This is a genomic window from Streptomyces sp. NBC_00569 (assembly GCF_036345255.1).
Lineage (GTDB): Bacteria > Actinomycetota > Actinomycetes > Streptomycetales > Streptomycetaceae > Streptomyces.
The window spans coordinates 5,228,442-5,285,224 of sequence record NZ_CP107783.1 but is presented as its reverse complement, the minus strand read 5'-3'; the positions used below and the strand labels follow the sequence as shown (position 1 = coordinate 5,285,224).

53 protein-coding genes (2 of these 53 cut by a window edge) are annotated in these 56,783 nt (G+C 69.1%); 26 read left to right on the top strand and 27 right to left on the bottom strand.

Annotated elements, in window-relative coordinates:
- Positions 1–172, top strand: partial view of an HAD family hydrolase gene (locus OHO83_RS23775; RefSeq protein ID WP_329434609.1) — the final stretch only. The gene continues 653 nt to the left of window position 1, outside the view; the window shows 172 of its 825 coding nt (coding positions 654–825); its start codon lies off the left edge, out of view; its stop codon occupies positions 170–172.
- A gap of 324 nt (positions 173–496) precedes the next feature.
- On the opposite strand, the gene OHO83_RS23770 is transcribed toward OHO83_RS23775, so the two are convergent.
- From OHO83_RS23770 to OHO83_RS23750, 5 genes are all read right to left on the bottom strand, one after another.
- Positions 497–721, bottom strand: coding sequence for an SGM_3592 family protein (locus OHO83_RS23770; RefSeq protein WP_116512137.1), 225 nt, complete (start codon positions 719–721; stop codon positions 497–499).
- A 132-nt stretch (positions 722–853) separates the two neighbouring features.
- A complete protein-coding gene (locus tag OHO83_RS23765) occupies positions 854–1,573 on the bottom strand; it encodes an ABC transporter permease (RefSeq protein ID WP_266672254.1) in 720 nt (239 codons plus the stop codon).
- Between the two features lie 9 nt (positions 1,574–1,582).
- The gene (locus tag OHO83_RS23760) at positions 1,583–2,494 is read right to left on the bottom strand and encodes an ABC transporter ATP-binding protein (RefSeq protein ID WP_100597168.1); all 912 of its coding nucleotides are present in this window, start codon (positions 2,492–2,494) and stop codon (positions 1,583–1,585) included.
- Positions 2,491–3,396, bottom strand: coding sequence for an ABC transporter permease (locus OHO83_RS23755; protein WP_100597169.1), 906 nt, complete (start codon positions 3,394–3,396; stop codon positions 2,491–2,493). Before OHO83_RS23755 ends, OHO83_RS23760 begins: the two co-directional genes overlap by 4 nt.
- Positions 3,386–4,351, bottom strand: a complete 966-nt coding sequence (locus OHO83_RS23750; protein WP_100597170.1) for an ABC transporter ATP-binding protein — start codon at positions 4,349–4,351, stop codon at positions 3,386–3,388. The genes OHO83_RS23755 and OHO83_RS23750 overlap by 11 nt, the downstream gene beginning before the upstream one ends.
- Before the next feature lie 243 nt (positions 4,352–4,594).
- On the opposite strand from OHO83_RS23750, the gene OHO83_RS23745 reads away from it, so the two are divergent.
- The 7 genes from OHO83_RS23745 to OHO83_RS23715 all read left to right on the top strand — a co-directional run bounded on the left by OHO83_RS23745 (position 4,595) and on the right by OHO83_RS23715 (position 11,900).
- Positions 4,595–5,437 carry a M24 family metallopeptidase gene (locus OHO83_RS23745; protein WP_266672257.1) on the top strand — a complete coding sequence of 281 codons (843 nt, stop codon included), beginning with the start codon at positions 4,595–4,597 and terminating at the stop codon, positions 5,435–5,437.
- Positions 5,437–7,218 carry an SDR family oxidoreductase gene (locus OHO83_RS23740; RefSeq protein ID WP_266672259.1) on the top strand — a complete coding sequence of 594 codons (1,782 nt, stop codon included), beginning with the start codon at positions 5,437–5,439 and terminating at the stop codon, positions 7,216–7,218. The genes OHO83_RS23745 and OHO83_RS23740 overlap by 1 nt, the downstream gene beginning before the upstream one ends.
- Positions 7,215–8,159 carry a metal-dependent hydrolase gene (locus tag OHO83_RS23735; protein ID WP_266672261.1) on the top strand — a complete coding sequence of 315 codons (945 nt, stop codon included), beginning with the start codon at positions 7,215–7,217 and terminating at the stop codon, positions 8,157–8,159. Before OHO83_RS23740 ends, OHO83_RS23735 begins: the two co-directional genes overlap by 4 nt.
- A gap of 101 nt (positions 8,160–8,260) precedes the next feature.
- Positions 8,261–9,211: a MerR family transcriptional regulator gene (locus OHO83_RS23730; protein ID WP_266672263.1), complete on the top strand. Its 951-nt coding sequence runs from the start codon at positions 8,261–8,263 to the stop codon at positions 9,209–9,211.
- 115 nt (positions 9,212–9,326) lie between these two features.
- The gene (locus tag OHO83_RS23725) at positions 9,327–9,869 is read left to right on the top strand and encodes an RNA 2'-phosphotransferase (protein WP_266672265.1); all 543 of its coding nucleotides are present in this window, start codon (positions 9,327–9,329) and stop codon (positions 9,867–9,869) included.
- Positions 9,870–9,953: 84 nt separating this feature from the next.
- A complete protein-coding gene (locus OHO83_RS23720; protein ID WP_227295960.1) occupies positions 9,954–10,892 on the top strand; it encodes an LLM class flavin-dependent oxidoreductase in 939 nt (312 codons plus the stop codon).
- A gap of 87 nt (positions 10,893–10,979) precedes the next feature.
- Complete coding sequence (locus OHO83_RS23715; RefSeq protein ID WP_266672268.1) at positions 10,980–11,900, top strand: HAD hydrolase family protein; 921 nt, start codon at positions 10,980–10,982, stop codon at positions 11,898–11,900.
- Positions 11,901–12,084: 184 nt separating this feature from the next.
- Here OHO83_RS23715 and OHO83_RS23710 read toward each other — a convergent pair whose 3' ends face one another.
- The 5 genes from OHO83_RS23710 to hisC all read right to left on the bottom strand — a co-directional run bounded on the left by OHO83_RS23710 (position 12,085) and on the right by hisC (position 21,373).
- Complete coding sequence (locus tag OHO83_RS23710; protein WP_266672270.1) at positions 12,085–13,830, bottom strand: GAF domain-containing sensor histidine kinase; 1,746 nt, start codon at positions 13,828–13,830, stop codon at positions 12,085–12,087.
- A 165-nt stretch (positions 13,831–13,995) separates the two neighbouring features.
- Entirely contained in the window at positions 13,996–17,493 is a 3,498-nt protein-coding gene (gene cydD, locus OHO83_RS23705; protein ID WP_266672272.1) for a thiol reductant ABC exporter subunit CydD, read from the bottom strand.
- A 27-nt stretch (positions 17,494–17,520) separates the two neighbouring features.
- Entirely contained in the window at positions 17,521–18,525 is a 1,005-nt protein-coding gene (gene cydB, locus OHO83_RS23700; protein WP_266672274.1) for a cytochrome d ubiquinol oxidase subunit II, read from the bottom strand.
- Positions 18,526–18,545: 20 nt separating this feature from the next.
- The gene (locus OHO83_RS23695; protein WP_266676477.1) at positions 18,546–20,078 is read right to left on the bottom strand and encodes a cytochrome ubiquinol oxidase subunit I; all 1,533 of its coding nucleotides are present in this window, start codon (positions 20,076–20,078) and stop codon (positions 18,546–18,548) included.
- A gap of 215 nt (positions 20,079–20,293) precedes the next feature.
- On the bottom strand, positions 20,294–21,373 hold the full coding sequence (gene hisC, locus OHO83_RS23690) for a histidinol-phosphate transaminase (protein ID WP_266672276.1): 1,080 nt from the start codon (positions 21,371–21,373) through the stop codon (positions 20,294–20,296).
- A gap of 412 nt (positions 21,374–21,785) precedes the next feature.
- On the opposite strand from hisC, the gene OHO83_RS23685 reads away from it, so the two are divergent.
- From OHO83_RS23685 to OHO83_RS23675, 3 genes are all read left to right on the top strand, one after another.
- Positions 21,786–22,898 carry a LacI family DNA-binding transcriptional regulator gene (locus OHO83_RS23685; protein ID WP_266672278.1) on the top strand — a complete coding sequence of 371 codons (1,113 nt, stop codon included), beginning with the start codon at positions 21,786–21,788 and terminating at the stop codon, positions 22,896–22,898.
- A 203-nt stretch (positions 22,899–23,101) separates the two neighbouring features.
- Complete coding sequence (locus OHO83_RS23680; protein WP_266676479.1) at positions 23,102–24,283, top strand: metallophosphoesterase; 1,182 nt, start codon at positions 23,102–23,104, stop codon at positions 24,281–24,283.
- A 183-nt stretch (positions 24,284–24,466) separates the two neighbouring features.
- Positions 24,467–25,339, top strand: a complete 873-nt coding sequence (locus OHO83_RS23675; RefSeq protein WP_266672280.1) for a hypothetical protein — start codon at positions 24,467–24,469, stop codon at positions 25,337–25,339.
- Between the two features lie 147 nt (positions 25,340–25,486).
- On the opposite strand, the gene thiC is transcribed toward OHO83_RS23675, so the two are convergent.
- Positions 25,487–27,271 (bottom strand): phosphomethylpyrimidine synthase ThiC, encoded by a 1,785-nt coding sequence (gene thiC, locus OHO83_RS23670; protein WP_116512117.1) that lies wholly within the window; start codon positions 27,269–27,271, stop codon positions 25,487–25,489.
- Positions 27,272–27,491: 220 nt separating this feature from the next.
- On the opposite strand from thiC, the gene OHO83_RS23665 reads away from it, so the two are divergent.
- Positions 27,492–28,844, top strand: a complete 1,353-nt coding sequence (locus OHO83_RS23665) for a YibE/F family protein (RefSeq protein ID WP_266672282.1) — start codon at positions 27,492–27,494, stop codon at positions 28,842–28,844.
- Positions 28,845–28,923: 79 nt separating this feature from the next.
- Here OHO83_RS23665 and OHO83_RS23660 read toward each other — a convergent pair whose 3' ends face one another.
- The 4 genes from OHO83_RS23660 to OHO83_RS23645 form a co-directional block, all read right to left on the bottom strand.
- On the bottom strand, positions 28,924–29,385 hold the full coding sequence (locus OHO83_RS23660; RefSeq protein WP_266672284.1) for an SsgA family sporulation/cell division regulator: 462 nt from the start codon (positions 29,383–29,385) through the stop codon (positions 28,924–28,926).
- A 100-nt stretch (positions 29,386–29,485) separates the two neighbouring features.
- A complete protein-coding gene (locus OHO83_RS23655; protein ID WP_389570906.1) occupies positions 29,486–30,199 on the bottom strand; it encodes an IclR family transcriptional regulator in 714 nt (237 codons plus the stop codon).
- A 356-nt stretch (positions 30,200–30,555) separates the two neighbouring features.
- Complete coding sequence (locus tag OHO83_RS23650) at positions 30,556–30,768, bottom strand: DUF5326 family protein (protein ID WP_266676481.1); 213 nt, start codon at positions 30,766–30,768, stop codon at positions 30,556–30,558.
- 144 nt (positions 30,769–30,912) lie between these two features.
- Entirely contained in the window at positions 30,913–31,230 is a 318-nt protein-coding gene (locus OHO83_RS23645) for a cupin domain-containing protein (RefSeq protein ID WP_266672288.1), read from the bottom strand.
- 80 nt (positions 31,231–31,310) lie between these two features.
- On the opposite strand from OHO83_RS23645, the gene OHO83_RS23640 reads away from it, so the two are divergent.
- The 5 genes from OHO83_RS23640 to OHO83_RS23620 all read left to right on the top strand — a co-directional run bounded on the left by OHO83_RS23640 (position 31,311) and on the right by OHO83_RS23620 (position 35,081).
- Positions 31,311–31,691, top strand: coding sequence for a phage holin family protein (locus OHO83_RS23640; RefSeq protein WP_266562370.1), 381 nt, complete (start codon positions 31,311–31,313; stop codon positions 31,689–31,691).
- A 9-nt stretch (positions 31,692–31,700) separates the two neighbouring features.
- Positions 31,701–32,192, top strand: coding sequence for a low molecular weight protein-tyrosine-phosphatase (locus tag OHO83_RS23635; protein ID WP_266672290.1), 492 nt, complete (start codon positions 31,701–31,703; stop codon positions 32,190–32,192).
- Positions 32,189–33,325 (top strand): cystathionine gamma-lyase, encoded by a 1,137-nt coding sequence (locus tag OHO83_RS23630; RefSeq protein WP_266672292.1) that lies wholly within the window; start codon positions 32,189–32,191, stop codon positions 33,323–33,325. Before OHO83_RS23635 ends, OHO83_RS23630 begins: the two co-directional genes overlap by 4 nt.
- Before the next feature lie 238 nt (positions 33,326–33,563).
- Complete coding sequence (locus tag OHO83_RS23625; RefSeq protein WP_266672294.1) at positions 33,564–34,469, top strand: LysR family transcriptional regulator; 906 nt, start codon at positions 33,564–33,566, stop codon at positions 34,467–34,469.
- 129 nt (positions 34,470–34,598) lie between these two features.
- A complete protein-coding gene (locus OHO83_RS23620) occupies positions 34,599–35,081 on the top strand; it encodes an NUDIX domain-containing protein (protein WP_266672296.1) in 483 nt (160 codons plus the stop codon).
- Between the two features lie 32 nt (positions 35,082–35,113).
- Here the strand turns inward: OHO83_RS23620 and OHO83_RS23615 are convergent, their stop codons facing one another.
- Entirely contained in the window at positions 35,114–36,643 is a 1,530-nt protein-coding gene (locus tag OHO83_RS23615; RefSeq protein ID WP_266672298.1) for a globin domain-containing protein, read from the bottom strand.
- A 389-nt stretch (positions 36,644–37,032) separates the two neighbouring features.
- A complete protein-coding gene (locus OHO83_RS23610) occupies positions 37,033–37,665 on the bottom strand; it encodes an HAD family hydrolase (protein WP_266672300.1) in 633 nt (210 codons plus the stop codon).
- Positions 37,666–37,742: 77 nt separating this feature from the next.
- Here OHO83_RS23610 and OHO83_RS23605 point away from each other — a divergent pair, with 77 nt between their 5' ends.
- Both OHO83_RS23605 and OHO83_RS23600 read left to right on the top strand, forming a co-directional pair.
- Complete coding sequence (locus OHO83_RS23605; RefSeq protein ID WP_266672302.1) at positions 37,743–38,279, top strand: DUF2269 domain-containing protein; 537 nt, start codon at positions 37,743–37,745, stop codon at positions 38,277–38,279.
- A 5-nt stretch (positions 38,280–38,284) separates the two neighbouring features.
- Complete coding sequence (locus tag OHO83_RS23600; RefSeq protein WP_266672303.1) at positions 38,285–39,151, top strand: GNAT family N-acetyltransferase; 867 nt, start codon at positions 38,285–38,287, stop codon at positions 39,149–39,151.
- Positions 39,152–39,281: 130 nt separating this feature from the next.
- Here OHO83_RS23600 and OHO83_RS23595 read toward each other — a convergent pair whose 3' ends face one another.
- Positions 39,282–39,704, bottom strand: coding sequence for a GlcG/HbpS family heme-binding protein (locus OHO83_RS23595; RefSeq protein ID WP_266672304.1), 423 nt, complete (start codon positions 39,702–39,704; stop codon positions 39,282–39,284).
- Positions 39,705–39,796: 92 nt separating this feature from the next.
- Positions 39,797–41,011 (bottom strand): MFS transporter, encoded by a 1,215-nt coding sequence (locus OHO83_RS23590; RefSeq protein ID WP_330279776.1) that lies wholly within the window; start codon positions 41,009–41,011, stop codon positions 39,797–39,799.
- 141 nt (positions 41,012–41,152) lie between these two features.
- On the opposite strand from OHO83_RS23590, the gene OHO83_RS23585 reads away from it, so the two are divergent.
- Positions 41,153–41,611 (top strand): MarR family winged helix-turn-helix transcriptional regulator, encoded by a 459-nt coding sequence (locus OHO83_RS23585; RefSeq protein WP_116512102.1) that lies wholly within the window; start codon positions 41,153–41,155, stop codon positions 41,609–41,611.
- A gap of 76 nt (positions 41,612–41,687) precedes the next feature.
- Positions 41,688–42,140, top strand: a complete 453-nt coding sequence (locus OHO83_RS23580) for a GNAT family N-acetyltransferase (RefSeq protein WP_266672306.1) — start codon at positions 41,688–41,690, stop codon at positions 42,138–42,140.
- A gap of 123 nt (positions 42,141–42,263) precedes the next feature.
- On the opposite strand, the gene OHO83_RS23575 is transcribed toward OHO83_RS23580, so the two are convergent.
- Together OHO83_RS23575 and dnaB are read right to left on the bottom strand one after the other, a co-directional pair.
- Entirely contained in the window at positions 42,264–43,649 is a 1,386-nt protein-coding gene (locus tag OHO83_RS23575; protein WP_266672308.1) for a serine hydrolase domain-containing protein, read from the bottom strand.
- Positions 43,650–43,779: 130 nt separating this feature from the next.
- The gene (gene dnaB / locus OHO83_RS23570; protein WP_266672310.1) at positions 43,780–45,255 is read right to left on the bottom strand and encodes a replicative DNA helicase; all 1,476 of its coding nucleotides are present in this window, start codon (positions 45,253–45,255) and stop codon (positions 43,780–43,782) included.
- Positions 45,256–45,713: 458 nt separating this feature from the next.
- Here dnaB and OHO83_RS23565 point away from each other — a divergent pair, with 458 nt between their 5' ends.
- Positions 45,714–47,051, top strand: a complete 1,338-nt coding sequence (locus OHO83_RS23565; protein ID WP_266672312.1) for an MATE family efflux transporter — start codon at positions 45,714–45,716, stop codon at positions 47,049–47,051.
- Between the two features lie 95 nt (positions 47,052–47,146).
- On the opposite strand, the gene rplI is transcribed toward OHO83_RS23565, so the two are convergent.
- The 4 genes from rplI to rpsF all read right to left on the bottom strand — a co-directional run bounded on the left by rplI (position 47,147) and on the right by rpsF (position 48,872).
- Positions 47,147–47,593 (bottom strand): 50S ribosomal protein L9, encoded by a 447-nt coding sequence (gene rplI, locus OHO83_RS23560; RefSeq protein WP_266672314.1) that lies wholly within the window; start codon positions 47,591–47,593, stop codon positions 47,147–47,149.
- An 18-nt stretch (positions 47,594–47,611) separates the two neighbouring features.
- Complete coding sequence (gene rpsR / locus OHO83_RS23555; RefSeq protein WP_003949403.1) at positions 47,612–47,848, bottom strand: 30S ribosomal protein S18; 237 nt, start codon at positions 47,846–47,848, stop codon at positions 47,612–47,614.
- A gap of 58 nt (positions 47,849–47,906) precedes the next feature.
- Complete coding sequence (locus tag OHO83_RS23550; RefSeq protein WP_266672316.1) at positions 47,907–48,506, bottom strand: single-stranded DNA-binding protein; 600 nt, start codon at positions 48,504–48,506, stop codon at positions 47,907–47,909.
- Between the two features lie 75 nt (positions 48,507–48,581).
- Complete coding sequence (rpsF, locus tag OHO83_RS23545; protein WP_052578287.1) at positions 48,582–48,872, bottom strand: 30S ribosomal protein S6; 291 nt, start codon at positions 48,870–48,872, stop codon at positions 48,582–48,584.
- Positions 48,873–49,137: 265 nt separating this feature from the next.
- Here rpsF and OHO83_RS23540 point away from each other — a divergent pair, with 265 nt between their 5' ends.
- From OHO83_RS23540 to OHO83_RS23530, 3 genes are all read left to right on the top strand, one after another.
- The gene (locus OHO83_RS23540) at positions 49,138–49,452 is read left to right on the top strand and encodes a hypothetical protein (RefSeq protein ID WP_266672318.1); all 315 of its coding nucleotides are present in this window, start codon (positions 49,138–49,140) and stop codon (positions 49,450–49,452) included.
- Between the two features lie 116 nt (positions 49,453–49,568).
- Positions 49,569–50,690: a peptidoglycan bridge formation glycyltransferase FemX gene (gene femX, locus OHO83_RS23535; protein ID WP_266672320.1), complete on the top strand. Its 1,122-nt coding sequence runs from the start codon at positions 49,569–49,571 to the stop codon at positions 50,688–50,690.
- Between the two features lie 119 nt (positions 50,691–50,809).
- Positions 50,810–51,841 (top strand): alanine racemase, encoded by a 1,032-nt coding sequence (locus OHO83_RS23530; protein WP_266672322.1) that lies wholly within the window; start codon positions 50,810–50,812, stop codon positions 51,839–51,841.
- A gap of 85 nt (positions 51,842–51,926) precedes the next feature.
- Here the strand turns inward: OHO83_RS23530 and OHO83_RS23525 are convergent, their stop codons facing one another.
- Entirely contained in the window at positions 51,927–53,438 is a 1,512-nt protein-coding gene (locus OHO83_RS23525) for a glycosyltransferase family 87 protein (protein ID WP_266672324.1), read from the bottom strand.
- Positions 53,439–53,579: 141 nt separating this feature from the next.
- The gene (locus OHO83_RS23520) at positions 53,580–56,315 is read right to left on the bottom strand and encodes a transglycosylase domain-containing protein (RefSeq protein ID WP_266672326.1); all 2,736 of its coding nucleotides are present in this window, start codon (positions 56,313–56,315) and stop codon (positions 53,580–53,582) included.
- Between the two features lie 385 nt (positions 56,316–56,700).
- Between OHO83_RS23520 and OHO83_RS23515 the strand changes: the two genes are divergently transcribed.
- Positions 56,701–56,783 carry the start of a PadR family transcriptional regulator gene (locus tag OHO83_RS23515; protein ID WP_116512092.1) on the top strand. Its footprint extends 598 nt past the window's final position, so only the first 83 of its 681 coding nucleotides appear in the window; it begins with the start codon at positions 56,701–56,703; its stop codon lies off the right edge, out of view.

Here is a 56,783-nt window from a genome sequence, read left to right as displayed (position 1 = left end):
CGACACGATCGCTTTCGGCGACATGCCCAACGACATCCCGATGTTCGGCTGGGCGGCGCACGGCGTGGCGATGGCCAACGCCCACGCGGAGCTCAAGGCCGTCGCCGACGAGGTCACGACGTCGAACGCGGACGACGGCATCGCGGTGGTCCTGGAACGCCTGCTGGGCTGACGGCCTGCCGTCGCCACAGCCGTCTGCGGCTGCCTCCCCCTGACGGGGGCGGCATCGAAAAGTCTGGGTGGGCGGCCCGCGCACCCGGAAGGTGCGCGCTCGAAGCGGCCGCCCCGGGCAGCCTCCCCGTGAGCCGGCTCGTACGGAGTGAGTAACTACTCCGGAGCCTGCCGTGGGCTGCCCTGCCGGGAGCTCGACGGAATCTTGACCGACACGTCTCGCTCCTCTCCCAGCAGGCGGGCGCCGTGCGCGGCGCGGTTACAGAACTACTGTGCCCTTACTGGGAGTTGGGTGCCACCGAATAAAACCGGGACCGGCACGCGGCTAGCGTCTGCGCCACTTGCGGCGTCGGGCGCGGCTGAAGAACCAGCCCGCGGGAGGCTTGTCGGAGCGCCACGGCTGGGGCTCGGGGGACTCGTTCCGCCAGCGGGCGGCGAGCATGCGGGCCCGCGCGGACGGCTCCGTGGTCTCGGCGGACCGTATGAAGTCCTCGTCGAAGGTCACGTCCTCCCATGTCTCGTCCCGCTCGTATTCCGGATCCGCGGCCATCTCCACTCCTCCTGGAACGGGTGGTCCCCTTCCTGGAAACGGTGCGCTCTCCTGGAAGATCGCTCTCCTGGAAAACAGGTCACCCTCCCGACCAGTGTCCTGATGGGAGGGTGAAGCCGCTGTCAAGAGCCGTCACTCCTCGCCGGCGAGCTTCAGCGTGCGCAGCTTCTGGCCCGCGTACCAGGTGGCGAGCACGGTGACCCCGGCGAGCAGGACAGTGGCGAGGGGCAGGCCGACGTCCGAGGTGATCAGGTCGCCGCCCGCCACCTTGTGGGCCACGGCCAGGGACCACTGCTGCACGCTGAGGGTGCGCGCACCGGCCACGAGTGATCCGAAGAGCGCCTCCCAGACCAGGGCGTAGACGAGGCCGAAGACCACCGCGTGGCGCGTGATCGTGCCCAGGAGCAGGAAGAGCGCGGCGTACGCGATGGAGGCGACAAGGGCCGCGATCGTGTAGGCGACGGCGATCTGCTGCCCGTTCCCGTTCAGGATCAGGCCCGCGACGAGCGTGGGGACCGCGGAGAACACCATCGTCACGGCGATGGCGACGATCAGCTTGGTGAAGATGATCGTCGGGCGCTTGATCGGCTTCGCGAGGAGGTAGACGACGGAGCCGTCGTCGATCTCGGGGCCGATCGCGCCCGTGCCCGCGATGACGCCGATGATCGGCACCATCGTGGCGAGCGCGAACCCGCCCAGGACGTCGGCGGCGATCTGGTCGTCCGCTCCGGTGAGGCCGCGCACGAGCGCGGAGATGGCGATGAGCAGGATGGGCAGGGCACACAGGATGAGGGCCCGGCGGCGGCCGAGCAGGGCTCGGTAGGTGAGCCGGGCGACAGTGGGGTCGTACATCAGGGCCTCCTACGCCGCGACCAGATACGAGAACACGGACTCGAGGGACTCGTCGGACGGCGAGACCGTGAGCAGTCTGATGCCGTGGGCCTTGGCGACCTGGGGCAGCAGGGTGGTGAACCGGCCGAAGTCGACGGCCTGGACGCGCAACGCGCCCTCCTTGAGGTCGACCTCGATGCCCGCGGTGGAAGGGTCCGCGATCAGCGCGGCCGCGAGGGCGCGGTCGTCGCTGGAGCGGATGAGATAGCGGTGCGGGCGGTCGGTCATCAGGCGGCGGATCTTGCGGAAGTCACCGCCGGCTGCGTGGCGCCCGGCGACGATCACCTCGATGTGGGAGGCGAGCTGCTCGACCTCTTCGAGAATGTGGGACGAGAAGAGGACCGTGCGGCCCTCGGCGCCCATGCGGCGCAGGAGGTCCATGAGCTGCATGCGCTGGCGCGGGTCCATGCCGTTGAACGGCTCGTCGAGCAGCAGCACGGACGGCTCGTGGACAAGGGCGGACGCCATCTTCACGCGCTGCCGCATGCCCTTGGAGTACGTCGAGATCTTGCGGTCCTGCGCGTACTCCATCTCGACCGTGGCGAGTGCCTTCTGCGCCTCGTGCGTGCCGAGGCCCTGCAACTCGGCGTTGGCGACGACGAATTCGCGGCCGGTGAGGAAGTCGTACATCGCCTCGCGCTCGGGGACGATGCCGATATGGCGGTAGACCTGTTCGTTGCGCCAGATCGGCTCCCCGTCGAGGGTGACCGTTCCGTTCGACGGGGCGAGGAAGCCGCCCATCATGTTGATGAGGGTCGACTTTCCCGCGCCGTTCGGGCCGAGGAGGCCGGTGACGCCGGGGGAGATCGTCATCGTGATGTCGTTGACCGCCACCACGTTGCCGAACCAGCGCGAGACGTGGTCGATGTTGATCGTGGTCACAGTCCGACCTTCCGGTAGCGGCGCATCAGGAGGCCGTAGCAGCCCGCGATGAGTCCGAGCACGACGAGCAGATAGACGACGCCCTGGCCGGTCGAGGGGCCGTGTCCGCCGGGGAAGGCGGAGGTGGCGCCGAGGAAGGCGGTCTGCACGCCGTCGATGAGGGTGACCGGTGAGAAGAGGCCGAGCCACGTGATCGCGCCGCCGTTGTCCTGCGAGTCGGCGATGGCCTGGACGGTGGAGACCGCTCCGTAGGAGATGGTCATGACGGCGATGACGGCTGCGATGCCGAAGCCGCGGCGGGGGGTGACCGCCGAGACGACAAGGCCGATGCCGGCGAAGAGCAGTGAGAGCAGGGCCACGGAGACCAGTCCCTGGGCGAATCCCTTGGTCTGTTCGGCGAAGTCGAGCTTGGCGAGCAGCGCGCCCACGTAGAGCACGATCAGCGGTGCCGCCGTGAGGGCGAAGAGGGCGGAGGTCATGGCCGCGAACTTCGCCAGGACGTAGTCACCGCGCTCGATGGGGCGGGAGAAGTACAGGGGGACCGTCTTGAAGCGCAGGTCGCGCGAGACGGACTGAGGTGCCTGGGAGGCGAGATAGAGACCGATGACGGCCTGCAGGAGGATCGCGTAGCGCGTGTAGTCGACCGGCAGGTCCTTCATCTTGGTGGTGACGGCCACCGCGACCATGATCAGCGCGGGGACGCACATCACGACGAAGAGCAGCATCGGCAGCACTTTGGACTTGGCCGACCGGCCGAGGCCGTAGGCGCCGCGCAGGCTCTGGGAGAAGAGCGAGCGGCGGGCGTAGGCGCGGCCGAGGCGCGGGCCGTCGTAGTGGCGGTAGCCGATGTTGTGGATGCGGGTCTGCTCACCGGCGGGGGTGAGGGACTGCTCAACCGCCATGGGTGACCGCCTCCTTCCGCTCGTTGTCCGTCTCTGAGCGGAAGACTTCCGCGATGTGGTGCCTGCGCTGTTCCATCCGGATCAGCCCGAGGCCGAGCTCGGCGACGATGTCCCGCACGAGGTCGTAGGTGTCGTCGCTCTGGGTGGTGATCAGCACCGTGTGTCCGGCGCCGGGCAGCTCTCCGCCGGTCGCGGTCTCGATGCCGCGCAGGGCGAAGGCCTCGCGCAACGCGCGCGTGCCGTCCGGGTGTTCGTCGGAGTCGGTGACCTCGATCGCCAGAGTCGTCGTGGTCTGGGTGAAGTCCGTGGTGGAACTGGAGCGAAGGAGCTTTCCGCCGTCGACCACGACGACGTGGTCACAGGTGCGCTCGAGTTCGCCCAGGAGGTGCGAGGTGACGAGGACCGAGATGCCGAAGTCGGTGTGGACGCGACGGATCAGGTCGAGCATGTCGTCGCGGCCTACCGGGTCGAGACCGTTCGTCGGTTCGTCGAGGAAGACGAGCTGCGGGTCGTGGACAAGAGCCTGCGCGAGCTTCACGCGCTGCTTCATGCCCGTCGAGTAGCCGCCGATGGGGCGGTAGCGCTCTTCGTAGAGGCCGACGTGGCGGAGGGTGTCGGCGGTGCGCTCGCGGGCCGCGGTGGGCGGCAGGCCCGACATGCGCGCCATGTGGACGACGAACTCGGTGGCCGAGACGTCGGGCGGCAGGCAGTCGTGTTCCGGCATGTAGCCGACGCGTTCGCGGATGGCGGCGCCTTCGGTGGCCACGTCGAGGCCGAGCACGGCGGCGCGGCCCTCCGTGGCGGGGGACAGACCCAGAAGGATCTTGATCAGTGTGGACTTGCCGGCTCCATTGGCTCCGACGAGTCCCGTCACACCGGGCCCGATGTCCATGGAGAGCCGGTCAAGCGCGGTCACCCGGGGGAACCGCTTGCTCAGGCTTTCGGTCGCGATCACAGTCACACCTCGAAGGTAGTGGCGCAGACCACACGGATCGTCAGACCAGGGGCTTGTCCCTGTCTCAGACTCGAGTACTACGGGTCCCTAGGGGTTCCTCCCTGAGTCGCTCCCCGTGACCTCCCGGAGTTTTCCACAGGTGCCCGTGCACACCCCTTGACGCAGCCGCCAACCATTGTCACATTCATCAGTGTCAAGTTACGAGCGCGTACGGCAACGGACCGGACACGGACGGACGGTGGCATGACCCCAGCAGTGGTACGTGAACTCTCCGCGGAGTTGCGGGGGTTCAGAGAAGTCCAGTCCCTCGCGTACGAGTGCGCGGAGGCGGTCGCGGCGCAGCTCAAGCCGGGCGTCACGGAGCGCGAGGCCGCCCGGATGCAGCGGGAGTGGCTGCGCGAGCGCGGGGTGCGCGACTGGTTCCATCTGCCGTTCGCCTGGTTCGGCGACCGCACGGCGTTCGCCGGCTTCCGGATCCCGCTCCAGTTCTTCCCGACGAACCGGAGGCTGGAGGCGGGGATGCCGTTCATCCTCGACATGGCCCCGGTCTACAAGGGGTTCACGGCGGACATCGGCTACTCGGGCTCGCTCGGCCTCAATCCCCTGCAGGACAGGCTGCTCGCCGACCTGGAGGCACATCGCGAGCTGATCGTGCGCGAGGTCCGTGAGCGCCGTTCCCTGCGGGAGATCTACGAGGACGTGGACCGCCTCATGGTCCGCCAGGGCTATGCGAACCGGCATCGCGCGTACCCGTTCGGGGTGATCGCGCACAAGGTGGACCGGGTCGAGGAGCGCCGGATCTCCCCGACGCTGTTCGGCTTCGGCACGCAGTCCCTGAAAGGGCTCGCGAGCGACGCGATCCATGGGCACCGCGACGGCTGGTCCCCGCTGTGGTCGCCGTACAAGTTCTCCGACCATCCGCCGCAGCCGGGCCTGTGGGCGGTGGAGCCGCACCTCGGCTTCCGGGGTACGGGCGCTAAGTTCGAGGAGATCCTGGTCGTCACCGACTCCAAGGACCCCGAGCAGAGCGCGTTCTGGCTGGACGACGATCTGCCGCATGTGCGGCGCTGGGCGGAGGGCATCTGATGGCGGAACTCAAGGGGCTGGCCGGAGCGCGGGAGCGCTGGGTGAGCACGGGCGGTATCGAGCTGTGCGTGGCCGAGCTGGGCGACCCGACCCGGCCCACGGTGGTGCTCGTGCACGGCTACCCGGACTCCAAGGAGGTGTGGTCGGAGGTCGCCGAGCGGCTCGCCGACCGCTTCCATGTGGTCCTGTACGACGTGCGGGGGCACGGCAGGTCGACGGCGCCGACGCCGCTGCGCGGCGGATTCACCCTGGAGAAACTGACGGACGACTTCCTCGCGGTCGCCGACGCGGTCAGCCCGGACGAGCCGGTCCATCTGGTCGGCCACGACTGGGGCTCGGTGCAGTCCTGGGAGTTCGCCACGGTGCAGCGCACCGAGGGCAGGATCGCGTCCTTCACCTCGATGTCGGGCCCGTCGCTCGACCACTTCGGGCACTGGATCAAGAAGCGCATGGCGCGGCCGACGCCCCGGAGAGTGGGCCAGCTGCTCGGCCAGGGCGCCAAGTCCTGGTACGTGTACATGCTGCACACGCCCGTGCTGCCCGAGCTCGCCTGGCGCGGGCCGCTCGGCAAGCGCTGGCCGAAGATCCTCGAACGCATGGAGAAGGTGCCGGCGGGTGACTACCCGACACCGTCCCTGCCCTCGGACGCCGCACACGGCGCCTGGCTCTACCGGGACAACGTACGGGCGCGGCTGAGCAGGCCACGCGCTGACGCGTACGCGCACGTGCCGGTGCAGCTCGTCCTGCCCCTCGGCGACATCTTCCTGTCCGAGCGGCTCTATGACGAACTGGAGCTGTGGGCACCGGGACTGGTCCGTCGCACGCTGCCGGCCAAGCACTGGGTGCCGCGCACCCGCCCGGATCAACTGTCCGCGTGGATCACCGAATTCGTCCTGGCGAACGAGGAGCGGGAGACGGGCGCGCCCGCGCGGCGCACGAAGGCCACGGGCAAGCACGCCGAGCGCTTCGGCGGCCAGCTCGTGCTGGTCACCGGCGCGGGCAGCGGCATCGGACGGGCCACCGCCTTCGCGTTCGCCGAGGCCGGCGCGCGCGTGGTGGCCGTCGACCGGGACACGGAGAGCGCGACCCGCACCGCCGAGATGGCCCAGCTCATCGGCGCTCCCCAGGCGTGGGCCGAGACCGTCGACGTCGCCGACGAGCAGGCCATGGAGAAGCTCGCCGAGAAGGTCGCCGCCGAGTACGGAATCGTCGACGTGCTGGTGAACAACGCGGGCATCGGCCTGTCCGGGTCGTTCTTCGACACCACGCCGGAGGACTGGAAGAAGGTCCTCGACGTCAATCTGTGGGGCGTCATCCACGGCTGCCGCCTGTTCGGCAAGCAGATGGCCGAGCGCGGACAGGGCGGCCACATCGTGAACACGGCGTCCGCCGCGGCATTCCAGCCCTCCAAGGCACTGCCCGCTTACAGCACGTCCAAGGCGGCCGTCCTGATGCTCAGCGAGTGCCTGCGCGCCGAGCTGGCGGGCCAGGGGATCGGTGTCTCCGCGATCTGTCCCGGCCTCGTGAACACCAACATCACGGCGACAGCCCGCTTCGCCGGGGTCGACGCCGAGGAGGAGAAGCGCCGCCAGAAGAAGTCCTCTCGCCTGTACGGCCTGCGCAACTACCCGCCGGAGAAGGTCGCCGACGCGATCCTGACCGCCGTCGTGCGCAATCAGGCGGTCGTCCCGGTCACACCGGAGGCCCGCGGCGCCCACCTCATGTCCCGCTTCACGCCCAAGGCCCTGCGCGCCGTCGCACGGTTGGAGCCGCCGTTGTGAGCACCCAGGAGAGCACCGGGCCCACCGGACACACGGAGCTCACCGGGCACCACGCGATCGCCCCGCGCCGCGTCTCCTTCGACTGGGAGACGACGCCGCTGCACTGGATACCGGACGAGCCCACGGCGACCCACGTCATCAACGTGCTGCACCTGCTGCTCCCGGCGGGGGAGCGGAGGTTCGTGAAGGTCTTCAAGGAGGGCCTTCCGCTCGTCGACGATCCCGAACTGCTGGGGGACGTCAAGGGGTTCATGGGGCAGGAGGCCACGCACAGCGTGCAGCACGCGTACGTGCTCGACCATCTGGCCGCGCAGCGGCTCGACACCGGGGACTTCACGAAGTACGTCGACTTCCTCTTCGAGAGGCTCCTCGGCGAGCGGCCACCGCTGGGCGCCCCGGTCTCCACCCGGGAGTGGCTGCGCTTCCGTCTCTCCGTCGTCGCGGCGATCGAGCAGTTCACCGCGGTCCTGGGGAACTGGGTGCTGCACGCCGAAGGGCTCGACGCGGCGGGCACGGACGAGGTCATGCTCGACCTGCTGCGCCGGCACGGCGCGGAGGAGGTCGAGCACCACGCGATCGCGTTCGACATGTACCAGCACTGCGGCGGCGAGGGCCCGCCCCGCTATGCCCGCCGGCTCGCGGGCATGGCCGTCACCGCTCCCGTGATGCTGTACCTGTGGGCCTGGGGCGCGGCGTATCTCATACGTCACGACCCTCAGCTCGCCGGACGGACGCGCTACTCGCCCGCGGAACACAACAGGGCGGTGCGCAAGGGACTGCTGCCCAGCTGGCGGGAGCTGGGTGCGGCGATACCCCGCTATCTGCGGCGGTCGTACCATCCCTCGCAGGAGGGGTCGCTGCGCAAGGCCGTCGAGTATCTGGCGCAGTCGCCCGCGGCCAGGACGGCGGCGGGTGCGATCGGCCGGACCGCTCTGTCCTAGGAACTTTCGTCCGGCCCGCAACGCGGTCGACGTCCGGACCCGGGTCGGCGCCGCCTTCCCACAGGCGCGGCGGCCACAGGCACGGCAGAGGGATGTGAAGCGTGACGGAACAAGCTGTGGCCGAGTACCGGATCGAGGACCTGGCGCACCGCAGTGGCGCCACGGTCCGCACCATCCGCGCCTACCAGGACCGCGGGTTGCTCCCCCGCCCCGAGCGGCGCGGCAGGGCCAATGTGTACGGGGACACGCATCTGGCCCGGCTGCGGCAGATCGCCGACCTTCTCGACCGCGGGTACACCCTGGCCTCGATCAAGGAGCTGCTCGAGGCGTGGGACGCGGGGCGCGGGCTCGGTGGTGTGCTCGGCCTGGTCGCGGAGGTGGACGGGCCGTGGACCGACGAGAAGGCCGACCGGATCTCGCGCGCCGATCTCGCGGCACGATTCGGAGGCAGCGAGGACGAGGCGGCCGTCGCCGACGCGGTGGCGCTCGGGATCCTGGAGCAGATCCCGGGGCACGAGGACGAGTTCCTGGTGCCGAGCCCTCAAGAACTGTCCGTGGCAGCCGAGTTGCACGCGTCCGGCGTCCCGCTGCCCGCGATATCCGCTCATCTGAGGGAGTTGAGGGGGCAGATCGAGCACATCGCTACCCGTTTCCTGGAGTTCACGACCGAGCATGTCTTCGCGCGCTACCTCGGCCCGTTGCCCCCGACGGACGCGGAAGCGGCCGAGGCGGCCTCGCTCGTCCGCAGACTGCGGCCGCTCGCGCAGCAGTCGGTCGACGCCGAACTGGCGCGTGCCATGAAGCTGTTCGCCACTCGGCACCTCCACCGGCACCTGTCGGAGGGCCCGATCGCCTCACATGCGGAGGAGGCCCATTCGGTCGCCCTCCCTGCCGACACGATCCGTGCTGTGCAGAGCCTTGTTGGTGCCGAGAGCATCGCCGAGTTCATCGCCGCCGCAACCGAACGAGAAGTACAAGCAAGGGCATTGGACACCCTCACCTCAAACCATCGCAAATCCACCTCTGTTGATCAAATGCCGCCAACGGTATGACGGTTGTCCACAGAAACGCCAAATACCCTGTGGATAACCGGACTTGGCTGTGGATCAAACCTGCGAACAGAAAAATCACGTGCGCGAGGAGTGAGACGCCCGCCACTCTGACGGGATGGATGAAAGACGCACCGTCAAGGTGTCGAAGTACCTCTCGAAGCATCTGCGGCACCAGCCGCAGCGGATCGGACTGACCCTCGACGAGGGCGGCTGGGTCGAGATCGGGACGCTGCTCGCCGCGGCAGCAGCCCACGGATTCCGCATCACACGGGACGAGCTCGACCATGTCGTCGCCGCCAACGACAAGCGGCGCTTCGCGATCGAGGGCTCCCGGATCCGCGCCAGCCAGGGCCACACCGTGGACGTCGACCTCGGGCTGCCGCCGGCCACCCCGCCCGCGTACCTCTACCACGGCACCGTCGCCGCGGCTCTGGGCCCGATCCGCGCCGAGGGGCTGCGACCCATGAGCCGGCACGACGTCCATCTCTCGCCCGACCGCGAGACCGCCACCCGTGTCGGCGCCCGTCGCGGCCGCCCCGTCGTGCTGTCGGTCGACGCGGGAGCGATGCACCGGGACGGCCACACGTTCCGCGTCAGCGCCAACGGCGTCTGGCTCACGGAGGCCGTTCCACCCCGCTACCTGCGGTTTCCCGGCTGAGACCGACCGAACCCGCGGGACGCGGTCCCCCACGGCGCCCTCACCCCGGCCCACACCCGGCGCGCGCCGCTTAGGCTCTGGGGCATGAGCGATCAGCCCCGTCAGCCCACGCCCGCCCTGCGCCTGAGCACCGTGATCCTGCCCTACCGCCGCTGGCACGAGGGCAGCCGAGCCGCGTGGCAGCGCGCCGAGGAGCTGGGCTTCCACACCGCGTACACCTACGACCACCTGGCCTGGCGGACCTTCCGCGACGGCCCGTGGTTCGGCGCCGTGCCGACCCTGACCGCCGCCGCGTCCGTCACGGAGCGGATGCGCCTCGGCACACTCGTCACCTCGCCGAACTTCCGGCACCCGGTCACGCTGGCCAAGGAACTGATCTCCCTCGACGACATCTCCGGCGGCCGGATCACCCTCGGCATCGGCGCGGGCGGCAACGGCTTCGACGCGACGACGCTCCTGAGGGCAGGCGAGGAACCGTGGACCCCGCGCGAACGGGCCGACCACTTCGCCGAGTTCGTCCCGCTGCTCGACCGGTTGCTGAGCGAGGACTCGGTGACGTACGACGGTGAGTTCTACTCGGCCCAGGAGGCGCGGAACATCCCGGGCTGCGTGCAGCGGCCCCGGCTGCCCTTCGCTGTGGCCGCGACGGGACCGCGCGGGCTGAAGCTGGCCGCCCGGCACGGGCAGGCGTGGGTGACGACGGGCGACCCGAAGCTGTTCGAGACGGGCACGCCCGAGGAGTCGATTCAAGCCATTCGCGGACAGGCCGCCAAGCTCGCCGACGCCTGCGCCGAGATCGGTCGGGACGCCGCCGAACTCGACAAGGTCCTCCTCACCGGGTTCACCCCGGACCGCAGCCGTCCCCTGGAGTCCGTGGACGCCTTCGTCGACTTCGCCGGCAAGCACGCGGCCCTGGGCATCACCGAGATCGTGATCCACTGGCCCATCCCCGACTCGGAGTTCGCCGCCGATCAGAAGGTCTTCGAAAGCATCGCCACGGAGGCCCTCGCCCAGCTCGGCTGAGGCCCCCGGCAAACCGGCGGAACCGGTGGGGCGCCTGCGCGAGGACCGTACTCATCTGCGCGCCCCACCGCACGCCCGTGCGCGCATATGCGGGACAATAGTGCGGTGACCTCACCGACTCCTCGGCCCTGGACCCCGGCCGCCAACGCCCCCGCGCCCCGGCTCGTCGCCACGGATCTGGACGGCACGCTGCTGCGCGACGACAAGTCCGTCTCGCCGCGGACGGTCGCCGCGCTCGCCGCCGCCGAGCGGGCGGGCATCGAGGTCTTCTTCGTGACCGGCAGACCGGCCCGCTGGATGGACGTCGTCAGCGACCACGTCCACGGCCACGGCCTGGCGATCTGCGGGAACGGCGCGGCCGTGGTGGACCTGCACGGCGGTCCCGGCCGCCACCGGTTCGTGAAGGTCAGGGACCTCGCCCCCGACATCGCCCTCGACGTCGTACGCATCCTGCGCGCCGCCGCGCCCGGCACAGCCTTCGCCGTCGAGCGGACCGGTGGCCTCCACCACGAACCGACGTACCCGCCGCTGCACCTGGAGGCGGGGGAGAGCGTCGCGGCCGCCGAGAAGCTCCTCGCCGTCGACTCGCCCTGCGCCGACCAGCCCGTGCTCAAGCTGCTCGCGTACCACGGCGACCTCGCCCCCGACGAGTTCCTCGTCCTCGCCCGGGCGGCCGTCGGCGACCGCGCGGCGATCACCCGTTCCAGCCCCAGCGCGCTCCTGGAGATCAGCGGCCCCGGCGTCTCCAAGGCCAGCACCCTCGCGCTGTGCTGCGCCGAGCGCGGCATCACGGCGGCCGAGGTCGTCGCCTTCGGGGACATGCCCAACGACATGGAGATGCTCCGCTGGGCCGGCGCCTCGTTCGCGATGGGCAACGCGCACCCTGACGTGCTCGCCGCCGCGTCGGGCCACACGGTGCCGAACAACGAGGACGGCGTGGCCGCGATCATCGAACAGATCCTGGCGGCACGTCAGCCCTCCGGGGACAGTGCACCGGTCGACTCCTAGAAGCACTGGCAGAAACGGTCCTCCACATGTGGGTCCGACCCGCGCGTGGATCCGACCCGTATGGGTCCGACCCGTATGGGTCCGACCCGCACACATGCCGCCGCGCATATGGCCCCGCCCCACACCTGGTCCCCGCACCTGGCAGGGCCCCCAACAGGGCCCGGCTCGGTACCTGGTCGCGCCCTCAGTGAGGCGCCTGCCAGACCACCGTCGTGCCGCCCCCGTCCTCGCCGATGCCCGGCCCGTACCAACTGTCGCCGCCCAGGGACTCCGCCCGTCGCTTGAGGTTCTTGAGGCCGCTGCGCCGGCCGCCCTCCGGGATGCCGACGCCGTCGTCGGACACCGTGAGCCGGACGCCGCGCTGCCCGTCGGGGAGCGTGACGTTCGCGTCGACGACCACGTCGATACGGGCGGCCTCCGCGTGCCGGAACGCGTTGGACAGGGCCTCTCGCAGGGCCGCGATCAGGTTCTTGCCGGTGAGTTCGCCGACCACCGTGTCGACGGCGCCGGCGAAGTGGTGCGTGGGCTTGAAGCCGAGCGGCACGGCCGACATGTTGATCTCGCGCAGGACGCGTGTGCGCAGGCCCGAGGGCGCCTCGGCGGGCCCCTGCTGGAGCGCGAAGATGGCCGTGCGGATCTCCTGGATGGTGACGTCCAGTTCGTCGATGGCCTTGCCGACCCCGACCTGCACCTCGGGCACGACGGACCTGCGCTGGGCGCTCTCCAGCATCATCCCCGTGGCGAACAGGCGCTGGATGACGAGGTCGTGGAGATCGCGGGCGATCCGGTCGCGGTCCTCGTACACCGCGAGCCGCTCGCGGTCGCGCTGCGCCTCCGCCATCATCAGCGCGAGCGCTGCCTGGGAGGCGAACTGGGTGGCGAGGGTGCGCTCCGCGTCGGTGAAGGGCCGGGCGCCACGCGCGCGTGGCGTCACGAGGGTGCCGAGGACGCGGCCGTCGCTCTGGAGGGGCAGCATCATCGCGGGACCGTAGTCGCGCGCGAGATCGGTCAAAATGCGCGGGTCGGTGGACGCGTCGTCGACGAACACCGTGGCGCCGCCCAGGAGTTCGGCGACGATCTCGCTCTCCGCCGGGATGATCACGCCGAGGGCCTGCGACGGATGGTCCGACGAGACGGCGACGATCTCCATGCCGCCCTCCTCGGCCGGCAGGAGGACGATGCCGGCCGCCGAGCCCGACAGGTGCCTGGCCTGTTCGGCGACGACCTGGAGGGCTTCCTCGGCGTCACTGCCGGACAGCAGGGCGGTCGTGACGGCCACGGACCCGTCGATCCACCGCTCGCGCTGCCTGGCGGCCTCGTACAGGCGCGCGTTGCCGATGGCGATGCCGGCCTCCGTGGCGAGGACGCGGACCATGTTCAGGTCGTAGTCGTTGAACTCGACCCCGCCGTGCTTCTCCGTCAGATAGAGGTTGCCGAAGATCTCCCCCTGTACGCGGATGGGGACGCCCAGAAAGGTCCGCATCGGCGGGTGGTGGGCCGGAAAGCCGCAGGAGCGGGGGTCGTCGGCCAGGTTCGCGAGGCGTACCGGGCCCGGGTCGTGGATGAGTGCTCCGAGGAGCCCGCGATGGCCGTCGGGGAGCCGTCCGATGAGCTCCGCCGTCTCCACGTCGACTCCGTGGAAGACGAAGTCCGAGAGCGCCTCGCCGTCCTCGGAGACGACGCCGATCGCCGCGTAGCGGGGGTCGGCGAGGTCGGCGGCCGTCTCGCAGATGCGGTCGAGGGTGGAGTGCAGTTCCAGACCGGTTCCCACGGAGCGCATCGCTTCGAGCAACTGCGGTACCCGCGCGGTCAGCTCGGCGGACAGTCCCTGGAGGCCGCGCGTCGCCTGCGTCGCCGCCTCCAGCGCGTCGGAGGAGTTTCGCTCGCCGTCGGACGGTGGGGTGGCGCCGGGCACCGGTGCAACTGACATGCCTTGAGAGTAGTTAGTCCCATTTAGAGAGGAAAGTCGGTGTTAGGGACCGACCGCTGCCCCGCCACCTGGCACGCGTGGCCGGCCGGTACACACGGCAACCCGGTGCGCGAGGCCGTCCGGGGCGCGTGGCCACCCTGTACGCGTGTCCACCGGCACACGTAGCTACCCGGCCACCAACAGCTCCGCCTCCCGCTCGCGTTCCCGCAGCGCGCGCAGCGGCCCGTCGACCGCCAGCAGATCCTCGTACCTGCCGCGCTGCACGACCTGTCCCTCGTCGAGGACGATCACCTCGTCCACGGCGTCGAGTCCGGCCAGCCGGTGCGTGATCAGCAGCGTCGTGCGGCCCTCGGTCGCGGACAGGAGGTCCGCCGTGAGCGCGTCCGCCGTCGGCAGGTCGAGATGCTCGGCGGGCTCGTCGAGGACGAGGACGGGGAAGTCGGCGAGCAGGGCGCGGGCCAGGGCGAGCCGCTGCCGTTGGCCTCCGGACAGGCGCGCGCCGTGTTCGCCGACCAGGGTGCCGAGCCCGTCGGGCAGCGAATCGGCCCACTCCAGGAGGCGTGCGGCGGCCAGGACTTCGCGCAGTTCGTCGTCGGTGGCGTCCTTCTTGGCAAGGAGCAGGTTCTCTCGCACCGAGCTGTCGAAGAGGTGCGCGTCCTGCGCGCACAGCCCGACGAGCCGCCGCACCGCATCCCCTTCGAACCCGTACGCGTCCTGCCCGGCCAGGGTGTACGCGCCCTCGCCCGCGTCCAGGAACCGCAGCAGGACCTGAGCGAGCGTCGTCTTTCCGGATCCCGACGGGCCGACGACGGCGACCCTGCGGCCCCGCTCCAGCGTGAGATCGACCCCGTGGAGCGCGTCCCGGCCCTGCCCGTCGTGGCGCGCGGCGAGACCGCGCACCAGCAGAGGGAAGGGGTCCCGCGGCGCCTGCGCGGGCGATTCCGGCTCCCGTACGGGGTCCGGCGCGTCCAGGACCTCGTGGACACGTTCGGCGCTCTTCCTGACCCGCTGGCGGTACTGCACGGCGAGCGGAAGTCCCATGACGGCCTCGAACGCGGCCAGCGGCGTGAGGACGACGACCGCGAGCTGGACCCCGTCGAGGCGGCCCTCGCGCACTCCCTGCACCCCGGCGAGCGCGGCACCGGCCACGGTGAGGCCGGTGATCAGCGCGGTGAGACCGTCGCCCAGCGCGGTGGCGGTGGCGGCGCGGGACGCGATCCGCGTCAGCACGGAATCGGCGGCCTTCGCCTGCGCGGTGCGCGCGGGCAGCGCTCCCGCGACGGTCAGTTCGGCGGTGCCGGTGAGGAGTTCGGCCACGCGGGTGGCGAGTGTCCCGCGCGCGGGGGCCAGGCGGCGCTCGGCGCGGTGGGCGACGGCTCCGGAGAGCAGGGGCACGCCGATTCCCGCGAGCAGCAGGCCTACGGCGAGCACGGCACCGGCGGCGGGCAGCATCCAGGCGGTGAACGCGACGGAGGCGGCACCGACCACCGCGGCGGCCGACGCGGGCAGCAGCCAGCGCAGCCAGTAGTCCTGGAGGGCGTCCACATCGGAGACGAGCCGGGAGAGGAGATCGCCTCGGCGCGTCGCGCGCAGGCCCGCCGGGGCGAGCCGCTCCAGCCGCCGGTAGACGGCGACCCGGGTGTCCGCGAGCATCCGCAGCACGGCGTCGTGCGACACGACCCGCTCGCCGTACCGGAAGCAGGCACGCCCGATCCCGAAGGCACGGGTCGCCGTGACGGCGACCATCAGGTACATCACGGGCGGCTGCTGCGAGGCTCGCGAGATGAGCCACCCGGAGGTCGCCATGAGCCCGACGGCGCTACCGAGGGCGAGCGCGCCGAGCAGCAGCGCGAGAGCAAGCCGCCCCCGCCGCGCCCGGGTGGCACCTCGCACCCGCGAGAGCACACTGCCCCGGCTCCCTCCGGAGAGGGCCGATTCGTGACCGTCCTCTACGGAGACGGGCAGTTCGGCCGCCCGGGCCGGCGGCACCTCCTGACGTACCGCGGGCTCCCCCGCCGCCACAGGGGAACGCGGTGCGTCGAGACGCACCACCCGATCGGCGACGGCCAGCAGCGCCGGACGGTGCACCACCAGCAGGACGGTCCGGCCGGCGGCGAGCCTGCGGACCGCCTCGACGATCCCCGCCTCGGTCTCGCCGTCGAGCGCGGCCGTCGGCTCGTCCAGCAGCACCACGGGCCGGTCGGCGAGGAACGCCCGCGCCAGGGCGAGCCGTTGCCGCTGCCCGGCCGAGAGCCCGGCCCCGTCCTCGCCGAGCAGGGTGTCCGCGCCGTCGGGCAGCGCACGGACGAAGTCCTCGGCCCCCGCCTCGCGCAATGCCTCCTCGACCTCCGTCGGCGACGCGCCGGGCCGCGCGAGCCGCACGTTGTCCGCGATCGACCCGGCGTACAGCTGCGGCCGCTGAGGCACCCAGGCCACGTGCGCGTGCCACGCCTCCCGGTCGAGACCGGACAGATCGGCGCCCCCCACGAGAACGCGTCCTGCCTGGGGACGGACGAATCCGAGCGCCGCGCTCAGCAGCGTCGACTTGCCCACGCCGCTCGGGCCGACGAGTGCCACCGTCTCCCCGGGTGCGACCTCGAAGTCGGCCTCCGAGACGGCGTCCGCGGACCGGCCGGGATAGCGGACGGTCACTCCGTCGAAGGCGATACCAGTGGCCGCGGGCACCGGCCCGGCGCCCGACGGCGGCACCGGGGTCTCCAGGACGGCGAAGATCTCCTCCGCGGCGGCGAGCCCCTCCGCCGCCGCGTGGTACTGCGCGCCGACCTGACGCAGCGGCACATAGGCCTCGGGCGCGAGGACGAGGATGACCAGTCCCACGTAGAGGTCCATGTCGCCGTGCACGAGCCGCATGCCGATGGTCACGGCCACCAGGGCGACCGACAGCGTCGAGAGGAGTTCGAGGGCGAACGACGACAGGAAGGCGATGCGCAGGGTCCGCATCGTCGCCTGCCGGTACTCGCCGGTGATCCGGCGGATCGAATCGGCCTGCGCCTTGGCCCGGCCGAACACCTTCAGCGTCGGAAGGCCGGCCACCACGTCCAGGAAATGCCCCGAGAGCCGGGACAGGAGCCGCCACTGACGGTCCATGTGGGACTGGGTGGCCCAGCCGATGAGGATCATGAATACGGGGATCAGCGGCAGGGTGCAGACGATGATCGCCGCGGACACCCAGTCCTCGGTGACGATGCGCGCGAGCACCGCCACGGGCACCACCACCGCGAGGCCCAACTGCGGCAGATAGCGCGAGAAGTAGTCGTCGAGCGCGTCCACACCCCGCGTCGCGAGCGCCACCAGGGATCCGGTCCGCTGCCCACTGAGCCACCCCGGGCCCAGCCGGGAGGCGCGCTCCAGGAGCCGCCCGCGCAGCTCCGACTTGACCGCCGCGCTGGCCCGGTGAGCGGCCAGCTCGGTCAGCCAGGAGACCAGACCGCGCCCGGCCGCCACCAGCGCAAGCAGCAAGAGCGGTGTGCGCAGGGCGGAGACATCAAGGCCGCGCTCGAAGGCCCCCACCACCACTTCGGCGATGAGCATCGCCTGAGCGATGACCAGGCCCGCCCCGGCCACGCCGAGGACCACCACCGCGATCAGGAAGAGGCGAGTGGCCCTGGTGTACCGGAGCAGACGCTGGTCGATCGGTTTCACGTGAAACACACCCTCGTCATCAGGGGCTCAGTGTGCGGCGTCGGCGATGTGCTGCGTGCCGATCCGCTTGCGGAACACCCAGTACGTCCACGACTGGTAGAGCAGCACGATGGGCGTCGCCACCGCCGCGCACCAGGTCATGATCTTCAGGGTGTAGGGGCTCGACGAGGCGTTGGTGACCGTGAGGCTCCAGTCCGGGTCGAGCGAAGACGGCATGACGTTCGGGAACAGCGTCAGGAAGAGCATCGCGACGGCTGCCGCGATCGTGATGCCGGAGAGCGCGAACGACCAGCCCTCGCGGCCCGCCTTGATGGCGACGATAGCGCCGACGAGGGCGGCCACCGTGACGATCATCGCGATCAGCGACGAGCCGTCACCCTTGTCGGCCTGGGTCCAGATCAGAAAGGCGAGCGCGAAGGCCGCGGCCACCAGACCGAGCCCCAGCGCCATCTTCCGCGCCCGCACCCGGATGTCGCCCACCGTCTTGAGCGAGGCGAACACCGCGCCGTGGAAGGTGAACAGCGTCAGCGTCACCAGACCGCCGAGGATCGCGTACGGGTTGAGCAGGTCCCAGAAACTGCCCACGAACTCCTTGTGCGCGTCGATCTTCACGCCGCGCACGATGTTCCCGAAGGCCACGCCCCACAGCACCGCCGGGATCAGCGAGGTCCAGAAGATCGCGTGCTCCCAGTTGGTCTGCCACTTCTCCTCGGGCCGCTTCGCCCGGTACTCGAAGGCGACACCCCGCACGATCAGGCAGACCAGGATCATCAGCAGCGGCAGGTAGAAGCCCGAGAAGAGCGTCGCGTACCAGTCGGGGAAGGCCGCGAAGGTGGCACCGCCGGCCGTGAGCAGCCACACCTCGTTGCCGTCCCAGACGGGTCCGATGGTGTTGATCAGGACGCGCCGCTCGGTGCGTCCGCGGGCGAGCACCTTGGTCAGGACCCCGATCCCGAAGTCGAATCCCTCCAGGAAGAAGTAGCCGATCCACAGGACCGCTATGAGTACGAACCAGACGTCGTGAAGTTCCATGCCTCAGCAGCTCCTCAGTCTCAGTACGAGAAGGCCATGGGCCGGTCGGCATCGGAAGCGTCGCCGGAATCCGCTCCGGATCCGGGGCCGCCGATCTTGGTGGGCGGGTTGAGGTCGGCCTCGGTGAGCTCGGGCGGCCCCTGCTTGATGTACTTGACCATCAGCTTCACCTCGATGACGGCGAGCGCGGCGTAGACCAGCGCGAACACGATCAGAGAGGTGAGCACCTCGCCTTGCGAGACGCCGGGGGAGACCGCGTCCCTGGTCCTGAGCACGCCGTAGACCACCCACGGCTGGCGCCCGGTCTCGGTGAAGATCCAGCCCCAGGAGATACCGATGATCGGGAAGATCAGCGTCCACTGGGACAGGCGCCACCACCAGATGCCCAGCTTCGGCGTCAGCTCCTTGTTCTTGGTGAGCATCAGCTTCGGCGTCTCGTCCTCGCCGGTGCGGTGCTCCGGCGCCAGCCAGAACCTGCGGCGGGTCAGCCACAGTCCCGCCGTGCACAGGGCCATCGAGACCCCGCCGAAGCCGATCATCCAGCGGTACGACCAGTAGGCGGTGGGGATGTTGGGGCGGTAGTCACCGGGCCCGAACTTCTCCTGCTCCGCCTTGTTGATGTCGTTGATCCCGGGGATCTCGGCGTTGAAGTCGTTCTTGGCGAGGAAGGACAGCACGCCGGGGACCTCGATGGCGACCGTGTTGTGGCCCTTGGAGACATCGCCGTACGCGAAGATCGAGAACGGCGCCGGCTTCTCCGTGTCCCACAGCGCTTCCGCGGCCGACATCTTCATCGGCTGCTGCTCGTACATCACCTTGCCGAGCGTGTCCGCGCTGACGACGGTGAGGAGCGTGCCGACCATGGCCGTCACCAGGCCGAGGCGCAGCGACATCCGCATGGTGCGGATGTGCTGCTTCTTGCGCAGGTGGAAGATCGCTATGCCGGTCATGAACGCGCCGCCGACCAGGATGGACGCGCTGATCACATGCCAGAAGTTGACGAGCACCGTCTCCTGGAAGAGCACGGCGGCGAAGTCGGTCAGCTCGGCGCGCTTGGTGCCGTCCCGCTCCACGATCCGGTAGCCGACCGGATGCTGCATGAACGAGTTGGCGGCCATGATGAAGTACGCCGACAGGATCGTGCCGATGGACACCAGCCAGATCGTGGCGCAGTGCAGCTTCTTCGGGAGCTTGTCCCAGCCGAAGATCCACAGACCGATGAAGGTCGACTCGAAGAAGAAGGCGATCAGCGCCTCGAAGGCGAGCGGAGCGCCGAAGATGTCGCCGACGAAGCGCGAGTAGTCCGACCAGTTCATGCCGAACTGGAACTCCTGCACGATGCCGGTCACGACACCCATGGCGATGTTGATCAGGAAGAGCTTTCCCCAGAACTTGGTCGCCCGGAGGTAGTGCTCCTTGCCCGTCCGCACCCAGGCCGTCTCGAGGATCGCCGTCAGGGCGGCGAGCGAGATGGTCAGGGGGACGAAGAGGAAGTGATAGACGGTCGTGATGCCGAACTGCCATCGCGCCAGAGTTTCCGGCGCCAGAGCCATCAACGTCGGGTCCACTGCGTCATCTCCTTAAGTCGCCGTGGTCCAGCGGCAATTTGCCCCTTTAATCCCACTGCTCTCCGGATCAACCGGGCACGCTTGTGAAAGCGTTCACATTCACAAGCATTATGTACTACCGGCTCCGGACAGCAGAAGGGGGGTCCCCCCTTACTTCGGGGAACCCCCACCACGCCACAGAGCGGCCGCAGCCGCCGGGTCTACAGCTCCTTGCGGAACGCCGCCGCCGTGTTCAGGAAGACGTCGTTGGCCTCGGCCTCCGCGATCGTGGCCCGCATGCCCTCGCCGGCGAACGGCCGCACGACCACGCCGGCCTGCTCGCACGCCGCGGCGAAGTCCGCCGTGCGCTCCCCCAGCCGCAGCCACACGAAGTTCGCGTGCGACTCCGGCACCGTCCAGCCCTGCGCCCGCAGCGCCTCGACCACACGGTTGCGCTCACACACCAGCGAGCCGACGCGGCCGAGCAGCTCGTCCTCGGCCCGCAGCGAGGCGACCGCCGCGTCCTGCGCGAGCTGGCTCACACCGAACGGCACCGCCGTCTTGCGCAGCGCGGCCGCCACCGGCTCATGGGCGATGGCGAAGCCGACCCGCAGGCCCGCGAGCCCGTACGCCTTGGAGAACGTCCGCAGCACGGCGACATTGGGACGGTCCCGGTAGATCTGGACGCCGTCCGGCACCTCGGCGTCCCGGATGAACTCGCGGTACGCCTCGTCGAGCACGACCAGGACGTCGCTCGGGACCCGGTCGAGGAACCGCTCGAGCTCGGCCCGGCGCACCACCGTGCCGGTCGGGTTGTTCGGGTTGCACACGAAGATCAGGCGCGTGCGGTCGGTGATCGCGTCGGCCATCGCGTCGAGGTCGTGGACCTCGCCGGACGTCAGCGGCACCTCCACCGCCTTGGCGCCGCTGATCTGCGTGATGATCGGGTACGCCTCGAAGGAGCGCCAGGCGTACATGACCTCGTCACCGGGGCCACTGGTCGCCTGGAGCAGCTGCTGTGCGACCCCGACCGAGCCGGTGCCCGTGGCCAGATGCGTGACCGGCACCGCGAATCGTTCCGCCAGCTCGTTCATCAGCCCGGTGCAGGCCATGTCCGGGTAACGGTTGAAGGAACCGGCCGCCGCGACGGCACTCTCCATCACGCCGGGAAGCGGCGGATAGGGGTTCTCGTTGGAGGACAGCTTGTACGCCACCGGCCCCCCTGCCGCGGCAGCCTTGCCCGGCTTGTAGGTGGGAATACCCTCCAGCTCGGCACGCAGCTTGGGGCTCGTCTCGCTCACCGCAGTCCTCCTCGCGACCACCATTTCAATACTGCTCACCTTAAGAGGATTCGCGGCAGACCCCAATGGCCCGGGACTCCCGACATCCCTTGTGGTCGTCCGACACCACCCCTGACGACGGCCGGGGACCTCCCGAAGGCGTACGGAAGAGGGGGAGCGCTCCCTTTCGCAGCGCGCGCCGGTAGCTCGCGCCGTGGCGCGCATCCTCCGTGAAGGTGAGTTGAGACCTACTCGCAACATCGCCAACTTGGCAGGCCCATGCGTGCCGACAAGCGACGTCCCAGCGTCAGTGCCCTCAACTTCCTTGATTTCCAAGGTCATTGACTCGGCCCGGCCATGCAGAAACGTGCCTGTCAACGCGTGCATATGCACTCACGCCACCCCGCCACATGAGCCCTACTATCGGCTCGCCATGACAGCAGCAGGGAAGCACCAGGTGAGCAGGGCGGAGACCACCCGTCGGGGCACCCGGCAGGTGCGGGCGGGCATCAGAGACGTTGCCGCCGCCGCCGGGGTCTCCATCACGACTGTCTCCGATGCGCTCAACGGTAAGGGCCGGCTCCCGGACGCCACCCGACGCCATGTCCGCGAGGTCGCCGACCGGTTGGGCTATCGCCCCTCCGCGGCGGCCCGAACGCTCCGTACCGGAAAGTCGGGCCTCATCGGCCTGACCGTCACGACCTACGGGGATGAACCTTTCACCTTCACCGAATTCGCGTACTTCGCGGAAATGGCGAGAGCGGCCACCTCGGCGGCGCTCGCCCGCGGGTACGCCTTAGTCATCCTGCCCGCCACCTCACGCCACGACGTGTGGTCGAACGTCGCTCTCGACGGCACCGTCGTCATCGACCCGTCCGACCACGACCCGGTGGTCACCGAGCTGGTCCGCCAGGGCCTGCCCGTCGTCTCCGACGGGCGACCCGCCGGCACGCTCCCCGTCACCGCCTGGGTGGACAACGACCACGAGGCCGCCGTGCTCGGCATCCTCGACCACCTCGCCGCCGCGGGGGCCCGCCGCATCGGACTGCTCACCGGCACGACCACGGACACGTACACCCATCTGTCCACCTCCGCGTACCTGCACTGGTGCGAGCGGATCGGACAGGAACCCGTGTACGAGTCCTATCCCGCGCACGATCCGTGCGCGGGGGCCGTCGCCGCCGACCGGCTCCTGGCCCGCCCCGACCGGCCCGACGCCGTGTACGGACTCTTCGACCCCAACGGCACGGACCTGCTCGCCGCCGCCCGCCGGTACGGCCTGCGCGTCCCCGAGGACCTGCTGCTCGTCTGCTGCAGCGAATCGACCGTCTACGCCACCACGGAACCGCCCATCACGACCCTCTCGCTCAAGCCGCGGCGGATCGGCACCGCGGTCGTCCAGCTGCTGATCGACGCCATCGAAGGGGTTGAATCGGACCAGACGGTCGAGCAGGTGATACCGACGGAACTCATCGTCCGGACCTCCTCCCAGCGCCGTCCGCCCCGCACGACGGTCAGCCCGCCCCGCTCCCCGGGGCAGGGCTGAACGACGGCTTCCGGGTGGTCACCCCGAAGACCACCCGGAAAAGCCTGTACCAATTCGGGAGAAAAGCACGGTGAACAGCCGTCCGGATTCGATTCACCACCCCTGGTGCATCACACAGTGCGAGCCGCATTCCTATGATGGGCGCACGACACCGCGGGCCGCTGCGACCAGGCAGTCCGATCGGGTGCAGAGGCGGCGCAATGGTGGTGGAGGGGTCGATGACTCAGGGGGCCGGTCAGGGACCCGAGGTGCGCACGGCGACGCTGCGCGACTTCCGCGTTCCCGCGTACGTCCACGATGTACCGGCGAACGTCCAGGAGCTCGGCCACGACCCCGCTCCACCCGCCCCAGCCGTGCCCCCGCGGGCGGAGCCGGATCCCGCGTTCCAGGAGCCGTCGCTCTCACAGCCCTCCCCTGCGGAGCCGGCGCCTCAGGATCCCGCGTTCGACCAGCCCGACGGGTACACGCCCACCCAGCGCGACCTTCCGGTCATCAACCGCGGTGACACGGTCCAGGTGCAGATCGACACCGAGCCTGCGCCCCGTCCTACCGACGGCCTCGGCCCGCTGTACGTCGTCGGCGACGTGCACGGCTACCTCGACGAACTGATCGCGGCCCTGTACGAGCAGGGCCTCATCGACGCCGAGGGCAGCTGGTCGGCGGGCACCGCCCGGCTCTGGTTCCTCGGTGACTTCACCGACCGCGGGCCCGACGGCATCGGCGTCATCGACCTCGTGATGCGGCTGTCCGCGGAGGCCGCGGCCGCCGGCGGCTACTGCAAGGCCCTCATGGGCAACCACGAACTGCTCCTGCTCGGCGCCAAGCGCTTCGGCGACACCCCGGTCAACTCGGGCGCCGGAACCGCCACTTTCCAGGCGGCCTGGCTGCTCAACGGCGGCCAGAAGTCGGACATGGACCGTCTCCAGGACGTCCATCTGCAGTGGATGTCCCGGCTCGACGCCATCGAGCTGGAGGACGACCACCTCCTCATGCACTCCGACACGACCGCGTACCTCGACTACGGCGACTCGATCGAGGCAGTCAACGACACGGTCCGCGAGACCCTCACGCGTAACGACGCGGACGAGTGCTGGGACCTCTTCCGCAAATTCACCAAGCGCTTCGCGTTCCGTGACGAGTCCGGACCCGAAGCCGTGCGCGAGCTCCTCGACGCCTACGGCGGCGCGCGCGTCGTCCACGGCCACAGCCCCATCCCGTACCTCCTCGGCGAGGTCGGTACCGAGGACGCGGCGGACGGATCCGAGGACAGCCGCCCGCAGATCGAGGGCCCGCACGTGTACGCGGGAGGGCTCGCCATCGGGATGGACGGCGGGGTGACCATGGCCGGAAAGCTGCTGGTCCAGCAACTCCCCATGGATAGCTAGGCGTTACCCGGGCAGGCGCACCGAACGGGGGCTCAGTCCGGCCACCGGGCCGAATTCGGGAAACCCCCTGTCACCGCGTGCCGTCGCCGCTCTACCATCGGCTTATCCGTAGCAGGCTCCCCTCCGTTTCTGCCCGACGGCTCGTACCCATGCGAGCCCCCAAGCCCTACGGAGCATCGGGGGATGCACATGAACAGCGCTCCGCACCTGCTCAACGAGGACCGCCCCGAGTTCGAGCGGATCCTCGATGAAGCGCTGCGTACCGCACCGGACCGCCCTGATCTCGCCGCAGTGGGTCAGCGGCTCAACCCCGAACAACTGCGCACCATGGCGCTCAACGCCACCGCGCTGATCACGGCCGCCGCGGCGACCGAGTACCAGAACTACGTGAAGGTCCGCGCCGACCTGCGCGCCTCGCCCCGGCCCGTTCGTCCGCTGCGCGAAGAAGGAAACGCGGCGGAGACCGGCGGCGGAGCGATCGGCCTGGCCGCCACTGTGGGCGAGGTGGCGGAGACCACCGGCGCCGGCGTCATAGCCGTCGTCGCGGTCCTCGCCCCCGTACTCGCCGGGACGGCTGCCGCGATCTTCCTGCTCGTCGGCTACATCCTGAAGATGCTCGATCCGGAACCGGCTTTCGCCCAGACCTTGTTGATGGCCGGCTGGGTGTTCGGCGCGCTCACGGCGGCGGGCATTCTTGTCGCCGGCGTGGGCCTGCTGCTCACCGCTCTGCGCAATGGCGCGACGTCCTTGCAGGCCGGCGCGCACAACGAGTCGAACGAGGAGGTGGACCGGGCCAGAGAAGCCTGGTGCCTGGTGCTCCTGGAACGCGGCATCCTGCCCTTCCTCCGGGAAGCCCTCGCGGAACCACCGCCGGCCCCCGCCAACCGCGGGAGCGTCCCCGGATCCGCGGGCCGCATGCCGCATCTCGGGTACAACAGGCCAGGGTTCAGCAGCCCGGGCACCGACAGCGGCTCCCCTGCGGCCCCGCGCCCGACGTACTCGAGCCCGGACTTCACGAGCCCCGACTTCGGAGGCCCGGACCACCAGCCGGACTAGGGTCTTTCGTTTGGATCGGGCGAGGCCGTCCTGATCCAGACGCGAGGCCCTGGGGCCTGCCGGGACTCGGTCCCGGAACACCCTGTCCACCGGCCGCGAACGGCGACCGGTGGACAGCACGCGGTGCCCGCGTGGGCGCGGTTGAGGTCAGTCCGCGATCGGCAGATAGACCCGGTTGCCCGCGGCGGCGAACTCCTTGGACTTCTCCGCCATGCCCTCCTCGATCTCGCTCTTGGTCCCGCCGTGCTGGCGGCGGATGTCCTGAGAGATCTTCATCGAGCAGAACTTCGGCCCGCACATCGAGCAGAAGTGGGCCGTCTTCGCTGGTTCGGCCGGGAGTGTCTCGTCGTGGAACTCCCTTGCCGTGTCCGGGTCGAGGGCCAGGTTGAACTGGTCCTCCCAGCGGAACTCGAAGCGCGCGTCGGAGAGGGCGTCGTCCCACTCCTGGGCCCCCGGGTGCCCCTTGGCGAGGTCCGCCGCGTGGGCCGCGATCTTGTAGGTGATGACGCCGGTCTTCACGTCGTCACGGTTGGGCAGGCCCAGGTGCTCCTTGGGCGTGACGTAGCAGAGCATCGCCGTGCCCCACCACGCGATCATCGCGGCTCCGATGCCGGAGGTGATGTGGTCGTACGCAGGAGCGATGTCGGTCGTCAGCGGGCCGAGTGTGTAGAAGGGCGCCTCCTCGCACACCTCCTGCTGAAGGTCGATGTTCTCCTTGATCTTGTGCATCGGGACGTGCCCGGGGCCCTCGATCATCGTCTGGACGTTGAAGCTCTTCGCGATCGTGTTGAGCTCCCCGAGCGTCTTCAGCTCGGCGAACTGCGCCTCGTCGTTGGCGTCCGCGATCGACCCCGGCCGCAGGCCGTCGCCCAGCGAGTACGTGACGTCGTACGCCGCGAGGATCTCGCAGAGCTCCGCGAAGTTCTCGTAGAGGAAGCTCTCCTTGTGGTGCGCCAGGCACCAGGCGGCCATGATCGAACCGCCGCGCGAGACGATGCCCGTCTTGCGGTTGGCGGTGAGCGGGACGTACGGCAGCCGCACGCCCGCGTGAACCGTCATGTAGTCCACGCCCTGCTCGGCCTGCTCGATGACTGTGTCCTTGTAGATCTCCCAGGTCAGCTCCTCGGCGCGGCCGTCGACCTTCTCCAGCGCCTGGTAGAGCGGGACCGTACCGATCGGCACGGGGGAGTTGCGCAGGACCCATTCGCGCGTGGTGTGGATGTTGCGGCCGGTGGAGAGGTCCATGACGGTGTCGGCGCCCCAGCGGGTCGCCCATGTCATCTTCTCCACCTCCTCCTCGATGGACGAGGTGACCGCGGAGTTGCCGATGTTGGCGTTGACCTTCACCAGGAACCGCTTGCCGATAATCATCGGCTCGATCTCCGGGTGGTTGACGTTGGCCGGCAGGACCGCGCGGCCCGCGGCGATCTCCTCGCGGACGACCTCAGGCTCCACGTTCTCCCGGATGGCCACGTACTCCATCTCGGGCGTGACCTCCCCGCGCCTGGCGTACGCGAGTTGGGTCACCGCCTGGCCGTCACGCCCGCGACGAGGCTGGCGGGGGCGGCCGGGGAAGACCGCGTCGAGGTTGCGCAGACCGCCGCGCGGCGAGGTGTGCTTGATGCCGTCGTCCTCGGGGCGGACCGGGCGGCCTGCATACTCCTCGGTGTCGCCCCGGCTGATGATCCAGTTCTCCCGCAGCGGCGCGAGGCCCCTGCGGACGTCGGTGTCGACACTCGGATCGGTGTACGGCCCGGACGTGTCGTAGAGCGTGACCGCCGTGCCGTTGGTGAGGTGCACCTGGCGGACCGGCACCTGGAGGTCGGGGCGTGAGCCCGTGACGTACCCCTTGTGCCAGCCGATGGACTTCCCGGCCTCGCCCGTCTCTGCGGACAGGTTGGAGGCAGGCGTGCGTGCGTCCGATGTGGTCATGAGACCTACTCCCTACGCCGGCATTACCCGGTAACAGGTTCGGCGGTCGACGCAGCGGCTTCCGTCGGGCGATGTTTCATGTGAAACATCGCCGAAGCGGAGGTCAGCGCCCTCTCAGCCCGGTGCTCCGAGCTCCCGCGTGTGCAAAGGTGACCCCACGCTAGCGTCATTTCTGGCGCGCTGAACAGAGGGCCCCTGCCGTTCTTGCGATGATCGGGCGGTGACCAGCACGCAGCAGTCTCCGTCCTCGCCGCCGCATCCGCCCCATGTCCAGGGGGGCGGAGGGCACGGGCACTCCCACAGCCACGGCCCTGCCGCGCCTGTTTCCAAGCATCTGCGCAAGGTCATCGCTGCGGTGCTCATCCCGTTCTCCGTGGCGGTCGTCGTCGGCCTCGTGGTGCTCTGGCCCGGCGGCGCCCCCTCCCACGCCCGTACGGGCGTCGGCTTCGACCGACAGACCCAACAGGGCACCGTCACTCAGGTCGACAAGGTCGACTGTCGGTCCGTGAACGCCTCCGGCGACACCCCCACCGGCGATACATCGACCGCCGAGGGCCGGTCCGCCGAGCAGCAGGCGAAGGGCACGTGCGAGAAGGCGACGGTCCGCGTCGATGGCGGCAAGGACACCGGGCACACGTTCACGGAGATCGTGCAGCCGGACTCGCCGCGGCAGTTGCACGAGAACCAGAAGGTGATCGTGGCCTACGCGCCCGACGCGCCCAAGGAACTCCAGTACTCCGTCACCGATGTGAACCGCAGGCTCCCGATGACGCTCCTCGCCGGGATCTTCGCGCTGGCCGTGGTCGTCGTGGGCCGGCTGCGGGGCGTCATGGCACTCGTCGCGCTGGCCGTCAGCTTCATGGTGTTGACCTTCTTCATCCTGCCCGCGATCCTTCAGGGCTCGAATCCGCTGGTGGTGGCGGTGGTCGGGGCGAGCGCCATCATGCTGATCGCTCTCTACATGTGTCACGGTCCGACGGCCCGAACGTCGGTCGCGGTGCTCGGCACACTGGTGTCCCTGCTCCTGATCGGTCTGCTCGGCTCACTGTTCATCGGCTGGGCCGCGCTGACCGGCAACACCGACGACAACACGGGCCTGATCCACGGTCTCTACCCGTCCATCGACATGAGCGGTCTCCTGCTCGCCGGGGTCATCATCGGTTCGCTGGGCGTGCTCGACGATGTGACGGTCACACAGACGTCGGCGGTGTGGGAGCTGCATCAGGCCGACCCGACGATGGGCCGGCGCGGCCTGTACCGCGCGGGTATCCGGATCGGGCGCGACCACATCGCGTCCGTGGTCAACACGCTGGTCCTGGCGTACGCGGGCGCGGCGCTGCCGCTGTTGCTGCTCTTCTCGATCGCGCAGAGCAGTGTGGGCACCGTGGCCAACAGTGAGCTGGTGGCCGAGGAGATCGTCCGGACTCTGGTGGGCTCGATCGGTCTGGTCGCCTCGGTGCCGGTGACGACCGCGCTCGCGGCTCTGGTGGTCTCCGCCGACCGACCGGGCTCCCCGTCCGCCGCCGCAGCCGGCCCGGCACGCGGAGGAAGGGGCCGGCGTCGAAGGCGCTGAACCCCTGCGAGGGCACCCCGAGGGCGCCGGTCTGCTGAAGCGTTACCTCAGTTGATCGTGCGCGGGCTCCTGGAGCCCGTCAGCCCGCGCTCTGCTCCTCGGCGAGGATCCGGTCGAGTGCCTCGTCGAGATGCGCCTCGAAGTCGGCGAGCGCCCGCTCCTGGCCGAGCGGGACGAGCTTGTCGGTACGGTCGAGGAACGCGACGAGGGGGGCGACGCCCGCCTTGAACAGTGCCTGGTCTCCACCCACTTGGAGCCGGATGTGCACCTCGCCCGGCATGTCGCCCGGGCTGCCCGCCAGTTCCACCGGCTCGATGCGCACATCGCCGTCGCCGCAGGGACCGGCCACGCCGTCCACCAGGAGCTCTCTGCCGAACGCCCACGTCACCGGGGCGTCCCCGGGAAGGTGGAAGGTCAGCCGCACGGCGTAGGGATCAGCGGCGGCGTACCGCAGCTCCACCGGGATGCGGAACGAGAGTTCCTCGGAGACGAGGAAGCTCATCATGACCTCTGCTTGTACTGCCTGTACCGACTCGCGCATCGCCTACCCCGTCAATTTGCCGTCGATCGGCCGGGAACAGCCTTCCCGACGCTCTTCGCATCTTGCTTAACGTACATGCGGGATCACAAGGAGTGAGTTTTCAGATGCTGATAGAGAAGGCGAGTGTCCCCACGAGTTTCCCGACTTCGTTCTGCAGCTGGCGGGCCGCGGGCAGCAGGCGACCGGCCTGATGGCACGGGAGGGAGACCGCCATCGTCGCCGCGGTGGACCCGACGGTGATGGGGAACGCGGCGCAGACCGTGCCCAACGCGTACTCCTGGTGCTCCACGACCGGCTGCATCCGCCCCTGCCCGTTCAGCCGTCGCAGTAGCGCACGGTCGTCACGCACCGTGTACGGGGTGATCGAATACGCGGGATAGCGGTCGAGGTGATCGCGTCGGCTCTCGTCGTCGAGCTGGGCGAGGAGGCACTGACCGATCGCGTGGGCGTGCCCCGTCTCGCGAAAGTCGGCCCATTCGGCGACCGCGGGATTCCCGGGCGTGTCGGCGACGGCCACGACTTCGATCTCGCCCTCTCGGTACACCGAGAAGTACACCGGGACGCCGATGGCGTCGCGCCAGTGCTGCAGGGCGTCGGTGATCATGCCGCGACGATTCTGCTGCGCTCCGCTGCTACTCAGCCTCTCGGCCGCCGTCCCCAGGACGAACAGGCCCTTCTCCTTGCGGAGATAGCCCTCGTGGGCGAGCGTGCGCAACAGGTGGTACGCCGTGGGAAGGGCGAGTCCGGCCTCCCGGGCGAGCTGCTTGGCCGGCGCTCCCTCTTCGTGCGACGCGACGGCCTCGAGAAGGCGCATCGCGCGCTGGACGGAACCGATGAGGGTGGGCGGGGCGCCGGCCGGGCCCTCGGGGTGAGCCTCGGCCTGGGCGTCGTCGTCGTAGCTGTGCGTGCGACAGCCGTCGGGTGGGGCCACGGCGTGTGGGGACATGGAGTCGGCGGACATGGTGTCGGGGGACGTGATGTCGGCGGACAACGGGGCGGCGGAAAGCGGTTCAGCCGTGGCCAAGGTTCACTCCCGAAACGCGTGGGGTCCCCCCGCTTCTCGGGAATCACGGGGGTGCGGCCGTCGAGTTCCGGACTCTAGCCCTGGCCACCACTTCGAGAGGGCCGCGCGGGGAAACTTCCCCCGCGCGAGCGAACCGTTGCCCAGTGCTACCAGTCGCTGCGCGAGGACGAGCCCGTGATGAACTTCCGTACGACGTAAATGAGTCCACCGACCAGGGCCACGAAGAGCAGCACCTTGAAGAGCAGACCGATCACGAAGCCCACGACGCTGGCTATCAGCCCGCCGAAGACGACCAGGGCGATGACCGGCACCGCGACCCACTTAACCCACCACGGCATGCCCGCGAAGATCTCTCGCACTGCCATCGCCCTTACCTCTCTCCTGAGCCGGACCGCTTCGATACGGCTTCTGCATTCGATGCTGGCACGCCGAGGCGCTCCGTGGGGACCGCGGACCCCTTGTCGTCCCCTGAGCGACCCCCTAGGGAACCCCGAGATCCGCCGTCAGCTCTCAGGCGGAGAGAACACCACCAGAACCCGCAGGTCCTCGCTGATGTGATGGAACTTGTGGGTCACCCCGGCCGGCACGTACACGACACTGCCGCGCGCCACCTGGGTCGTCTCCATGCCGACGGTGATCGAGCCTCGACCGCTGACGACGAGGTAGACCTCGTCCTGCTGGTGGGGCTGCTGCGGGTCCTGGCCCCCCGCGTCGAGGGCGTAGAGCCCGACCGACATGTTCCGCTCATGCAGGAACTGCAGATACGCGCCGTCGTTCGCGGCACGTTCCGCTTCCAGTTCGTCCAGCCGGAATGCCTTCATCCCTCTTGTCCGCCCCTTGCCCGCGAGCGGCCTCGCTGGGCCACTCTCATGATCCGGTCTCGTCTGCCACGATCAGACACATGAAGAATTTCGTAGTCAAGACGATCGCCAACGCCGGGGCCCTGGCCGTCGCTGTGTGGCTGCTCGACAAAATCACGCTGACGGGTGACAGCACCGGCAAGAAGGTCGGCACGCTGATCATCGTGGCGCTGCTCTTCGGCCTGGTGAACTTCCTGGTCAAGCCAATAGTGAAGGTCCTTACCTTCCCGCTCTTCATCCTGACGCTCGGCCTGATCACGCTCGTGGTCAACGCCCTGATGCTGCTGCTGACCTCGTGGCTGGCCGAGCAGTTCGACCTGAGCTTCCACGTCGAGGGGTTCTGGACCGCCGTCCTCGGTGGCCTGATCATCTCGGTTGTCTCCTGGGCGCTGAACGTCGTCCTGCCCGACGACAAGGACTGAGCCCGGCCCATGCCTTTCCGCGTGTGCTTCGTCTGCACCGGCAACATCTGCCGCTCGCCCATGGCCGAGTCGGTCTTCCGCTCGCGCCTCCACGAGGCCGGTCTCGACGGCCTCGTGGAGGTGAACAGCGCGGGCACCGGCGGCTGGCACGAGGGGGACGGTGCCGACCACCGCACCGTCTCCGTGCTGGCGGCCGGCGGCTACGAAAGCGGCCATACGGCCCGGCAGTTCAGCGCCTCGTGGTTCTCCCGGCTCGATCTGGTGATCGCCCTGGACGCCGGGCATCTGCGCACCCTGCGCCACCTGGCACCGAGTCCGGAGGACGCCGAGAAGGTCCGCCTGCTGCGCTCGTACGACCCCTCGGCAGGGGCAGACCTGGACGTACCGGACCCGTACTACGGCGGCATCGACGGCTTCGAGGAGTGCCTGAAAATGGTGGAGGCGGCAAGCGACGGTCTACTCGACGCGGTACGCGCAGCACTGGAAGGACGGGCGGCATGACGCAATCGGCGCAGATGGGGGACGGCACGAGGGCAGTGAGGGCGGGGCTGCCCGAGGCCTCGAAGAACGAACCGACGCTTCCAGGGCCTGTCTTCGCCGCACACTTCCACCTACCGGGTGATGTCTCGGGGCCCTACACGTACGGCCGCGACGACAACCCGACCTGGACCCACCTGGAGCGGGCCATCGGCGAGCTCGAGGCGCCCGGACAGGAGGGCGTCGACACCCTCGTCTTCGCCTCCGGGATGGCCGCCATCTCGGCCGTGCTCTTCTCTCAGCTCAAGGCCGGCGACGTGGTCGTTCTCCCGAGCGACGGCTACCAGGTGTTCCCGCTCGTCCGCGAGCAGCTCACGGCGTTCGGCATCGAGGTACGCACCGCTCCCACGGGCGGCGACGCCCAGCTCGACGTCCTGGACGGCGCGAAGCTCCTGTGGATCGAGACGCCGTCGAACCCCGGCCTCGACGTGTGCAACGTGCGGCGGCTCGCCGAGGCGGCACACGCGCGTGGCGCCCTGGTAGCGGTCGACAACACGCTCGCCACGCCGCTCGGCCAGCGCCCCTTGGAGCTCGGCGCCGACTTCTCCGTGGCCAGCGGTACCAAGCAGCTCACCGGCCACGGCGACATCCTGCTCGGCTACGTGACCTGCCGCGACGCCGAGCTGACCGCCTCGGTGCGGGGCTGGCGCAAGATCGTCGGCGCGATTCCCGGCCCTATGGAGGCCTGGCTCGCCCATCGCTCGCTCGCCACGCTCCAGTTGAGGGCGGAGCGGCAGAACGCCAACGCGCTCGCGCTCGCGCTCGCCCTGCGCGGCCGCGACGACATCGAGGCCCTGCGCTACCCGGGTCTGCCCGACGACCCTTCGCACAAGATCGCCGCGCAGCAGATGCGGCGCTTCGGGTGCGTGGTCTCTTTCACGCTGCCCACGCGCGCGCGTGCCGAGCGGTTCATGGAGGCCCTGAGGCTCGTGGACGACGCGACGAGCTTCGGCGGCGTTCGGTCCACCGCCGAGCGCCGCCGCCGATGGGGCGGGGACGACGTCTCGGAGGGCTTCATCCGCTTCTCCGCCGGTGCCGAGGACCCGGACGACCTCGTGGCCGATGTGCTGCGCGCGCTCGACGAGGCGGCCGCCTAGGGCCTCCCGCGGGCCGCTTCGCGCCCGCCGTGGCCTCCGACCGGTGACCGACTACGCACAACGGACGGCCCGAGCCTCCCCCCTCGTGGCTCGGGCCGTCCCCGGTTCCTGCGCGCCAAGAACCGCGCGCATAAGGCTAGTTGACTCTGTGTCAGTGTCCAATCACCGTAGCGACAGAGACCTATCGACATATTTATAGTTGGAGCCGACCCGGGGGCCGAGAGGGAAGGACACCGCCATGGATCTCGCCCTGCTGCGCACATTCGTGACCGTGCACCGGGCAGGATCCTTCACGCGGGCCGCCGCGCTGCTCGGCCTTTCTCAGCCCGCAGTGACATCCCAGATCCGCACCCTGGAGCGGCAGTTGGGCCGCCCCCTGTTCCTTCGCCAGGCACGCGGCGTGACCCCCACCTCCATCGGTGACGAACTCGCCCACAAGGCCGCTCCGCACCTCGACGCCCTCGTGGAGATCACCGAGACCGGCATCGACGAGGAATCGTCGGTACGCACGCTTCACCTCGCGGGGCCTCCGGAGTTCACCACCGAGCGCGCGCTGCCCGCCCTCACCGCGCTCACCCGTGACGACGGCCAGAGCTTCGCCCTGCGCGCCTCCTTCGGCAACGCCGAGGAAGTCCTGGAGGGTCTTGGCGCGGGACATCATGATCTGGCCATCACTACGGCCCGACCGCGCGGCACCCTGCTCACCGCGACTCCGCTCTGCGACGAGGAGCATGTCCTCCTTGCCTCACCCCGGTGGGCCGCCCGCATAGGGCCCGGCACCCTGCGCCGCAACGGCGCGGCCGCGCTGGAGGATCTGCCACTGGTGGAGGCGCACGAGTCGCTGCCGTTCGTCGCCCGCTACTGGGCCGCCGTCTTCGACTCACGCCCTGCCACCTCGGGCACCGTCATCGTGCCGGATCTACGCGCGGTACTCGCCTGCACCATCGCCGGTGCCGGGCTCTCGGTGCTCCCGCGCTACCTCTGCGCGCCGGCTCTCGAGCGTGGCGAGGTCGTAGCGCTGCTCGATCCCCCGGTACCTCCGCTGCGGACGTACTTCCTCGTCGTGCGTACCGGCACGCTGGCCATGCCGCACATCGCGCGGTCGCACGAGTGGCTGCTGCGCGCCGCCGTCGATTGGTGCTGATCAGACGGTGGCGATCAATCCCTGGCGCCCTGCCCCTGGTGATCAACTAGCGCAGATCAATTGGCGTTGTCCTGAGGCCAGGTCGGTACGGAATGTTTCACGTGGAACCGGCGGGGCCACATTTCTCCCATGACCGTCCGACCCGTGGTCAAGCGCACCGCACGCGCCGTGCTGCTCGACGGCAACGACCTGATCCTGATCAAGCGGACCAAGCCCGGCCTGGATCCGTACTGGCTGACCCCCGGCGGCGGGGTCGAACCCGAGGACGAGACCGTCGTCGAGGCCCTGCACCGCGAGGTGCACGAGGAGCTCGGCGCCAAGATCCTCGATGTGGTGCCCTGCTTCGTGGACACCGTCGAGCACATCGGCGAGGACGGCGGCGCCACCGGAGTAAAGGTCCAGCACTTCTTCGTCTGCCGCCTCGAATCCATGGACCTCAGCCAGCGGCACGGCCCCGAGATCGAGGAGCCGTGCGGCGAGTACGAGATCGTGCGGGTGCCGTTCACCCGCGTGGGCATCGCATCGGTCCATCTCGTCCCACTGTCCCTGCGGCACTATCTCGACGGCAACATCGAGGGCGTACGGGCGATGCACGCACCTGACCTGGGCTGACGGGCCGAGGGCTGCCTTGTTCAGGCCCGGCCTCAGTTGCCGGTGGCGACGAGTTCCTCCACCGAGTCGTGGCGGATCCGGTCCACCGGAATCCCGATGTCCCGCAGGGCGTCCACCCCGTTGCGGATCATGCCGGGCGGACCCGACAGATAGGCGTCGTACTCGTTCCAGGGGCCGTACTCGCGCACCGCGTCGGGCAGTTGCAGATGGGCCTGCTGATCGACGATCGGGCGGACCGCCAGCCAGGGGTGGGTCTGCTGAAGCCGCAGCATCGTGTCGATGTCGTACAGGTCGTGGTCGGTGCGAGCCCCGTAGAACACCTCGACCGGGCGGCGCTGGCCGTGCTCCGCGACGTCCTCGACGAGGGCCTTGATGGGCGCGATGCCGGTGCCTCCGCCGAGACACAGCAGCCCGCTGTCGGAGCTGTGGTCCACCGTCATCGAACCGGAGGGCGGGCCGAGGCGGATCACATCGCCCGGGCGGGCGCGGTGCACCAGCGCGTTGGAGACCCACCCCGCCGGGACGGCCTTCACGTGGAACGAGAGCAGCCCGTCGGAGCGGGGCGCCGAGGCGAAGGAGTAGTGCCGCCAGATTCGCGGCCACCACGGCGTCTCCAGGCTCGTGTACTGCCCGGCGAGGAACGGGTACGGCTGGTCGGGCCGGACCGTGACCACGGCGATGTCCGAGGTCCTCAGATCGTGCGAGACCACCTCGCCGTACCACCACGCCGGCGCGCGCAGCTCGTCCGCCGCCGCCGCGTCGATCATGACCTGGGAGATCGTCGTGTACGTACGCACCCAGGCCGCCTCCGTCTCCTGGTCCCACGTCGTCGTCGCGTACCGGGTCAACGCGCCGATCAGGCACTCGCCGACCGCTGGGTAGTGCTCGGGCTGCGTGCCGTACTTGCGGTGTCCGCGGCCCAGGTTCTTCAGGTACGGGACGAGGACGTTCTTGTTGTCGGCGTGCTCGGCCGCCGTCAGCAGCGCCTTGAGGAGCCGGTCGCGCTGGGTGTCCATCGAGGCGGGGAACAGAGGCCGGAGTTCGGGGTGGCGCACGAAGAGCAGCGCGTAGAAGTACGAGGTGACCTTGTCGGCGTCCGGGCCGACTTCCTCCAGCGTGCGGCGGATGAGCCGCGCGTCTGGGGAGGCTTCGGGCGCGGGAGCGGGGCGGGGGGTGGTCTCTGCCCTGGGCGGTGCCGCCGCCTGCGCCGGGGGCGCGGAGTGCGGCGGGTGCGCGGGACTCGGCCCCTGGCCGTGCTGGGCGCCGTGAGGGCGCGCGGCCGCGTGCGGGCCGGGCTGCGGGGGCGTGCCGGCGGCTGACGCGTACTGAGGGGCGGGCGCGGCCTCAGCGACCGGGGCGGCGCTCTGCGCGGGCACCGTCTCCGCGTGGTCGTCCGATATTCGCTCGGGCCGGCCTACAGGCCGTATGGGCGTGACCCTGCGCCCCTCTGACGGCGCCTCCTGGTCCGTGCTCGCGCCGGCGGGCGGCGCCTTGCGCGGCGTGAACCAACCGCCCCCGCCGCCGGACCCGGAGTCGGCCGACGTAGTGGTCGGAGCGTCCATGCTGTGCCTCGCCTCGAACATCTTTTGGTCGGTCTGTGTACTTCCGCAACCGGAAGTCGCTCTTTCCCCGTTCTGCCGCGGCAGAATGCGGCGGCCCAAGTGAACCCGCATTCCGGTCCGCTACGGACAAGTAAGGAAGGAATGTGACATTGCCCGCAGTTCCTCCCCGCAGCGTGCCATCCGGCGTGCCCACGCAAGCCGCATAGCGGAAATAACAGGTCTTCGATCTCTCCGTCCCGTTAGGCTGTCTTGGCCTGCGTTCGTGGCCCAGGATGCGCTGAGCGCGTCTGCCGTGAATCGGAGTCGACCCTACCGGCACCCGCCAAACGCACAAGTCCCCCTTGCCCAGCAAGGAATTCGACAGGCGATATGCCCCTGCAATCTCTCAATTAGCGGGCGTGACGCACCAATTCGTACGCCTCCCACAGATCGCGGCCGACATACGAGTGAGTCGCCAGAGCCGCGACGTGCTGATCCGCATTGATCGCAATCGATACCGGCACGGCGCCGAACAGCTCCACGTCGGAGAGCGAGTCGCCGTAGGCGAGGCAATCGGCCCTGGACACTCCGAACTGTTCACAGAGCCGGTCCGCGATCTTCACCTTCGCCGCGGCGCTGAGAACGCCCGAGGGGTCGACGGGCTCGGTGAAGGGCACCGCGGGGAAGCGGGACCCGTACGCCGCATGGGCACCCCACCCCGTCAGCCGCTCCACGAAGAACGACGGCGAGAGCGAGACCACCGCGCAGTACTCGCCACGCGCCCGTATCTCCGCCCAGGTCTCCCGGATACCCGTCAGCCAGGGCGCACCCTCGAACGCGGCCGTCACGTGCTCGGGTGTGAGGCGCTCCCACAGGGCGTGTACTCGCCGCGCGTATTCCGGCGGGCCGATGCGCTGCGCGCCGATCTCACGGTCCAGGGCCACGGTCTCGGCCTCGAGCCCCAGTTGACGGGAGATTTCCACGGGCGCCGACGTGCCGTGCAGCAGCGTTCCGTCCAGATCGAAGAGATGCAGTCTCGCCATGTACGCCGAGGCTAGTACCCGGGGTTACTCCCTCTGTCGGACGCCCTCGAGCGGCCGCTCCCGGCACGGTGTTTCACGTGAAACTACGCCGTCCCGCCCGCCGGGCCATCCTCGTCGCCCATGTGACGTCCTCCGCTTGCTGGCTGGGGCTCACGCTCGGCCTGCTCGCGCTCGCCGTCACGGCCATCACCACGGGTTCCGACCCGATGGTCGAGGCCGCCTGCCGCGCGATGAAGGTGTTCACGGACTGGCTGGTGATCCCGCTCGCTCTGCTCACCCTCCTGAGCGGCCTGCTGCTGTCACTGGGCACCCCGTGGGGCCTCGCCCGGCACCGCTGGGTCTATGCCAAGTTCTGGCTCACGCTCGCCACCACCGCCGCTTCGGTCTTCGCGCTGCGTCCCGGCGTCAACACCGCGGTCGCGACGGTGGCAGCAGGTGTTCCGCTGCCCCGTCCGAGCGACCTGGTGGCCGGTCCCATCGTCTCCCTCACCGCCTATCTCTTCATGACGGTGATCTCGGTGCTCAAGCCATGGGGACTGACGCGACGTGGCCGAAAGCAGCGGCTTGCTGCCCGCAAAGCGGTGGACGCGGACCGGCTGAGTCAGACAGCCTGACCTGCGTGTCGACACCTCCCCTCTCCGCTCTGCCCATCCGCCGGCTGACCCCGCGTGACCTCACGGCGTGCGCCGACCTCTCCCAGGATCGCGGCTGGCCCCGCGAGGAACACAAGTGGGGCCTGCTACTCGCTGCCGGCATCGGCTACGGCATCGACGACCCCGACGGGGGCCTGGTGAGCGCCTGCGTGGTGACCGACTACGGCCCGCCGAACCGGCCCGCGCTGAGCGCCATCGGCATGGTTCTCGTCGCCGAACGCCACGCCCGCCGCGGCATCGGCCGCCGCCTCATGCAGTACGTGATCGAGCAGGCGGACACCACGCCGCTCACCTTGCACGCGACCCCGTACGGCCGCCCTCTCTACGAGGAGCTGGGATTCAAGGTCACCGGGCGCGCGGAGATGGTGCGAGGACACTTCGCCCCCGGCGGACCGGCACCGTCCGTGGCCACGCGCGCCGCGACCGCGGAGGATCTCTCAGCCATCCTTCGCCTGGACGCGGAGGTCTTCGGCACCGACCGCACCCATGTCCTGACCCGACTCCCGGCCTTTGGCGACCAGCTGCGCGTGGCCGAGGACGGGGGCGAACTCATCGGCTTCGCGGCCGCCTGGCCCAACATGGACACCCACGTCATCGGCCCGCTCATCGCCCGCGACACCGAGGCGGCGAAGGCTCTCGTCTCCTCTCTCGCCGCCGGCACGAATCGCCCTCTGCGTACCGACATCGACGTGCGCCACGAGGAACTGCTGGCGTGGATCAAGGCACGAGGGGTGGAGTCCCGGGCCTTCAACGCCGTGATGAACTACGGCGCCCCCGACCTCCCCGGTGACTGGACGCGCCGTTTCGCGCCTCTCACGGTCGCCGCGGGCTGACCGGGACCGGGCCACGGCGCCCGGAGCATGCAACGAAGTCCGCCCCCGGCACTGTGGAATCACGGTGTCCGGGGGCGAACTTCTGTGTGGGAAGGCGCGTAAGTGGGTCACGCTCACGCCCGGTGGAGCGTCAGGCGAGCTCTGCCACGGCTGCCGTGGCGAACCCGTGGTCCTGCTCCGGTGCGCCACCACCGACACCGATGGCGCCGATGAGACGGCCGTCGCGATGGACGGGGATGCCGCCCGCGATGAAGAGCAGCGGACGGTCCAGGGCGGTGGGCAGGGTGTGGAAGGGCCCGTCGGGCTTGACCAGGTCGACGAGATCCGCGGTCGGGGCGTTCAGCTGGAGGGCGGTGTACGCCTTGCGGGTGCTGGTCTCGCCGGAGATCAGGACGGCCCGGTCGTCGCGCCGGAAGGCGAGCAGGTGTCCGCCGGCGTCGAGGACGGTGACACTGACGGTCACTCCGGCGGACTCGGCGGCACGGCTGGCGGCGGTCACGAGGATCTCCGCGTCCTGGATGGTCAGCGGCGCGACGGCGGTGGTGGTGCTCATGAGGGGGTCTCCTTGCGGGGGTGTGCGGTGGAACGGGTGCGGGGACGACGCCGGCCCTGCGGGTGGGGATGAGGTGACGTGCTGCGAGACGCTCAGCTGTGAGCGGGTTCCGCCTGGCGGGTTCCTTCGGGCGCCGCGCTTGCGACGACCGGGGTCGAGACCTTGGACCGGCGTTCCAGGCCCGCGGACACGACGGCCAGGACGAGCGCGGCGGCTGCGAGCACGGCTCCGACCCAGTTGGGGGCCGTGTAGCCGAGGCCGGCCGCGATGACGAGGCCGCCGAGCCAGGCCGAGAGCGCGTTGCCGAGGTTGAAGGCGCCGATGTTGACCGCGGAGGCCAGCGTCGGGGCGCCGTGGGCGTGGTCGAGGACCCGCTTCTGGAGCGGCGGCACCGTGGCGAAACCGAGGGCCCCGATCAGCGCGATGGAGATCGCCGCCAGAACCTTGTCGTGGGCGGTCAGCGTGAACAGGGCCAGCACGACGGCCAGCCCGCTCAGGGCGACGTACAGCATCGGCATCAGCTTGCGGTCGGCAAACTTGCCGCCGATCAGGTTGCCCGCGACCATGCCGAGGCCGAACAGGACGAGGAGCCAGGTCACCGACGTGTCGGCGTAACCGGCGACGTTCGTCATCATCGGTGCGATGTAGGTGATGGCGGCGAAGACTCCGCCGAAGCCGAGCACCGTCATGGCCATCGCCAGCAGGACCTGGACGTTCTTGAAGGCCGCGAGCTCGTGCCGCAGGTGGACACCCTCGGCCTTGGGCATGTCGGGGACGAGCCTGGCGATGCCGAGCAGTCCGACGACTCCGAGCGCCGCGACGACCACGAAGGTGACCCGCCAGCCGATGCTCTGGCCGATGAGTGTGCCCAGAGGTACGCCGACGACGTTGGCGACGGTCAGGCCGGTGAACATCATGGCGATGGCTCCGGCCTTCTTCTCGGGGGCGACCAGCTCGGCCGCCACGACCGCACCGATTCCGAAGAAGGCGCCGTGGGCGAGTGAGGCGACCACGCGGCCGATCACCATGACGAGGAAGACGGGAGCCACCGCGGAGAGCAGGTTGCCCACGATGAACAGGCCCATCAGGAGCAGCAGCATCCGCTTGCGTGAGATGCGGGTGCCCAGAATCGTCATGAGGGGGGCGCCGAACATGACGCCGAGGGCGTAGCCGGTGACCAGAAATCCGGCCGTGGGGATGGAGACGCCGAAGTCGCCCGCGACCTCGGGGAGCAGCCCCATGATCACGAATTCCGTGGTTCCGATCCCGAAGGCCCCGATCGCGAGAGCCAGAAGCGCGAGAGGCATAGGGTTCACCTTCCCAGACTGTTGCAGATGCGCTTTGCGTGCGTTCACAATACTTGCAGACGCGCACTACTTGCAAGCGCTGACAATTTCACACGTGGACTATCCTGGGTTCAGCCGCTTCGGGACGGAGGAACTAGAGCCATGACCGCCACAGACCCCGCACTCACCGCCCTGGCCCAGGGCTGGTGCGCTCTCTCCCTGCTCCACGGGAGGATCGAGACCCACATCGAGCGCGCTCTGCAGGCCAAGCACGACCTGAGCGTGCGGGAGTACTCGCTGCTCGATGTCCTCAGCCGCCAGCACGACGGTGAAGGCGGTCACCTGCAGATGAAACAGGTCGCGGACGCCGTCGTCCTCAGCCAGAGCGCCACCACGCGCCTGGTGACACGCCTCGAAGACCGTGGTCTACTCGCCCGCTACCTCTGCCCCACCGACCGGCGCGGCATCTACACGGACGTGAGCGAGGCGGGCCTGGCCCTGCTCGCCGACGCGCGGCCCACCAATGACACCGCCCTGCGCGAGGCGCTCGACGAGGCAGCGAAGAACCCCGAACTCGCCCCGCTGGTCCGCGCGGTGGAAGCCGTACGCGTCCCGGCCTGAGGCAGCAGCTCGACAACGCCGCCGGCTCACAAGACAGTCCGGGACCGACGACACCATGGCCGCATAGGCTGCGGCCATGGGAGATCTTGAGATACGGCCTGCCGTGGCCGACGACGTCCCGGCCATCGTGGCGATGCTGGCGGACGACGCTCTCGGCGCCGGCCGCGAGTCACCGGACGACCTCACGCCTTATGTGGAGGCGCACGCACGCATCGCCGGGGACCCCAACCAGCACCTGGTCGTCGCCGTGCGCGAGGGGCGCACTGTCGGCACCCTCCAGCTCACCGTCATCCCCGGGCTGTCACGGAAGGGCTCCACGCGCTCGATCATCGAGGGCGTCCGTATCCACGCGGACGAGCGTGGCAGCGGGCTCGGCACGCTGCTCATCGAGTGGGCCGTGGACGAATCCCGCCGTCAGAACTGCCAGTTGGTGCAGCTGACGTCCGACGCCACCCGTACCGACGCCCACCGCTTCTATGAGCGACTGGGTTTCGAAGCCTCACACGTGGGCTTCAAGCTCCAGCTCTGACAACGCCGAGGGGGCCGGGTGGTCGTCTGTTTCACGTGAAACAGACGACCACCCGGCCCCTTCACCATGCCTGCCTGGATCGAGGCCGACCGGGAGAGCGAAGCTGACCAGGAACGAGATCGGCTAGGAACGCGGAAGCCCCCGCCAGCCCTCCGGGTCCACCCCGCCGGGAACCGGCGCCCCCTTCTCGTACGGCTCGCGCGTGAAGACGAACGATCCGAGATCGAGATGGCTCACCGACCCGTCGGGCCTGCGCTCGACGCGCAGGAGCTCCCCCGCGTAGTAGCCGTCCAGTCCCGTCCAGGTTCCATCGCCGTTCGGGCGGAATCGCGAGTCCCGTGCCCCACCCGTCAGCGGCCCGAGCGAGACGCCCTCGTCGGCCGTCAGCCGCAGCACCGTGCTCTGCGTCCCCCAGTACCAGGGGCCGGCGAGCTCCAGCACCGCCGCATCGACCTCAGGCAGAGGCCGCCACGGCTCAGGGATGCGCGGTTCGGCGTCGGCGACGATACGGAGCAGGTCCGTGCTGACCGTCGATGCGGGAACGCCTGACGTGCAGTTGGCGAGCGTGACCGCGGCCAGGCCGTCCTCCTCGCTCAGCCACAGCCCGGCCACGAACCCGGGCAGCGAACCACCGTGCCCGGCCAACACTCGGCCGTTCCTCCGTACCAGCTGCAGACCGAGGCCGTACGAGGAATCCCAGTCCCCCGGCAGCGTGGGTGCCGCGGGCGTGCGCATCTCACGTACGGACTGCGCACTCAGAACCCGGTCGTCACCTTCCATGAGGAACACGGCGAACCGTCCCAAGTCTGCTGCCGTCGACCAGAGTTGGCCCGCCGGAGCCATCAGCCCCAGGTCCTCCGCGGGTTCCGGCATCATCACATCGGCCCAAGGGTGCACGGCCCAGCCACCGGCGTGCGGGGCCTGCGGCTGCCCGCTCGTCCGGTGCAGACCGAGCGGCTCCAGGACCTCGCGGCGCAGGACGTCCTCCCACGGAGCACCGCGCAACTCCTCGACCAGAGAACCCAGCAGCGTGTAGCCGGGGTTGGAGTAGTGATGCTGCTTGCCGACCGGATGCCGGAACGGCTCCTCGCCCAGCACATCGGCGAGCTCGGGACGCAACGAGGACGACGAACGCTCCCACCACGGTCCGGGGGCCTCGGCCGCCAACCCACCGGTGTGTGCCAGGAGTTCGGCGATGGTGACCTGGCCGGCGCCGGTGCCCGGCAGATGCTTCTCCAGCGGGTCGCCCAGGTCGAGCGCTCCCTCGTCCCGCAACCTCAACACCAGCACGGCAGTGAACGTCTTGGTGATCGAGCCGATCCGGTACTGCACGTCCTCGTCCGGAGCATGCCCGTCCACGCACGTACGCCCATCGCTCCACACCGGCTGACCGTCACGCACGACCGCGGCCACCAGCGAAGGCGATCGGCCTTCCGCCTGAGCGGTGGCGATGCGGTGCAACAGAGCTCGGCGCGTCGTGGGCAGCAGTTCTTCAGGGGATGTCGTCATGCCCCAAGTCCACCCCGCCGGATGCCGGGCGTCGACCGCTTTTAGGCCGACGGATCCGGGCAGAGCAGGTCCAGAGCGCACACGTTCAGAGCGCGCAGGTCCCGGCCGGTCGGGACCAGGTCGTGCGGGATCAGGTCTGCGCCATGTCCACGAAGCGGGAGTAGTGACCCTGGAAGGCGACCGTGATCGTCGCCGTCGGACCGTTACGGTGCTTGCCCACGATGATGTCCGCCTCGCCCGCGCGGGGGGACTCCTTCTCGTAGGCGTCCTCGCGGTGCAGCAGGATCACCATGTCCGCGTCCTGCTCGATCGATCCGGATTCACGCAGGTCGGACACCATCGGCTTCTTGTCCGTACGCTGCTCGGGGCCACGGTTCAGCTGCGAGAGCGCGATGACCGGCACTTCCAGCTCCTTGGCGAGGAGCTTCAGGTTTCGCGACATGTCCGAGACTTCCTGCTGACGGCTCTCGGAACGCTTCGATCCACCGGCCTGCATCAGCTGCAGATAGTCGATGATCACAAGCTTGATGTCATTGCGCTGCTTGAGGCGCCGGCACTTCGCGCGGATCTCCATCATCGACAGGTTCGGAGAGTCGTCGATGTAGAGCGGCGCCGCCGAGACCTCGGGCATCCGGCGCGCGAGCCGGGTCCAGTCCTCGTCCGTCATGGTGCCGGAGCGCATGTGGTGCAGCGCGACCCGTGCCTCCGCGGACAGCAGACGCATCGCGATCTCGTTCCGGCCCATTTCCAGGGAGAAGATGACGCTGGGCAGATTGTGCTTGATCGAGGCGGCACGGGCGAAGTCGAGCGCCAGAGTGGACTTACCCATGGCGGGACGGGCGGCGATGACGATCATCTGGCCGGGGTGCAGGCCGTTGGTCAGAGAGTCGAAGTCCGTGAATCCGGTGGGCACACCGGTCATCTCACCGCTACGGGAGCCGATCGCCTCAATCTCGTCGAGCGCGCCCTCCATGATGTCGCCGAGCGGAAGGTAGTCCTCGCTGGTGCGCTGCTCGGTGACCGCGTAGATCTCGGCCTGCGCACTGTTCACGATCTCGTCGACGTCGCCGTCGGCCGCGTATCCCATCTGCGTGATGCGCGTGCCCGCCTCGACGAGGCGGCGCAGGACCGCACGCTCGTGGACGATCTCGGCGTAGTACTCGGCATTCGCCGCGGTCGGAACCGTCTGGACGAGGGTGTGCAGATACGATGCGCCACCGACCTTGGTGATCTCACCCCGCTTGGTGAGCTCGGCAGCGACCGTGATCGGGTCGGCCGGCTCGCCCTTCGCGTACAGGTCGAGAACCGCGGTGAAGATCGTCTCGTGCGCGGGGCGGTAGAAGTCGTGCCCCTTGATCACCTCGACGACGTCGGCGATCGCGTCCTTCGACAGGAGCATTCCGCCGAGGACCGACTGCTCGGCATCGAGGTCCTGGGGCGGTACCCGCTCGAAGGACGGTGCTCCGTCGTCCCAGCCGCCGTCGCCACCGCGGTCGTGCTGCTCCTCGCGCCCCCGCCCACCACTGCCACGCTGGCGGGAAGCAGGCAGACGGTCACTGGGACCGCTGTCGGCCCAGGGGTCGTCCAAAGGCTCGGAGATACTCACCGGGCCACCTCCTCCAGTCCGCCGGGCGGACCTCGCCGTGCCCTCTTTCTTACGGCACGACACTGACAAATACGGGGACCCGACTCCGGTTCTGACGCGTCGGTTCATGACGTTTCCGAGGCCTGAAATCGTGGCGGGCGCCGCACCACGGTAGGCCCCTCGGCACCTTCAGCCAATCTGGTTATCCACAGGCGTTGTGGATGAAGGGCCTCTCGCTGTGGAGAACTCCGCAAAACCTGTGCACGACACGGTGGACAGCCCTGTGAACAAGCCCTCAGGAGGCGCGCAGAAACGTGCCTGACCTGCGACTTTCCCGTCCACCGGCTGTGCAGGAAAAATACTTTCCCGGTCGACTCAAGATCCCTGTAAACGGTGCGTGACGCCATGTCTCAGACGTAGCAAAGTAAGGACTCAAAGGCGGTTGCATCTCTTACCTGTGGAAGATTACATTGGTGCTCATGACACAGGCTCCCGCGGCGCCCAAGGCCGCCCGGCGGCGGCATGACCGTGAGATCGTCGCGCTGGCCGTCCCCGCCTTCGGCGCGCTCGTCGCCGAGCCTCTTTTCGTGATGGCCGACAGCGCCATCGTCGGCCATCTGGGCACTGCCCAACTGGCCGGTCTCGCTGTCGCCTCGTCCCTCCTGATGACCGCCGTCAGCGTCTTCGTCTTCCTGGCCTACGCGACCACGGCCGCGGTGGCCCGCCGCGTCGGCGCCGGAGATCTCCAGTCCGCGATCCGTCAGGGCATGGACGGGATCTGGCTCGCACTGCTGCTCGGCGCCGTGGTCATCGCTATCGTCCTGCCCACCGCCCCCGCTCTCGTCGAGCTGTTCGGCGCCTCGCACACCGCGGCGCCCTACGCAATCACGTATCTGCGGATCTCCGCGCTCGGCATCCCGGCGATGCTCGTCGTCCTCGCGGCGACAGGAGTCCTCCGTGGCCTCCAGAACACCAAGACTCCGCTCTATGTCGCAGTCGGAGGCTTCGTCGCCAATGGCGCGCTCAACGCAGGGCTCGTCTACGGCGCCGACCTGGGCATCGCGGGATCCGCTTGGGGCACCGTCATCGCCCAGCTCACCATGGCGGCCGTCTATCTCGTCGTCGTCGTACGCGGTGCCCGTCGTCACGGCGCTTCCCTGCGTCCCGATGCCGCCGGGATACGAGCCTGCGCCCAGGCAGGCGCCCCGCTACTCGTCCGCACCCTCTCGCTGCGCGCGATCCTCATGATCGCTACCGCGATCGCAGCCCGCCTCGGAGACGCGGACATTGCCGCGCACCAGATCATCATCTCCCTGTGGAGCCTGATGGCCTTCGCGCTGGACGCCATTGCCATCGCGGGCCAGGCCATCATCGGGCGCTACCTCGGAGCGGACGACGCCCAGGGCGCACGCGATGCCTGTCGCCGCATGGTGCAGTGGGGCATCGCCGCAGGGGTCGTCCTCGGACTCCTGGTGATCGTCTCGCGACCGCTCTTCATCCCACTGTTCACGAATGATCAGGCAGTGCAGAGCGTGGCGCTGCCCGCTCTCCTGATGGTCGCGCTCTCCCAGCCGGTCTGCGGCATCGTCTTCGTTCTCGACGGAGTCCTGATGGGAGCGGGAGACGGCCCGTATCTCGCCTGGGCGATGCTCGCGACCTTGGCGGTCTTCACGCCGGTCGCCCTCCTGGTGCCGGTCTTCGGTGGGGGGCTCACTGCCCTGTGGGGCGCGATGACGTTGATGATGACCGTGCGGATGCTGACGCTGTGGCTGCGCTCGCGCTCGGGCCGCTGGATCGTCACGGGCGCCACGCGCTGACCCGGTTTCACGTGAAACGGTGACCGTGAAACGCGTTGGGCCGCACCCCGAGGGGTGCGGCCCAACGTTTGCTTCAGCTCTGCCAAGCGCAGTGCTTAGGCGGAGACGACCTCGACGCTGACCTTGGCGGCAACTTCGGGGTGCAGACGCACGGTCGCCTCGTGGGCGCCCAGCGTCTTGATCGGCGAGCCCAGCTCGACGCGGCGCTTGTCGACCTTCGGGCCACCAGCGGTCTCGATCGCCGAAGCGACGTCAGCCTGGGTGACGGAACCGAAGAGACGACCGGCGTCGCCGGAGCGGACGCTCAGGCGGACCTTGACACCCTCGAGGCGGGCCTTGATCTCGTTGGCCTGCTCGATGGTCGCGATCTCGTGGATCTTGCGGGCGCGGCGGATCTGCGCCACGTCCTGCTCGCCACCCTTGGTCCAGCGGATCGCGAAACCACGCGGGACCAGGTAGTTGCGGGCGTACCCGTCCTTGACGTCGACGACGTCGCCGGCGGTGCCGAGGCCAGAGACCTCGTGGGTCAGGATGATCTTCATTCGTCGGTCACCCTTTCCTTATCGCGCGGTGGACGTGTAGGGCAGCAGCGCCATCTCACGGCTGTTCTTCACGGCCGTGGCGACGTCACGCTGGTGCTGCGTGCAGTTGCCGGTCACGCGGCGGGCACGGATCTTGCCGCGGTCGGAAATGAACTTCCGCAGCATGTTCGTGTCCTTGTAGTCCACGTACGTGACCTTGTCCTTGCAGAAAGCGCAGACCTTCTTCTTAGGCTTGCGCACAGGCGGCTTCGCCATGGTGTTTCTCCTGTGTGATCAAGAAGTGTGGGTACGGCCCACCTCTTGGCCCTGAGGCCTAGAAGGGGGGCTCGTCCGAGTAGCCGCCGCCGGAGGAGGACCCGCCGGAGCTTCCGCCCCAGCCGCCTCCGCCGCCCTGCTGGCCGCCGCCGGCCGGAGCACCGGTCGCCCAGGGGTCGTCGGCGGGAGCACCGCCGCCGCCCTGCTGCTGACCGCCACCGGAGCCACCGCCCCAGTTGCCTCCGCCCTGCTGGCCGCCGCCACCGCCGCCGTAACCACCCTGGCCACCGCGACCGGTGGTCTTGGTGACCTTGGCCGTGGCGTTCTTCAGGCTGGCGCCGACTTCCTCGACGTCCAGCTCGTAGACCGTGCGCTTGACGCCCTCACGGTCCTCGTAGGACCGCTGCTTCAGCCGGCCCTGCACGATGACGCGCATGCCTCGCTGGAGCGACTCCGCGACGTTCTCCGCCGCCTGACGCCAGACCGAGCAGGTCAGGAACAGGCTCTCGCCGTCCTTCCACTCGTTCGTCTGACGGTCGAAGGTGCGGGGAGTGGACGCGACACGGAACTTCGCGACCGCCGCACCGGAAGGGGTGAAGCGCAGCTCGGGGTCGTCGACAAGATTGCCGACGACCGTGATGACGGTCTCGCCTGCCATGGGGGAACCTCTCGGCGGGTTTGCTGCTGGCTGCTTGCTGCTACTCGAAACCCGAGTGCCGCTGAGCTAGGAAGCTCAGTGGGTCTCGGGACGGAGGACCTTGGTCCGGAGGACCGACTCGTTCAGGTTCATCTGGCGGTCGAGCTCCTTGACGACCGCAGGCTCGGCCTGCAGGTCGATGACCGAGTAGATGCCCTCGGGCTTCTTCTTGATCTCGTACGAGAGACGACGACGGCCCCAGGTGTCGACCTTCTCAACCTTTCCGTTGGCCTCACGGACAACGGAGAGGAAGTTCTCGATCAGCGGGGAGACAGCGCGCTCCTCGAGATCGGGGTCGAGGATGACCATCACTTCGTAGTGACGCATGTGGAACCCACCTCCTTTGGACTCAGCGGCCACGGTCGTTCCGTGGCAGGAGGGTCGTGATGCGTACGCAACGGTATCGGCGGCCACTGACAATCGGGCCCCGCTGGCGGGGATCCCTGGTCAGGACATGAGCAGACACCGGTGCAGACGGTACAGACTACCCGCACCATGGCTTCCGGTTGAAATCCGGCCGCGAGAGGGCACAATCTGTACACATCGGGTGTGTATGGCGCTACGATGCGCCGCCTTCCGCAGGAGGTGCCACATGGCACAGGCAATGCGACCCAACACCGCGACATCTCTCTTCGCCACGGACGGGAAGCCCCATCCCCTCCAGGACTCGCTGGTCGCGGTGGCGATGATCCTCGGGGCGATCGCCATCATCTCTTCGCTCTTCAGCGGCCTCCACCTGCTCAGCTCCTGGGCAGGGCTGATCGGCATCCTGACCGGCGCGTACGGCCAGTTCATCTCAGTGACGACGCGCGAGCGCTTCGGTCTCATCCTGGGCCTCGGTGCCTCGGCGATCGGCTTCTTCATCGGCATGGCCCACGGTGGCCTGTTCGGCGGTGTCATCGGCTGACGGTCCGCGAAGCATCCATACGCCCATTCGGGGCGCTCCCAGGGCGCAGTAGGCTTCGGCGCGAGAGCCGGAGCCCTTGTACCCATGGGGACACACCAGCCCGAGGAGCGCCCCGAATGAGCCTGACCCTGAGGACCATCAGCCGAGAGCAGCATCTGGCATACATCCAGAGCCTGCCCTCGGCTAGCCACATGCAGGTCCCGGCATGGGCTGATGTGAAGGCGGAGTGGCGCTCCGAGAGCCTGGGATGGTTCGACGAGCGGACCGGCGAGATGGTCGGTGCGGGCCTGGTCCTGTACCGGCAGCTGCCCAAGATCAAGCGCTATCTCGCCTATCTGCCCGAGGGCCCGGTCATCAACTGGTTCGCTCCGAACCTCGACGACTGGATGCGTCCGATGCTGGCGCACCTCAAGCAGCAGGGCGCCTTCTCCGTGAAGATGGGCCCGCCGGTGATCATCCGGCGCTGGGAGGCCACGTCGATCAAGAAGGGCATCCAGGACCCGGATGTCAAGCGCCTGCGCGACATCGAGGCCGACTTCATCGAGCCGCGCGCCTTCGAGGTCGCCGACAAGCTCCGCCGCATGGGCTGGCAGCAGGGCGAGGACGGCGGCGCCGGCTTCGGCGACGTCCAGCCCCGCTACGTCTTCCAGGTGCCGCTGGCCAACCGCTCCCTCGAGGACGTGCACAAGGCCTTCAACCAGCTCTGGCGCCGCAACATCAAGAAGGCCGAGAAGGCCGGCGTCGAGGTCGTCCAGGGCGGCTACCAGGACCTCGCCGAGTGGCAGCGTCTCTACGAGATCACGGCTGTGCGCGACCACTTCCGGCCCCGCCCTCTGTCGTACTTCCAGCGCATGTGGACGGCCCTCAACAGCGAGGACCCCAACCGCATGCGGCTGTACTTCGCCCGCCACAACGGGGTGAACCTGTCGGCGGCGACGATGCTCGTGGTCGGGGGGCATGTCTGGTACTCCTACGGAGCCTCCGACAACATCGGCCGTGAGGTCAGGCCCTCGAACGCGATGCAGTGGCGGATGCTCCGCGACGCCTACGCGCTCGGCGCGACGGCCTACGACCTGCGCGGCATCAGCGACTCGCTCGACGAGTCGGATCACCTCTTCGGTCTGATCCAGTTCAAGGTGGGCACCGGTGGGCAGGCTGCCGAGTACCTCGGCGAGTGGGACTTCCCGCTCAACAAGCTGCTGCACAAGGCCCTCGACATCTACATGTCGCGGCGCTGAGCCCCGCCCCGTCCGCCTGGTCCACACGGCCCGGGCGGACCCTGCACAATTCACGTAGCTCAAAAGCTTCTGCATACCTCTGATACACCGCAGCCACGAGAAAGGTTCCGGGACCGGCCATGGCGCTCACGCTCTACGTCGACACCGCGCGCTGGCGGGCACACCACAAGCACGTGCTCGAGCAGTTTCCGGGGATCGTCCCGGTCTGCAAGGGCAACGGCTACGGCTTCGGCCACGAACGGCTCGCGGACGAGGCCACCCGCTTCGGCTCGGACGTCCTCGCCGTCGGCACGACCTACGAAGCCGCCCGGATCAAGGACTGGTTCAGCGGTGATCTGCTGGTCCTGACCCCGTTCCGGCGGGGCGAGGAGCCCGTGCCGCTGCCCGACCGTGTGATCCGCTCCGTCTCCTCCGTCGACGGCGTGCACGGCCTCGTCGGCGCCCGCGTCGTCGTCGAGGTGATGTCCTCGATGAAGCGGCACGGCGTGAGCGAGCAGGAATTGCCCCAGCTCCACTCCGCCATAGAGGACGTCCGCCTCGAGGGCTTCGCGATCCACCTGCCCCTGGACCGCACCGACGGCTCCGACGCCGTCGAGGAGGTCATCGGCTGGATGGACCGTCTGCGCGCGGCCAGGCTGCCGCTGCACACGATGTTCGTCAGCCACCTCAAGGCCCAGGAACTCGCCCGCCTTCAGCAGCAGTTCCCGCAGACCCGGTTCCGGGCGCGCATCGGTACGAGGCTCTGGCTGGGCGACCACGAGGCGACCGAGTACCGCGGCGCGATCCTGGACGTCACCCGCGTGGCCAAGGGCGACCGCTTCGGTTACCGCCAGCAGAAGGTCGCCTCGGACGGCTGGCTCGTGGTCGTCGCAGGCGGTACGTCGCACGGCGTGGGCCTGGAGGCTCCCAAGGCGCTGCACGGCGTCATGCCGCGCGCCAAGGGCGTGGCCCGCGCGGGCCTCGCGACCGTCAACCGGAACCTGTCGCCGTTTGTCTGGGGCGGCAAGCAGCGCTGGTTCGCGGAGCCCCCGCACATGCAGGTCTCGATCCTCTTCGTACCGTCCGACGCGCCCGAGCCCCGAGTGGGCGAGGAGCTGGTGGCCCATCTGCGGCACACCACCACGCAGTTCGACCGGATCCTCGACCGCTGACCGAGGCTTGGTACGCCTCGAGTCATACGGACAAACGGAAAGGGCCGGACACCATCACGGTGTCCGGCCCTTTCCGTTGGTTCGCTCAGAGTGAACGCTCCTCGTCCTTGCTCCAGCCCCAACTCACCTGAGCTCGCTCCTCGTTGTGTACCGCGTGCCGTGGGGGATGGGCGGCGTGTCCGAGCACGAACACGTCCGGCGCTCCGTCCAGGACACCGCCCGACGGATCGTCGTCCCCGGAGCGTCTGACCACGTCCCGTTCCGGCATCAGGATGTCGCGGACGATCACCGCGCACAGATAGAGCGTGCCCAGCAGGTGGATGAGGATGACGAAGTGGTAGCCGTCCGTGGGCAGCCCCCGGTGCTTGTCACCGCTCGTGGTGTACGCGAGATACATCCAGATCCCGAGGAAGTACGCGACCTCGCACGCCTGCCAGATCAGGAAGTCCCGCCAGCGCGGCCTGGCGAGGGCCGCGAAGGGGATCAGCCACAGGACGTACTGCGGCGAATAGACCTTGTTGGTGAGGATGAACGCGGCGATGACCAGGAAGGCGAGCTGCGCGAGGCGGGGCCGGCGCGGCGCGGTGAGGGCGAGCGCCGTGATGCCCAGACAGGCCAGGACCATCAGCACCATCGCGTAGGTGTTGGCGTTGTCGGGGCTGATCTGCGCGTCCCACCGCTGCTGGATGATCAGCCAGACGGACCCGAAGTCGACGCCGCGCTCCTGACTGAAGCGGTAGAACTTCGACCAGCCCTCGGGGGCGAGCAGCATCACCGGCAGGTTCACGACGAGCCACGCGCCCACCGAACCGGCCAGGGCCTTCCCGAAGTCCCGCCAGCGTCCGGCGCGCCAGCAGAGCAACAGCAGCGGGCCGAGCACCAGGAACGGATAGAACTTCGCGGCCGTGGCCAGGCCCAGCAGGACGCCGAAGGCGACTGACCGGCCCCGCGACCACATGAGCATCGCGGCCGCCGTGAGGGCCACGGCGAGCAGATCCCAGTTGATGGTGGCGGTCAGCGCGAACGCGGGCGCGAGGGCGACCAGGAGGCCGTCCCAGGGCCGTCGCCGGTGGGTGCGGGTCACGCAGATGGCGATCGCCACCGCGCAGATCATCAGCATCCCGGCATTGACCATCCAGTAGACCTTCTCCAGGTGCTGGATGGAGCCGCCGCCCAGGGTCAGCCAGGACGCGACCTCCATGAACACGCCGGTCAGCACCGGGTACTCGAGGTAGTCCATGTCGCCGGGCAGCTTGTCGAAGTACGGCACCAGGCCGTCGGCGAAGCCCCGCCCCTGATAGAGGTGCGGAATGTCCGAGTAGCAGGCGTGCGTGTACTGCGAACTAGCGCCGAAGAACCACGCGCCGTTGTAGCAGGGGGCTTTCTGCACCATGCCCAGCGCGAACATGCCGATCATCACCAGCGCGATGACGCGTACGGGGGTCCACCAGGAACTCCCGAGCAGCGCCCATCGTCCGATCGGTCCGCCGATCAGCTCGCTCCCCGCTGCGGCGACCTCGTCCTCCTTGGTCGGCCGTACCGTGTCCGGCTGTTGCACATGCGTGCGCGTCGTCTCTGCACTGGGCATGCCGCACATCCTGCCGTACGTGCCTGAGAACGGGGCGAGGGCCGCCGCACCCGGTCGGTGCGGCGGCCCTCACTTGGCGTGGATCACTCACTGTTTCACGTGGAACACGCAGCGTTTCACGTGAAGCAAGCGGTGTGAGATCAGCTGCGGCTAGCCCGCTGGGCCCCCGAAGATGCCTCCGTTGCCATTTCCGTTGCTGCCGCCGTTGCCTCCCGCTGGGTCCGACGGCGAGCTGGTCACGCCACCGTCCGTGCCGCCCGTGGGTGTCCCACCGTTGCCACCGTTCGACGTTCCGCCGTTGTTGTTGCAGTTCCACGACCAGCTGCTGCAGGACTCGCTAGTCGACGGCGACGGGCCGGGGGAGGACTGGCTGGGCGACGGTTCCACCGTTGCCGAGTCCGAGGGAGAAGGAGTCGCCGAGGGAGTGATGCTCGGGCTCGGAGTGGCGCCGACGATCTCACCGATGGGCTCGGGAGTGGGGAACGGCTTGGCCGGCACCCCCTTGAGGGCCTCCAACATGTAGTCGTGCCAGATCTCGGACGGGAACGAGGCTCCGTGGATCTTCTCCTGGTTACCCGTGCCGTACATCTCCAAGAACTCGCGCTTCTTGCTGTCCTCGTTGTCGTCCATCCGGTACATCGTGATGGCCGTCGACAGTTGCGGGGTGTACCCCACGAACCAGGCGGACTTGTTGCCGTCGGTCGTACCGGTCTTGCCCGCGACCTGGCGGTCGGGCAGCTTCGCGTTGGTACCCGTTCCCTTGTCGACCACGGTCCTCAGGACATCGGTGACGTTGTCCGCGACCGCCGGCTGGAAAGCCCTGACCGGCGCCTTCTCGTGCCGGTAGACCGTATCGCCTGCGTGATCGACCGACGTCACCGAGAACGGATCGTTCCGCTGCCCACTGGCCGCGAAGGTGCCGTAGGCGCCGGCCATACGGATCGCACTCGGGTCGGAGGTGCCCAGGGAGAAGGACGGATAGTTGGCGCTGGCGAAGCTGTTGTCCTTGATACCCGCGTCGCTGGCGGCCTGCTTCACCTTGTCCAGACCCACGTCCATGCCCAGCTGGACATAGGCGGAGTTCACGGACTCCCGCATCGCCTCACGAAGGTCGATCTGGTAGGTCGGCGGGTTGTAGGACTGGTGGCCGTCGTTCTTCTGGAGCCACTCCTTGCCGTCCTTGTCCGTCCAGACCTGGCCGTCGTACTTCTTGATCTTCAGCTCGTTCTTGCCGCTGTAGAGGCTCTTCGGGGAAACCGGAGTGCGCTCGCCCTCACCCTGGTTCTCAACGCCCTTGGGGTCACGAACGCCATCCCTCATCGCGGCGGCCAGCACGAACGGCTTGAAGGTCGAGCCGACCTGCGCACCGGTCTGGTCGGCGTTGTTCGTGTAGTGCTTCGTCGCGTCGACACCGCCGTAGATGGCCTCGATCGCGCCGCTCGTCGGGCTCACCGAGGCGCCGCCGAACTGGACGTACTTGTCCGTCTTCGGGCGGAGCTTCTCGTTGATGTTCTCCTTGCGGACCTTCTTCACGGCCGCTTCGAGCTTGTTCACCTTGCTCTTGTCGAAGGTGGTGTGGATCTCGTAGCCGCCCTTCTGCAGGTCGAGGGCGGTGATCTTGCCGTCGCTGTTGTTGATGACGTAGGCCTTGGCGAGGTCCACGAGGTAGCCGACCTGGCCGCCGAGCTGGGCGTTGGACCGCGGGCTCTGCAGCTTGGGGAACTCCTTGAAAGTCGCCCGGGTCGCGGCGTCGAGGTGCTTGTCCTTGACCTCCTCATTGAGGATCCAGCGCCACCGCCTCTCGGCTCGATCCTTGTTCTTCGTGGGCGTCGCCTCGACCGGATCGATCGCGACTGCGCCAGCCGGGTCGTAGTACGTGGCACCCTTGAGCACAGCTGCCAGGAACGCGCACTGGCTCGCGTTGAGCTCCGACGCCTTCTTGTCGAAGTACGTCCGGGCGGCCGCCTGAATCCCGTAGGCACCGCGTCCGTAGTACGCGGTGTTCAGGTAGCCGGCCATCACCTTCTCCTTGGGCTCCGTACGGCCCACCTTTATGGAGACGAACAGCTCCTTGACCTTGCGCGAGATCGTCTGTGACTGATCGTCGAGCATCGCGTTCTTCACGTACTGCTGGGTGATCGTCGAGCCACCCTGCGTCTGGCCGCCCTTGGCCATGTTGACGAACGCGCGGGCGATGCCCATGGGGTCGACGCCCTTGTCCGTCTCGAACGTCTTGTTCTCAGCGGACATGACGGCGTACCGCATGGCCTCGGGGATCTCTTCGTACTTGATGATCTGCCGGTTCGTCTCTCCACCGGTCGCGACCATCGGCTTGCCGTTGGCCCAGTAGTAGACGTTGTTCTGGGCCTTAGCAGTGTCCGCCGTCTTCGGGACGTCCACCATGGCGTACCCGATGCCCGCCGCGGCCATGAGGCTGGCGCAGAGTCCGACGAACAGACCCGTCACCAGGCGCCAGGACGGCAGCCAGCGGCGCACCCCGTACTTGTCGGAGCGCGGGTAGTCGATGAACCTCTTCTTCTGCGGCGGCCGGGCTGGTCCGCGGCCCCTGCCGCGCCCGGGCCCGCCCGCTCCCTCGGGGCCGCCTCCGCCGCGCCGGCCACCGCCTCCGTCGGGAGCCTTCCTGCGGCTCCCTCCGGCGCTGCGCTGCGCGGCTCGGCGCGCTTCCGCCCGGCCGCCGTACGGGCGGTCATCGCCCGCCGAGCCGGACGATCCTGTGGACCTCGGTGTTCCGTATTCATCGGAAGGCGATCCGGTGGCGTCACGCGGTGCCGCGCGACGGCCCGGCGATGCGCCGGACGGGCCGCGACGGGCCGCGGCACGTCCGCCGCCCTGTGGCTGCGGCGGTTTGCGACGGTGCTCGCTCATCGAACGACTACTCCTCGGGCAGGCGCTGACATACGCGCCTGGAAACGGCGGCTGGTTTCCGGTCCCCCCGAAATACGGATGCGCCCCTTCTGGCACTCACCCGCAATGCACCGGGGACAACGACGCCCACAGGCGTCACTTGGTTCCCGGCGGTCTGCATGGCGGACAGACTACGCACCGCCAAAACCCGCCTAGAGGTGAAGTTCACCCCAAATCAGGCAACTCGCTTGGTATGAATCGGTGATGTGACGCCGTTCACCGTGATCCCTCTTGTCCCATCCGTGGGGCCGTTCTATCGTCGTGATGTATCGAGTCGATACATCAGCTCGGCATAAAGAGTCCGTAAGAGGTCGTGACACCGACCGCGGCAGAGGAGGAGGCGACGATGAGCCGACGTTCCGGCATCCTCGAGTTCGCCGTCCTCGGGCTGCTCCGCGAGTCCCCGATGCACGGCTACGAGCTGCGGAA

Coding starts and splice junctions, on each gene's coding strand:
- OHO83_RS23630 (WP_266672292.1), top strand. CDS start 32,189: ATGACGCAATCGGCGCAGATGGGGGACGGCACGAGGGCAGTGAGGGCG.
- OHO83_RS23710 (WP_266672270.1), bottom strand. CDS start 13,830: ATGTCAGTTGCACCGGTGCCCGGCGCCACCCCACCGTCCGACGGCGAG.
- OHO83_RS23580 (WP_266672306.1), top strand. CDS start 41,688: ATGGGAGATCTTGAGATACGGCCTGCCGTGGCCGACGACGTCCCGGCC.
- OHO83_RS23675 (WP_266672280.1), top strand. CDS start 24,467: ATGCACATGAACAGCGCTCCGCACCTGCTCAACGAGGACCGCCCCGAG.
- OHO83_RS23520 (WP_266672326.1), bottom strand. CDS start 56,315: ATGAGCGAGCACCGTCGCAAACCGCCGCAGCCACAGGGCGGCGGACGT.
- OHO83_RS23695 (WP_266676477.1), bottom strand. CDS start 20,078: ATGGCTCTGGCGCCGGAAACTCTGGCGCGATGGCAGTTCGGCATCACG.
- OHO83_RS23655 (WP_389570906.1), bottom strand. CDS start 30,199: ATGCGCCTTCTCGAGGCCGTCGCGTCGCACGAAGAGGGAGCGCCGGCC.
- rpsF (WP_052578287.1), bottom strand. CDS start 48,872: ATGCGTCACTACGAAGTGATGGTCATCCTCGACCCCGATCTCGAGGAG.
- OHO83_RS23540 (WP_266672318.1), top strand. CDS start 49,138: ATGGCACAGGCAATGCGACCCAACACCGCGACATCTCTCTTCGCCACG.
- OHO83_RS23635 (WP_266672290.1), top strand. CDS start 31,701: ATGCCTTTCCGCGTGTGCTTCGTCTGCACCGGCAACATCTGCCGCTCG.
- OHO83_RS23645 (WP_266672288.1), bottom strand. CDS start 31,230: ATGAAGGCATTCCGGCTGGACGAACTGGAAGCGGAACGTGCCGCGAAC.
- OHO83_RS23725 (WP_266672265.1), top strand. CDS start 9,327: ATGGATGAAAGACGCACCGTCAAGGTGTCGAAGTACCTCTCGAAGCAT.
- OHO83_RS23615 (WP_266672298.1), bottom strand. CDS start 36,643: ATGGACGCTCCGACCACTACGTCGGCCGACTCCGGGTCCGGCGGCGGG.
- OHO83_RS23770 (WP_116512137.1), bottom strand. CDS start 721: ATGGCCGCGGATCCGGAATACGAGCGGGACGAGACATGGGAGGACGTG.
- OHO83_RS23530 (WP_266672322.1), top strand. CDS start 50,810: ATGGCGCTCACGCTCTACGTCGACACCGCGCGCTGGCGGGCACACCAC.
- thiC (WP_116512117.1), bottom strand. CDS start 27,271: ATGACCACATCGGACGCACGCACGCCTGCCTCCAACCTGTCCGCAGAG.
- OHO83_RS23525 (WP_266672324.1), bottom strand. CDS start 53,438: ATGTGCGGCATGCCCAGTGCAGAGACGACGCGCACGCATGTGCAACAG.
- OHO83_RS23550 (WP_266672316.1), bottom strand. CDS start 48,506: ATGGCAGGCGAGACCGTCATCACGGTCGTCGGCAATCTTGTCGACGAC.
- OHO83_RS23575 (WP_266672308.1), bottom strand. CDS start 43,649: ATGACGACATCCCCTGAAGAACTGCTGCCCACGACGCGCCGAGCTCTG.
- femX (WP_266672320.1), top strand. CDS start 49,569: ATGAGCCTGACCCTGAGGACCATCAGCCGAGAGCAGCATCTGGCATAC.
- rplI (WP_266672314.1), bottom strand. CDS start 47,593: ATGAAGATCATCCTGACCCACGAGGTCTCTGGCCTCGGCACCGCCGGC.
- OHO83_RS23585 (WP_116512102.1), top strand. CDS start 41,153: ATGACCGCCACAGACCCCGCACTCACCGCCCTGGCCCAGGGCTGGTGC.
- OHO83_RS23755 (WP_100597169.1), bottom strand. CDS start 3,396: ATGGCGGTTGAGCAGTCCCTCACCCCCGCCGGTGAGCAGACCCGCATC.
- rpsR (WP_003949403.1), bottom strand. CDS start 47,848: ATGGCGAAGCCGCCTGTGCGCAAGCCTAAGAAGAAGGTCTGCGCTTTC.
- OHO83_RS23595 (WP_266672304.1), bottom strand. CDS start 39,704: ATGAGCACCACCACCGCCGTCGCGCCGCTGACCATCCAGGACGCGGAG.
- OHO83_RS23610 (WP_266672300.1), bottom strand. CDS start 37,665: ATGGCGAGACTGCATCTCTTCGATCTGGACGGAACGCTGCTGCACGGC.
- OHO83_RS23640 (WP_266562370.1), top strand. CDS start 31,311: ATGAAGAATTTCGTAGTCAAGACGATCGCCAACGCCGGGGCCCTGGCC.
- OHO83_RS23740 (WP_266672259.1), top strand. CDS start 5,437: ATGGCGGAACTCAAGGGGCTGGCCGGAGCGCGGGAGCGCTGGGTGAGC.
- OHO83_RS23660 (WP_266672284.1), bottom strand. CDS start 29,385: ATGCGCGAGTCGGTACAGGCAGTACAAGCAGAGGTCATGATGAGCTTC.
- OHO83_RS23715 (WP_266672268.1), top strand. CDS start 10,980: ATGCGGGACAATAGTGCGGTGACCTCACCGACTCCTCGGCCCTGGACC.
- OHO83_RS23620 (WP_266672296.1), top strand. CDS start 34,599: ATGACCGTCCGACCCGTGGTCAAGCGCACCGCACGCGCCGTGCTGCTC.
- OHO83_RS23685 (WP_266672278.1), top strand. CDS start 21,786: ATGACAGCAGCAGGGAAGCACCAGGTGAGCAGGGCGGAGACCACCCGT.
- OHO83_RS23565 (WP_266672312.1), top strand. CDS start 45,714: ATGACACAGGCTCCCGCGGCGCCCAAGGCCGCCCGGCGGCGGCATGAC.
- OHO83_RS23745 (WP_266672257.1), top strand. CDS start 4,595: ATGACCCCAGCAGTGGTACGTGAACTCTCCGCGGAGTTGCGGGGGTTC.
- OHO83_RS23720 (WP_227295960.1), top strand. CDS start 9,954: ATGAGCGATCAGCCCCGTCAGCCCACGCCCGCCCTGCGCCTGAGCACC.
- cydB (WP_266672274.1), bottom strand. CDS start 18,525: ATGGAACTTCACGACGTCTGGTTCGTACTCATAGCGGTCCTGTGGATC.
- OHO83_RS23590 (WP_330279776.1), bottom strand. CDS start 41,011: ATGCCTCTCGCGCTTCTGGCTCTCGCGATCGGGGCCTTCGGGATCGGA.
- OHO83_RS23765 (WP_266672254.1), bottom strand. CDS start 1,573: ATGTACGACCCCACTGTCGCCCGGCTCACCTACCGAGCCCTGCTCGGC.
- OHO83_RS23625 (WP_266672294.1), top strand. CDS start 33,564: ATGGATCTCGCCCTGCTGCGCACATTCGTGACCGTGCACCGGGCAGGA.